Raw genomic sequence first — 57,671 nt, 5'->3', positions numbered from 1 at the left:
TCAGTTGCTGTGGAGGTTCCTTCTAATGTGCTAGCTCAGCTGGAAGACTTGAAGAAGGAAGTCGCACAGCTCAAGCAACAGTTAGCGCAATCAGGTAGCAGTCTTCCTGCTTCAAAACCAGCAGTAGCTCGCCCAACCAAGTCGAGCAAGGGCTACCGTGCAGATCGAAACAAGGTCAACGCGATCTTGCAAGAGGCGGTTGAAAACCCAGAGTTGGCACGGACCAACTTGATCCGTCTTCAGAACGCTTGGGGGGAAATCATCGAGAGCTTGGCAGGTGCGGATAAAGCCCTCTTAATCGGATCCCAGCCGGTCGCTGCCAATGAAAATCACGCTATTTTAGCCTTTGAGTCTGCCTTTAATGCTGAACAGACCATGAAGCGGGACAACCTCAATACCATGTTTGGAAATATCCTCAGTAATGCTGCCGGTTTCTCGCCAGAGATTTTAGCGGTTTCGATGGAAGAATGGACTCAAATTCGGGCAGAGTTTTCGGCTAAGGCGCGTGGGCAAAAAGCGGAAGTGGTGGAAGAAGAGGAAAGTGTCATCCCTGAGGAATTTCACTTTTTATCCGATAAAATCACCCTGCAAGACGATTAATACATGAATTTTTTACTGAATCATGGTAAAATAATTTTATGAATAGAAAACAATTTGCAGTGATAGCAGTCTTTACTGCTATGGAGACATACTTTTTCAATGAAGCGACCATGGCGGGTCAAATGCTCTTTGCATGCTTTTGGGCCCTCTTGATCTTGCGCAATCTCCAGACGGCCTATATGGTGGAGAAGATTGCTAGTGCCATTGAAAAAGAAATCAGAAAGAAAAGAAAATAAAACCTTTGAAAAGAAATCCTTTTTCAAAGGTTTTTTCTTGTTTTAAAAGGCTTCGTGGCATTGTTTGCGGTAATCTCCTGGGGAGAGGCCGACCTTTTGTTTAAAAGCCTTTGTAAAGTAGGAGTAGTTGTCATAGCCCACCTGGAGGGCGACTTGGTAAATGGGGGTATCGCTTTGCGATAGCATCTCTTTTGCGGCGGCCATCCGTTTATCGGTGATGTATTTCACCAAGGTTTCGCCGGTGTCGCGCTTAAACACACGCGCTAGATGATCTGGACTAAGAAAAACCATTTCTGCCAGCTTGGTGCGACTGATATCCTCCTTGTAATGGTGATCGATGTAGTCAGTGATCCGCTGGATGAGATTGGATTGGTGTTCTAGATCGATCACATAATGGCGAGCAGAGCTCCAGTAATCCCCAATATAGGCTTCAAAAGCTTCGATGGCATGAAAACGTCGTTCGAAGAGAAATTGATGGTGTTTGTTTTGAAATAACTTGTGGGCGAGAATGCCGTTCTTGTCCAGATAAATCCCAATTTGCTGGGTCCAGTCTAGCTGGAGTTCACTCAGAGCTGAGAGCGGGATGCGATCTTGATTCTCTAAGCTATGGATGATTTGGAGGAGCTGTTCCGCCTCTAGCTGATTTGTAAAAGTGAGCGATGTCCGATGAGCGGGCTTTTGAGGTTGTGCATCCAAAGAAGTATAGGAGTGGATACTGTTCCAATGGAAGACTTGTTCTTCACTGTATTGGCAGAGTTGAAGAGCCTTCATCAAGAGCGTCTCAAGGGAAATAGCGTCTGAATAGAGAAGGATAGAGGATCGGTCTAAGTCTTGCTGGATCTTCTGCTGGATAGCCTTTAGGAAGTCTGCACACTCTGTAGTCTGATTCTTTTTGAAGAGGCAGAGGTAGCGATCGGTCTGGCTTTCGATTTTACTGAGGGCGCAGTAGTGGACAGGGTAATCCAGGGAGAGATCCTTGATACAATGGCGGAGCTGCAAGCGCCAAGAAGGGACGCTGGGGTGAAAGTCTTCTTCAACTAAGTGGAGAGTGATGAGGACTAAGAGGTAGTCTTCATGTGGTTTGGGGTTATAGCCTCGTTTTGTTACTTCTTGAAGGAGCTGTTCTGCTTGAGATGGACGCGGTTTTCGCAAGTAGTCATGCCAAAATTCAGCTTCTTTTTGTCCTTGCTGTGCTAATTGGGCCGCACTCTTGTGGCGCTTGATTTTATTGAGGGCTTTTTGAATGATAAATTCTAAGCGGTCGGGGTCAATCGGTTTGAGGTAGTATTCAAAACTTTGGAGTTCAATGGCTTTTTGGGCATAATTGAAATCAGCATAATTGGTGAGGAAGATCGTTTGAATGTCATATTTTTCTGATCGGACCCAGGCTAGGAGATCTAGACCACTGCCTTGTGGCATCTCGATATCACTGATCATGAGGGCGATTGGGTGACTTTGAATGATGGCTTGGGCTTGGCTCAGACTGGAGGCAGTATATACCTGCTCAATGCCCAAGGCTTCCCAATGGATGGTTTCCTGTAGGGCTTTAATGATAAAACGATCATCGTCAACGAGTAGGATATTCATGTGTGTCTCCTTTGTAGGGTTCATAAGGAAGGCTCAGTTGGATGCGGGCACCTCCTTGGGATCCATTTGAAAATTGAAGCGTGTAGTGATCTGGATAGAGGAGATCTAGTCGCTCTCGTGCATTGGTCAAACCAATGTGGTGGCCATCTTCAGTGACTAAGGATTTTTTCTCTTCTAGATCTTGTAAGATAGCGGAGCTAAAACCAGGACCATTATCCTGAAGAGAAATGGCAAGGTGTTGGTTTGCTTCTTCATGAATGGAAAGCTGAATGTGGAAGGAATCTTGGAAAGAAAAGCCGTGTTTGATGGCATTTTCCACAAAGGTTTGTAAAAGCAGAGGGGGAATAGCCGCATCTTTCAGATGAGGATCCCAGTCCAGGTCAAAGTGGATGCTGTCCCCATAGCGGATTTTTTGGATTTCTAGGTAATTTCGGATATGTTGGATTTCATCTACTAAGCGATTGAAATCTTGGTTAGCTTGAAAGAGGTGACGCAAGTAGTTGGAAGTCACCTTGGTCAACTCCTCGATTTCCTTATAGTCCTTGGTCTGCAGCATGCTGTGAATCATGGAGAGCATGTTGAGGTAAAAGTGGGGTCGGACTTGATTTTTGAGGTAATTGAGTTCGACTTTTTTGAGATTGAGTTGCGCGTGGTAGGCTCGAATTTGGAGGTCTTTCATATGGATCAGTACCTGATTGAGTTTGTGATTGGCCTGGTCGATCTCTAAGATTCCTTGGTCTTCGATCACATCTAGCTTGGTAGAGGCGGCATCTAGCTGAGAAAGACGCTGGGTGAGTCGTTTGATCGGTTGGATCATCCGTTGACGAATATAAAGGATCAGAATGGTAGAGAGAACCGCGATGATCAAAGGAACCAAAGAAAGAAGGGTTTCCAGTACGATATTTGTACGGAAAACGTCTCCGTAATCGACCGTCACATACAGATCAAAAGGCAGATGGGTTTGATTGCTACCGGCTTGAATGACGGAATCTGTAGCATGGATCTGATTGGGGCGTTCGATGGATAAGCGCCCTTTTTTTCCAATATTGAGCTTTTGCAAGGGTCTTAAAATATCCTGGGTAGAAATGATGGCATAGATAGCCTTGCCCTTGTAATGAAGGGATTTCAAGAGGTAATCATGCTGGTTCAGGCTGATTCGTTGCCATTTTTGATTGGTCTTGTCTGTTTCTTTGTCATAGGTCTTAAGATGATCTTTCAATTGTACATAATCTAGGTAGGGTAGTTGAAGACTGGAGGCATTGAAAAAATGGGGGATATCTCTTGTCTCTATGAAAAAGGTAATGGGGCTATCCATCTGGTATTGAAACTCCGTGAAATCGATCCGCAATTTTTTTAGATTTTCATGAAAATCCGTGAAATCAAGCGGTGTATTGAGCTCTGTCAAATAGTCGTTGTGACTAATGGTACTGTACATAAAACGCTCAACGGAATGAAGCTCTGTATTTAAGGAATCCGCATAGATATGAATCGAGTCCTCTAAATGGAGCATATTTTGGTGTTTAATAAAATTTCGGCTAATCCCACCAATCAAAAGGTTGATCAAGGTATTGACGACTAAGAGGAGAAAGAGTAGGCGCGAAAAAAATTGAATCGAGTGATCTCGTGTACTTCTGTGAATAGCTTTCATAATGAGCACCTCACATATATTATAGCACTATTTGAAAACGGATTCATGAACAAAACCGATAGTAAAGTAAAAAAAATCGGGAAAGTGCATGTTTTTGTGTGGAGAAAACGGAAAAGTGAATGAAGATGCACGAAAAAGTTCTATAAAGATGGAAAAGATTCCTATAAAATAAAGGAGAAAGAAAAGGAGGGCCTTATGAAAAGCGAAGTTAATGCGAAGCAGAGCAAATGTAAGAAAAATATTCCTTTATATGTGCTGCTCCTGCCATCGATTATTTTATTGATTTTATTTGCCTATATCCCTATGGCGGGTCTAGTCATCGCTTTTAAAGATTACTCTCCCGCTACTGGGATATTTGGAAGTCCTTGGGCTGGTCTCAAGTATTTTAACCAGTTCTTCTCATCCTTCCAATTTGCAACAACCATGAAGAATACCTTGAAAATTTCTATTTACAGTATTCTGGTTGGTTTTCCCTTGCCGATTGTTCTAGCCATTATTTGCAACCAGATTCGTGTAGGCAAGTTCAAAAAAATCTTTCAAGTAACAACTTATTTGCCTCATTTTATCTCGACCATGGTCATGTGTGGGATGATTATTCTTTTTCTCTCTCCAAGTAGTGGACTGTTAGCCAATGTCCTCAAATTGGTCGGCTTAAAGATGCCTGCCCTCTTATCCAAACCGGGTAGCTTTGCGGGTGTCTATGTCTGGAGTGATGTCTGGCAACATATCGGTTGGGATAGTATCATCTATCTAGCCGCTCTATCAGCCATTGATCCAACCTTTTATGAAGCAGCGACTATGGACGGGGCGAGTCGATTGCAAAAAATCCGTCATATTGACTTACCCTTACTGTTACCAACGGCGATGATTCTCTTGATTCTCAGAGCAGGCAGCCTACTCAGTGTTGGTTTTGAAAAGGTCTTGCTCTTGCAAAATCCACTCAATCTGGCAGGAAGTGAAATCATTTCGACCTATGTCTACAAAGTGGGGATGATTAATTTTCAATATAGTTATTCGACAGCGATCGGTCTCTTTAATACCTTGGTTAACTTGATCATCTTACTGTCGGTCAACTGGTTTGCGAAACGCTATACCAAGACAGGATTGTTCTAGAAAGGAGGAGAAATTGTGAAATTGTTTCAACATGCGAGAAAGACCAAGTCAGAAATCCTCTTTGATGTTTTTATCTATGGTCTAGCGATTTGCTTGATTCTCTTGATTGTCTACCCTTTGTGGTTTGTCATTATTGCCTCCTTCAGTAATCCGTCTGATGTGGCAACTGGTAAGGTTTGGTTTATCCCGAGGGAATGGCGACTAGATGGCTATCAACGCTTGATTGAACAGCCTTTGTTTCTAAAGAGCTATCTCAACACCATCCTCTACACGGTTGTAGGGACCATCGTTGCCCTGGTCATTAATATCCCGGCTGGTTACGCTTTGTCGCGAAAGGACCTCTTTGCTAAGAAATGGGTCAGTGTCTTCTTTATTGTTCCCATGTTTGTCTCTGGGGGCTTGATTCCCATTTATTTGACAGTGAAACAATTGGGCTTGGTCGACACCTTCTGGGTAATGGTCGTACCGTTTGCAGTATCTCCTTACAATATCGTTGTAGCTCGAACTTTCTTTAACAATAGTATTCCAGAAGGGATGTGGGAAGCTGCCCAGATAGATGGTTGTGGAACCATTCATTACTTCAGAAAGATCGTGCTCCCCTTGTCCAAGGCTATTATTGCCGTTATTGGACTTTGGACAGCAGTAGGGATCTGGAATTCTTGGTTCAATGCTCTGATTTATTTGACCAATGAAAATCTTCAACCCCTGCAACTGATCCTGCGCCGTCTCTTAATTAGTAATCAAATGTTGCAATCGCAAGCAACAGGGGAGGTAGCTTCTGACCTCCGTATTAAGGCTGATATGATGAAATATGCAGCCATCGTTATCTCAACAGCACCGATTATGATGCTGTATCCATTCGTCCAAAAATACTTTAATCAAGGTGTCATGATAGGTGCCTTGAAAGAATAGGAGAAGATCATGAAAAACAGGAAATTTGCCTATCTGCTCCTTGGAGCAGCTGCTTTAGCTGGCTTGACGGCTTGTGGAGCTTCCACAAATAAATCAAGCAATGACAAGAATGATGGAAATACCTTCAAGATCACGACCGTTCGTTGGTCGGATTGGGGGGAAGACTATCACAAAGGTTTTCTAGATGATTCAGCCAAGGAATCAGGTATCAAGATCAAATGGGATACCATGGTGGCTGCAGACTGGTCGGATAAGAAATCTGTTCTTGTTGCCAGTGGAGATTTACCAGACGCTTTCTTGGGATCCAATACCTTCACGGATTCTGAAATCGCTCAGAACCAAAATATGTTCATTCCATTGGAAGACTTGATCAAGGATAATATGCCAAACTTGAACAAGGCCTTTGAAAAAGAACCAAAATTAAAAGCTATGGTGACCAACCCTGATGGTCATATTTACAGTCTGCCTAAGAAATTGCCAATGCGGCCAATTGTCGGCAACCAGCTCTTTATTAATAAGAAATGGTTGGACAATCTTGGCTTGAAGATGCCAGAAACCTATGACGACTTGGTGAATGTCTTACAAGCCTTCAAGGACAAGGATGCCAATGGCAATGGCGATGTCAATGATGAAATTCCATTTGGCTCTGGGAACTTTGATCCGACCTTCTCTTATATCTTGCCATTCAACAACCGTCTGGGTGGAGATAATACCTATGAAATGTCCGTCAAAGATGGCAAACCGGTCTACCTCCGGACGGAAGAAAGTTATAAACAAGGGATAGCGGCGATGCATGAAGCCTACAAGAAAGGCTTGATCGACCCTGAACTCTTTACAGAAGATACCTCCATGTCTGTTGCCAAACGGATGGACAAGGGAGTGGCGCGTGTCGGTGTATCAAGTGGTTGGACAGCAGATGCAACCTTTGGCCAACATGCCAGCGAATATGCTCCTCTTCCAGCATTGAAAGGCCCAGATGGCAAACAATATGTCATTTCTGACCCAGATCATTTGAACTATGGACGCAATGAAATCCTGATCACGAATAAGTGCAAGGACCCTGCAAAATTGCTCAAATGGTTGGATAAATTCTACACGGATGATGCTAGCATCCAAAACTTCTATGGCTCCTTTGGTATTGCGACTGAAAAAGATGGTGCCAAGTACAAGGTCTTGGCTCCAAAAGATGGTAAATCTGCCGATGAATGGGCTTGGATCAATTCCCTTCGTGACTTTGGACCAAAATATGTGTCAGATGATATCAATAGTCATGTCGACATCGACCAAACACAGGGTGATGGCCTCAAATTGAAGATGGACAAAGAATTGAAACAATACGCTTTGCCAGCATATCCAAATGTCATCTACTCTCAAGAAGAATTAAACAAATTATCCTCTATTTATGTAGATATCAACTCTTATGTTACCCAACAAGCTTCTAAATGGGTAGTAGAAGGGGGCATCGAAAAAGAATGGGATGATTACAAAGCAACCTTGAAGAAGATGGGCATTGATGACTTTATGAAGATTCAACAGGATGCCTATGATCGTTACCAAAAAGAAGTGAAGTAACAGTGGTCTAAATGGATTCAAGTAAGTAACTCAGGGGCGTTGAGCCCCTGAGTGCTTCCTTGGAGGAAGTGGAAGAAAATAGAGATGAAGAACAAGGAGAAGAAGATGCAAAAATTATTTTCATTGGATGGACGCTTGGTCAAGACCTTGACCCGGTTGACAGACATCATTATCTTGAACACCTTGTTTATCGTTTGTTGCCTTCCGATTTTCACGATCGGTGCATCGCTTACCGCTTTAGCAACCATGTGGCACCGCTTGTTGAAAGGGGAAGATACGGATCTCGTCTTTCATTTTTTCCGTCTCTTTCGTGCTAATTTCAAGCAAGCGACGGTGATTTGGTTGACTTGTCTAGGCTTATCAGTGCTACTTTATCTGGATTACTGTCTTTTTTCAAATACGGCCTTCTTAAGTGAGTATGGGATTTGGATCTTGCTTCCTTTTATCGTCCTTCTATGTGGAGGGATGACCCTGATCTTCCCTTATATCGGCCTCTTTGAAGACCCTACAAGAAAGGTCTGTCTGAATAGTTTCCTCATTGCTCTCTTAAATCCTATTCAAACCATCTTTCTTGTCTTTTTCAATCTGGCAGTGATTTATATCAGTCTCAGTAGTCCTGAACGGTTACTGACAGCTATTTATCTCTTTACCTTTGGAGGTTTTGCTCTTTGGAGCTTCTTGAATGTTCGACTGACCGATCAGATCTTTTCAAAGATCCAAGAAGGAGGAGTCTTTGAAAAATAAGGTCAAGCAAGTAGGACGTATGTTATACAGAATATTATTTAAATAGAATAAAGTTTTCTAGATTTCTAGGAAACTATAGAAAGAAGCACAACTTTTTTGCTAAAAAACTAAGTGATGCTGAAAAGAATAAATGATATAGGTTTTTAACCTTATTCAAACATATGCTGAAACTTTCTGCTGTGAGAAAAGTGCTAGAAACATAATTGTTTCTAGTACTCGGGAGTTTTGGAACTTTAGGTCCAAAACTAAGTCATGGAACTTCGAAGAAGTTCGCTGACGTCCGTCCTCACCTAAGGAAAGTTTCTCTGGTGACTTTTTCTCAATCTGAAGTTTCCTAGAAAATCTAGGAAACTTTTTTCTATTTCATAAACATTTCACATTTCTCCTCTATAATGAAAGCAACAAATGATGAAAGCGTCCACAATGCATTGCTGTGGACCTTGAAATGGAGGGTAAGATCATGCTCTTACAACAGGCAATCGCCTATATTTCTCGAAAAAGAACGAGGAATCTGGTCCTCTTTCTGATTCTCCTCTTGATCCTCTCTTGCTTGTATTTCTGTTTTTCACTGATGCAAGTAGGAGGAAGACTGGAGGACCATATCAAGCAGTCGGCTGGGACCAGCTTTGCCCTGACCAGTAAACAGGGGAATGCTCCCTTTGCTCTAAAGGAGGCTAAAAAAGTGCAGCAACTAGCTGGGGTAGGATCCATGGTTCCTCAATATGAAAGTCCCGTTCGTATTCTTGGGAAAGAAGCGGTGACGGGACAGCAGTCGGTAGAGCGGGATGATCTGGGGCAGGAAGCCAAGCAAGCGCTAGGTGCTGTCTTTACCCAGAAGACAGACCAGCACCTGGATTTCCGCAGTGGCAGTTTCCAACTGGTGCAAGGCAAGCACTTATCCGACAAAGCTCGCGGCCAGATCTTGATCCACCAAGAGTTGGCTAAGAAGAATAAGCTAAAGGTTGGAGATTCCTTGACCTTATCCAGCTTTCAGATGGGAGAGACTCCTGCAAAAGAGCAAACCTTTGAAATCGTTGGAATCTTTTCAGGTAAGAAACAGGAAAAATTTACAGGAATGACCTCTGATCTGAGTGAAAATCAAGTCTACCTCCCTTATGAGGATGCGACCAAGCTCCTAGGTCTCAGTCAGCAAGAAGTGACCCAGGTCACCTTTGGCGTCAAAGATCCTGAGAAAATCGATGCCCTCTTGAAGCAAGTTAAAAGCTTGGATCTGGATTGGCAATCGCTGCGCGTGGTCGAAGATCGCAAGGCCTTTGACCAGATGAAGGAATCCTCTCAGACCTTAGAAGGCCTGGTACGGATCATGATGATCGTCCTCCTAGTGACGGGAGCCGGTGCCCTATCGCTCTTACTAAGTCTTTGGACACGGGAGCGGATCCATGAAATCGGGGTGCTCTTATCCATTGGGAAGAGCAAGAGCCGGATCTTTGGACAGTTCCTCTTGGAGGTGGTGCTGGTATCCTTACTAGCGGTGATCCCAGCCTTTCTCATCGGACGGCTGGTCAGCCATCGTTTCTTAGAGCAGTTTGTCGGACAGACAGGTCAACAGCAGACCCTAGACTTGCTCAACCAAATCCCTCAAGGCCTTTCCTTAGGAATCGCCTATGCTAGCCTCTTGTGCTTGATACTATTGTCGCTCGGTGCAACCACCAGCATGATCTGGCGCAAGAGCCCAAAAGAAATATTAACAAAAATGTGTTAAGGAGAAATGACACCTATGTTAGAACTCAAACATGTAGCCTATAGCTATCAAAGTTACCAAGAAGAGATCTTCTCAGACGTGAACTATCAGTTCGAAAATGGGACCTTTTACAGTATTATTGGTCAGTCTGGAGCAGGGAAATCAACCCTCCTCTCCCTCCTAGCTGGTCTGGACAATCCCAAGAAGGGGCAGGTTCTCTTTGATGGGGAGGACATTCAGACCAAAGGGTCTAGCTACCATCGCAAGCATCATGTTTCCCTGGTCTTTCAGAATTATAATCTGATTGATTATTTGACACCACTTGAAAATGTCCGCCTGGTCAACAAACAAGCTGGAAAAGACATTCTCTTGGAATTGGGATTGGATGAAACGCAAATCAAACGCAATGTTCTTCAATTGTCTGGAGGGCAACAGCAACGGGTGGCTATTGCGCGTGCGCTCGTTTCAGAAGCACCAGTCATCTTGGCAGATGAGCCGACAGGAAACTTAGATGAACAGACAGCGGGTGACATCATTGCCATTTTGAAGAAGTTGGCCAAGGAACGCCAAAAATGTGTCATCGTCGTCACCCACAGTAAGGAAGTGGCAGAGGCCTCCGATGTGGTCTTGGAATTGAGTCGCCGTAGCCTCGTTGAGAAGAGCAAGTAAGGAGGGAATGCTATGTTGCGAAATGCTTTTGCTTATATCACACGTAAATGGCCCAAGTCTCTCTTGCTCTTTGCCATCATTCTCCTCATGGGGACCTTGAGCTTGATCGGACTCTCGATGAAGGGTGCAACCCAAAAAGCTTCATCGGAAAGCTTGGGATCCATCACCAATAGCTTCTCCATGCAGATCAACCGCCGGACCAATCCAGGAACCCCTCGGGGAGCTGGGAATCTCAGAGGAGAAGATATCGAAAAAATCAGCCAGGTAGAGGGGATCACCTCCTCCATCAAGCGGATCAATGCTATCGCGGATATCCTAGACCACGAGATTATTGAGACCGAAGAAACCTTACAAAACCAATCTCCAGAGCGGGCTAAACACTTCAAGAATACCTTGATGGTGACGGGGGTCAATGACTCTTCTAAAGAAGATAAGTTTGTCTCTGGAGCCTACAAGCTGGTCCAAGGGGAGCACCTGACGGATAAGGACAAAAACCAAATCCTCATGCACGAAGATTTGGCGAAAAAGAATGGTCTTAAGGTGGGCGATAAGGTGCGTCTCAAGTCCAATCTCTACGATGCTGACAATGAAAAAGGGGCCAATGAAACCGTCGAAGTGACCATTAAAGGCTTGTTCTCAGGGAAGAACCAAGCTCCTCTAACTTACGCCCAAGAGTTATATGAAGATACCCTCATTTCTGACTTGGATACAGCTGCCAAACTCTATGGCAATACTGTTCAAACAGCTACCTATGAGGACGCTACCTTCTTTGCCAAAGGGGATCAGGATCTGGATCAATTGATCGAAAAAATCAAAGCACTCGATATTGACTGGAACCTCTATGACCTGGTTAAGAGCTCTTCCAACTACCCAGCCTTGCAAAAATCCATCAGCAGCATGTTCCAAGTGGCGGACTACTTGTTTATCGGTAGCCTCATCTTTGCTAGCTTGCTTCTCACCCTTCTCCTCGTCTTGTGGCTCAATGCCCGTCGCAGAGAAGTGGGTATCTTGCTAGCTCTGGGACTCTCCAAGGTGCAGATTGCAGGGCAATTCGTGGCAGAATTGGTCATGATTTCCATCCCCGCCTTCCTCCTCTCCTATGGAGTTGCAGGACTTCTTGCCAAAACAGTCGGAGATACGGTACTCAAGAACGTAACCAGTGGCATTGCCAAACAAATGGCTCAAGAATCCTCTGCAGCCAACCTTGGTGGTGGGGCTGAGGCAGAAAGCTTCAGTAAGCCCCTGACAGACCTCCATATGGACATCCAACCGGACCAATTGTTGGTGATTGTTTTGGTTGGCGGCCTCCTCTTGATTCTGGTATCCATCCTTTCTTCTCAATGGCTCTTGCATAAGAAACCAAAGGATCTCTTGGTGGATGTCGAATAAGAGATTGTTTCCTAAAATAGAAATAGGGTATAATAGGAGGTAGAAGAAGTTTCTTAGATAAAAGGAAAGTGTATGAAGATACTAATCGTAGAAGATGAAGTCCTGATTCGTGAAGGGATGAGCGACTATCTCATGGAATGTGGCTATGAGGTCTTTGAAGCTGGTGATGGGCAGGAGGCCCTGGACCTCTTTCACAGAGAGGCGCCAGATCTGGTCTTGCTGGATATCCAGCTCCCTATCCTCAATGGCTTGGAAGTGCTCAAGACCATCCGGAAGACCAGCTCGGTCCCTGTCCTCATGCTGACGGCCTTCCATGATGAGGACTATAAGTTGACAGCCTTTGGAGAGTTGGCAGATGGCTACCTGGAAAAACCCTTTTCCTTGTCCCTCTTGAAGGTCCGTATCGAAGCTATTTTTAAAAAGCTTCAGCCTTCCCGGATCTTCACCTATGGAGAGGCACGGGTGGATTTTGAGAGCTACACAGCCAGTCTAGCTGGGCAAGCCATCTCCATGAATGCCAAGGAGTTGGAAATCTTGGAATACTTGCTCCAGCATGAGGGCAAGGCCCGGACTCGCTCTCAGATCCTCGATGCCGTCTGGAAGGAGACGGAGGAGATTCCTTTTGATCGGGTGATCGATGTCTATATCAAGGAACTACGAAAAAAACTAGAGCTGGACTGTATCGTAACGGTACGCAATGTCGGCTATAAATTGGAGAGACCATGACCAAACGAAGTATCTTTGCAAAGATCTTTCTGATCACCTTTGCCCTTTTTAGTGGCTTAGTCATCCTTCTACATGCTTCGGTTTACTTTATTTTCCCGTCGACCTATATCGAGTCCCAGCGCCAGACGATTTTGAAGAAATCGCAAGCACTGGCCAAGAGTTTCCAAGGCCAGGAAGAAGGAACTATTGAGTCGGTCATCGACCTTTATTCCAAAACCAATGATATCAAGGTCTCAATCAAGGGCAAGGAAAAACAAAATGCCCTAGAGGTCAAGGATGACTTGCTTCTGAACCCTGACAGCCAGAATAATTCTCTGGTTATTGAAGAGCGAAAAATTCAGACCAAAGAGGGGAAGGACTTGACCTTGCAATTCTTAGCAACTGTCGATTCCCAAAAGGAAGCGCGGGACATCAGTTTGGGCTTTCTTCCCTATAGTCTCCTGGCTTCTTTTGTCCTGTCATTGATTGCCTCCTATCTCTATGCCCGCATGATTTCTGCTCCGATCCTGGAGATCAAGCAGATGACCAAGCGGATGAAGCGCTTGGATCGGACAGCTAGTCTTCCCATTCATTCGCAGGATGAGATCGGCGTCCTCAAGCAACAGATCAACGACCTCTATCACCATCTCCTAGAAGTGATCGACAATCTAGAGCAGCAAAAACAAGAAAATCTGAAGTTGGAGCAGATGAAGGTCGAATTCCTGCGAGGTGCCTCGCATGAGCTCAAGACGCCTCTAGCCAGCTTGAAGATTATCCTAGAAAATATGCGGGATAAGATCGGCCGCTACAAGGACCGGGACCGCTATCTGTCGGTCTCCCTCGATATCGTCGATGAGATGAACCAGATCGTCCTAGAAATCCTGTCTCTCTCCTCTGTCCAAGAATTGGCCGGAGACAAGGAGTGGATCCAGTTGGATCAGGTCGTAGAGCAGATCCTCGACCAGTACAAGGTCTTGGCTCAATCCCGCGCTCTCACGATTGATGATCAGATCCCTGACAAAGCCGTCTATATGGACCCAGCGATTCTGAAATTGGTCCTCTCAAATGTCATCAGTAATGCTGTTAAGCATTCGGATGCAGGTGGAAAGATCCAGCTCCGCCTCGAAGAGGAGGGGACGCACTTGGCGGTTGAAAATACCAGCCAGGAAATGGTAGAGACCGCTGAGCTGTCAATGACCGCTAGTCGCCAGAAGAAGGAAGGCGGCCTGGGGCTCTTTGTGGTCCAACACTTGCTAGACCATGAAGAACTGGCCTATCAATTTGATAAAACAGCTATGGGCTTACGCTTCCGTATGGAACTGCCCAAAGATCCTCAAGAATAAAAAAACTAGCGAACAAGAGAAATGCTTGTTCGCTAGTTTGTATTTAATCAACCTTTTCTACCTTTAGCAATTGGCCGTGTTTTAATTCATAAATGGTATCCACATAGGTCAGGATAGAGCGGTCATGGGTCACCATGATGGCGCTCTTGTTTTTGGATTTGACTTCTTTTCGGATCAATTGGGCGATTTCTTGCCCTCGATCTGGGTCTAGGCTAGCCGTTGGTTCGTCGGCTAAAATGACCTGCGGATTTCCGATGAAGGCTCGAGCAATGGCTGCCCGTTGCTTTTGTCCACCGGACATCTGATTCGGATATTGGTGGTAACAAGCTTCGATGCCAAGATCTGCCAACAAAGCTTTGACTTCTTCTTGGCGTTTTTTCTTGTCCTTTTCCCCCTTCAATTTGGCCACCAGTTCTAACTGGTCACCGATTTTTATATAGGAGAGGAGCTGGTGATCTTGAAAGATAAAGCCGAGCAATTCCAACCGTTTTTGCGTCCACTGTCCTTGGTTGAGGCCGGTCAAGTCTTGGCCAGCGATAGAAATCCGCCCCTCGTCCGCTGATAAAAGCAAGCCAGCGATAGCTAAGAGGGTGGATTTACCAGATCCTGAAGGGCCCAAGATGGCGACAAATTCGTTGGGTTCGACGCTTAAATTAAGCTGGTTGAGGACATGGTGCATCTGGCTGCCATCGGCGTAGGATTTTCTGATATTTTCTAATGCAATAATGGCCATCTTATTCTCCATTTCCACCAATGACTTCGATTGGATCTACTTTTTTGATTTTGACAAGGGACAAGGCACCACACAAAATAGAGGTCAGGATAAAGCTAACCGAGATGGTGAGGTTGTCTTTCAGGGTCATAAATGAAGGGACGCTATTGGGTAAAAATGGCGCCATCATAGTTGCCAAGCCAAGACCCAGCAGTACTCCGATAAGGGAGATGATGGTGAGCTGGGATAGTTGGACATAGGTGATCTGGCTCATGGACATGCCAATGGCCTTTAGGACGCCGAACTGTTTCAACTTTTGCAAGGTCAGGATGTAGAAGAAGACCCCAAGGATAGCAGAAGAAGCGAGTAGTAGCACCCACGTGATCATCCGTAGCGTCAGGTTTTGAGCCTTGTAGCCAGGGATTTTATCGATCACTTGCTTCTTATCTGCTACCATCAAGTTGCTGGTTAGATCGTTAGAAGTGATGCTCTTCTTGGTCACAAGGGTTTGGGCTTGCCATTGATAGCTTGGATCTGTTTTTTGCCGCATGCCTGTGTAGGTCTCCGAGCTGATAAAGCCAATCTCACTATAGCCATATTTGGCATTTTTCGCAAAGGCCACGACCTTGAGCTTTTGCTTAGAGGTTTTGTCGATCACTTGATCGCCGATTTGGATTCCCTCATCCTCTTTGAAAGAATGGTCCAGAATGATCTCGTTTTTCTTTAAGTCGGAGATCTTGATGTCAGTATCTTCCATGATTGGATTGAGGATCTCTTTTTCGTTATGATCGGTCGCGAAATAGGTGATATCCAGGGTGTTGGAATCCTCTGATTTTGAGACGGTTGCCCGCTGGATCGACAAGCCAGAATAGTCCATCCCTTCTATCTTGTTAATCTCATCTAAATCTTTCGCCGTAATAGTTGAAAAAGGGATAATCCCTTCTGAATCCGTCGAAAGGATGTAGTGCAGCGACCCATAGTTCTCGATTTGGGCGGATACTGAACGGCCCAGTCCATTTGTCAGGCCGGATAAGAACACCACCATAAACATGAGGATGGTAATGAGGAGTTCAATCAGGATAAACTTCTTGGGTTGGTATTTAATTTCATTCCATGCGATTTTCATATTGGTTCTCCTTATAGCACGGAGGTGCCCAAGTAGCTTGGCACCTATACATACTCTACCATCATACCATAAGTGGGGGGATAATAGGGGGATGGTGTTTGGTAGAGTATGAAGGAATCGGATTTGTTTACTGTGTTCAATTTGATTCTCAATTATTAATTGTTAATGAATACAAAAATAAATCTGCTATAGACAAGAAAAAAAGCCTTGATTTTAAGGATTTTCCTGTTGATTTAGATGCCTCCTGCATGGATTTGGAAAGGACTTTCATATTGAGAGTAATTAAAAGTGTTGAAATTTAATTGAATTTCGGAAGGCGCTTTTAGGTATTTTCAATATCATGATTTAAAAGTAGGGCAAAAAACATACTGAAGTGAACTGTTTAGTAGCTTAAATATATCATGGCGCTATCTAAAAAGTTAATTTTATAGAGTTTGTTGGAATAGTTACTGAGTTTTTTGTTTAATATCCAAACTTTATTATTATATCATAAAAATGATTAGAAAAACAGACTTGAATTATTTTGAAATTGGTATATGATGAAGGTATAAAAACTATTAAAATAGCCTGATAGAAAGGGGAATAAAAGAATTAATCAGGCTATATAAAATTGGTGATTGGTATTTAATGTTGTAAAACAAGAAAGGAAAAGGTAGAAAATGCAATTACATAAAAAAATTTTTATAGTGGCGTTGGTTTTATCCATTTGTATCTCACTTTATTTTCTTATCAATCCATCTAATATCTTCACCTTTCCGATCCGTGTGCATGAATTTGATGACACATTTAAATATTACATGTTTGTGAAGATTGGAATTGTATTATTATTTATCAAATTCTTACTGGATATATGCTTAGAGTATATCAAGAATTGGTTTAAAAAGTTTTGATATATCTTCACACAAAAGAGTCTGAGACAGCGTTTTGTCCCAGACTCTTTTTTGAGTTGTGAGCTCTGTTTTATAGATCCCACTGCTTGAGGGAAATTTCGCCACTATTGAGCCAGATTTCTTCTTGATTTTCTAACTGGACCAAGAGTTGGCCAGTATCGGAAATGTCTTTGGCAAGGCCCTGATAGGTCTGCTGGTTCTGCTCAAAGGTAACGGTTCGTCCTAAGACCAGGGAGCGCTCTTTGTAGAGGTAGACCAGTTCATCGATATCCGTATGAAGAAATTCCCTCCAAATCTCGCTGATGAGGTCATTGCGGGTGATGGGACAAGGGCCATCAAATAAGGAACCAGCCTTGCTTTCTAGCTCATCTGGAAAAGTAGAGACAGCCAAATTAAGACCGACTCCGATAATGACATCCGTGACGAGACCAGTCTCGATGGACGTGATAGCTTCGGTAAGGATTCCCCCAATTTTTTTATGGCGGTAGTAAATATCATTGACCCACTTGATATCGATATCGATCAGGGTCAGGTTTTTAATAGCCTTGTAGATGGCTCCAGCGACCATCAAGGTATAAGGGGGGAGCTCCGCAGGGGGCAGTTGTGGCTTGAGATGAAGGGACATGTAGATGCCCCCTTGATCGGGGCAGTAGTAGTCACGACCAAAGCGGCCCTTTCCAGCGGATTGCGAATTAGCTAGGTAGAGCGCCTTGCCTTCTTGATGGGTTTCTATGCCTAATTTGGCGTCCAATTGGGTGGAGCTACATTGTTCGTTTAAGGAAACGGTCAATTGGGTATTTTTTGCGATCACTTCAGGAAGCAGAATATCGCCTGAGACCAATTTGTAGCCCTTCTTTTTTAGGGATTCGATGACGACCCCATCTTTTTCTAGACGTTGGATGGCCTTCCAGATAGAGGTGCGGGAAACACCTAGTTCTTTCGCCAGTTGCTCCCCGTTGACATAATCATCTGCCTGAGAAAGGGTTTGAAAGAGGATTTCGTGTGTTTTCATAAGACCTCCTAACGACTGCTATCTCGAATAGTTAGTTTGGTAGCTAATTTGACCATATAGGGAACACTTGGTTGAGCCCCTTGAAAGGTCTGCCGCAACATCTGAATAGCTTGCTTGCCCATTTCTTCTGTGTAGACGGTTACTGTAGAGAGAGCGGGAAAAACATACTTAGCAATCGATGTATCATTGAAGGAAATGAGACTGACGCGATCAGGAACTGCGATTTGGTGCTCCTGAAGAGACCGCAGGGCTCCAACAGCTAAGGCATCACTAGCCATGAAAAAGGCAGTTGGCAAGTCATCGCCCAATGCTTGAATCAGTTGCTCCATCATCTGATAGCCCGACTCAGTCGAGAATTGACCAACAGAGACAAAGCGCTCCTCATAAAGTCCTTTTTCCGTGAGATACTGTTGAAAGGTTCGTTGACGGGGATCCATCTGTAGTGGTGTCGCATCTGCCGTCTCTTCCTGCCCAACCAAGAGCCCGAGCTCCTTGTGGCCATGATCAAGGAAATACTCGAGAGCGGTGATGACAGAATCTTCTAGATCGGTCGTCACACAGGAATGCCCCAGATAGAGGGTATTGCTATCGACAAAGATCAAGGGCTTGCCGTAGCTTTCCAGATCTTGAATGGTCTTGGGACTGAATTTCCCAAGAGCGATAATGCCGTCTACCTCCTGAATCAAGGACCAATCGTCCTTGTTGAAGATACGAAAGATCTCATAGCCTAATTCCTGGGCTTGTTTTTCCAAGCCCATCCGAATGGCATAGTAGTAGAGGTCATCTAATTCTTCTTCGCGCGTGTACCATTCAAAGATGACGATTTTATGAGAGTCTTGGACTGGTTGAGCTGCAGTTTTGCGGCTTTTCTTTTGGTAATGCAGGTCCTCAGCGATGCGAAGAATCCGACTGCGCGTGTCTTCACCAACCGATAAGGTCGCATCCTGGTTGAGGACGCGAGAGACCGTTGCCTGAGAAACGCCTGCTTTTTCTGCAATGTCTTTAATCGTTGCCATGGTTCATCCTTTATTGATTTCTACTTCCAGTATACTCTAAATACTAGTAAAAAGAAATAAATTTTTACTAAATTTTATGTTTCCTTCGATATTGGCTAGGGGTTTGTTGGCTATAGGACTTAAAAGCCTTTGAAAAATAAAGGGGGTCTGAAAAGCCAACGGAGTAGGCAACAATCTTGATGCTTTCATCTGTGTTGGTTAGTAACTGCTGGGCACGTTGCATGCGGACCGAGTGCAGGAATTCTTTGGGAGAGATCTGGTGAAACTCCTTAAAAACAGTTGTCAGGTAAGACCGATGGACATTGAGGTCATCGGCGATCTCTTGAATACTGAGATGTTCTTTAGCGTAATACGTCTCAATCACATGCTTGCAGGTCAGATAGAGTTGATAGGTTGGAGATGGATGGCTCCGATGGATATCGGGAGCCACTTCACTGATAAGAAATAGCAGTTCATAGATCTGAGAGAGAAGGTGGAGTTGGTAATGCGAAGTCATCTTTGAAGCCTCTGCCTTGTGGACGAGTTGCTCCATAAACAGCCCGATCCGCTCTGTGTCCACCTCTGTTTTCTTTAAAAAGCCTTTTTCTTGTAGGGTTGAAAAGCGCATGAAATCACTTACCTTGGTGCCACTGATGCCAATCCAGTAGTAGGACCAAGGCTCTTCTGAGTCTGCCTGGTAGTAGGTCACCTTATTTTTTGGAAGAAGAAAGAGATCCCCAGCTTCTAGGTGGATTTCTTTTTTTTCAAAGTGAAAGACTCCCTTTCCCTTGGTAACAAAATGCAGTACAAAATTGTCTCGAACGCTAGGACCAAATTCATAATTCTTGGGGCAATCTTCGTAGCCGTAAAAATCAAGGGCTAGATCAATCGTGTCAGTTTGGTATTCTGAAAAGACTAACATAGGTAAACCTCCTACCTAACATTTTACCATATAAGCCCAACAAAATTCTATTTTCGAAAGCGTTTACAACAGGTAAAATAAAGACATGTGAAAAAAAGAAAAATATTGGAACTAAATATAAAAACACATAGTGATATTTTTAGGGTCCAATGGAGGAAGATATGGCAATTCGTATCGAACAAAATTTGTTCTATGTAGAAAGTAAGGGACTGAGCCTCATCCTTGAAAATCGAGATGGCTACCTGATGCTCAAGCATTTGGGACGTCCGATTCCGTCCTATCATTTTTCCAATACCGTGCATGAGAAGGACCATGCTTTCGCTGGAAATCCAACACCTGACAATCGAACCTTTAGTCTAGATACCCAGCGACAGGTCTTGGGCCAGCACGGACTAGGAGATTTTCGAAAGCCGTCTATTCAGATCCGGCACGGCGTTACAGAGGTGACGGATTTTCTTTATGTCGGAGCCAATATCTACTCTGGTAGTGTCGAGGCGACCGGTCTTCCGAACCCTCACTCAGTAGATCAGGCTGAAACTTTGGCACTGGTCTTTGAAGATGATCAAGCAGCCCTGCGGTTGAACCTCTACTACACCGCCTACGAGGATCGGGCAACCATTACCAGCTTCTCAAAGATTGAAAACTGTAGTGATGAAAAGGTTGTGATCCACAAGGCTCACAGTGTGTTGGCAGATATCCCAGCAGGTGATTACGATATCATCACTCTGCAAGGAGCCTATGCGAGAGAAAAAACAGTTCGCCGTCAGCAAGTGGAGCAAGGAATCTTCTCCATCAGCTCCAATCGTGGTGCTTCTGGACACGCCCAGACTCCAGCCCTTATCCTTGCCGATCATGAAGTGACGGAAGATGCCGGTTCTGCCCTTGCCTTCCAACTGCTCTACAGTGGGAATTTTGAAGGATTTGTTCAGAAAAATCAACTCAATGAAGTTCGGGTTGGACTGGGGATCAATCCTGAAAACTTCGCTTGGGAATTGGAATCCAATCAGAGTTTTGATACGCCAGTGGCAATGATCAGCTACTCACATGAGGGATTGACCGGTCTCAGTCAAGAAAGTCAAGCATTTGTCCAAAACCATATTATTCCTAGCCCCTTTGCCCACAAAGAACGCCCGATTCTTATCAACAACTGGGAAGCCACCTACTTTGATTTCAAGAAAGAAAAATTATTGGAGCTGGCAGATGAGGCTCAAAAAGTGGGAATCGAGCTTTTCGTTCTGGATGATGGCTGGTTTGGCAATCGCTATGATGATAATCGGGCTCTTGGTGACTGGACTGTCAATGAAGAAAAATTAGGAGGAAGCCTAGCAGAACTGATCCAAGGCATCCATGACAAGGGACTTCAATTTGGCCTTTGGGTGGAGCCAGAAATGATTTCTGTTGATAGCGACCTCTACCGGACTCATCCGGACTGGGCTATTCAAGTCCCAGGCTATGAACACACCTATTCACGGAATCAACTAGTACTTGATTTCTCCAATAAAGAAGTAGTGGCTTATATTAAGCAGGTCTTGGATGACTTACTTGGAAATCATGAGATCGACTATATCAAATGGGACATGAACCGCAATATCACTAAGCTTGGGAATGGGCAAACATACCTTGAAACCAAGATGCAATCCCATGCGTATATCTTAGGTCTCTATGAAGTGGTTTCTTACTTAACAGAGAAGTACGAGAACATCCTCTTTGAGTCCTGCTCCGGAGGTGGTGGCCGCAACGACCTTGGTATGATGCGTTACTTCCCGCAGATATGGGCGAGTGACAATACGGATGCCATTGCCAGACTTCCGATCCAGTATGGTTCTAGCTACCTCTATCCTACCATTTCTATGGGAGCTCACGTATCAGCAGTGCCAAATCACCAGATGGGACGGATCACACCACTTGAGACGCGAGGTCATGTAGCCATGATGGGAAATCTGGGCTATGAATTGGATCTAACCAGTCTTCCTCAAGAAGAGTTGGATCGGATCGCAGCTCAAGTTGCTCATTACAAAACGATTCGACCACTTGTTCAATTCGGAAAACACTACCGCTTGATCAATCCAAGACAGGGTAGCAATCAAGCAGCCGTCCAGTTCACTTATCAAGACCGCACGGTTGTAACCTATGTACGAATCTTATCAACGGTTGAAGAGATCGAGCCGACCCTGAAACTCAAGGGGTTGGAAGAAGATGCGCTCTATCGCTTAGAAGGGACGGATCAAGTATATTCAGGAGCTGAGCTCATGTATGCTGGCTTAACCGTCGTTCTTCCTCAGGGAGATTTCCTCAGCAAACAATATGTTTTTGTCAAAAAATAAAAGGAGACAGCCAAATGAAATGGTATAAAAAAATCGGACTTCTTGCGACTACAGGCTTAGCCTTGTTTGGGCTTGGCGCTTGCTCCAACGATGGTAAATCTGCGGATGGCACAGTGACCATCGAGTATTTCAACCAGAAAAAAGAAATGACCAAAACCTTGGAAGAAATCGCGCGTGATTTTGAAAAGGAAAATCCAAAGGTCAAGGTCAAAGTTGTCAATGTACCAAACGCTGGTGAGGTGTTGAAGACCCGTGTCCTCGCAGGTGATGTACCAGATGTGGTCAATATTTACCCACAGTCTATCGAACTGCAAGAATGGGCGAAAGCGGGTGTCTTCGAAGATTTAAGCAATAAAGACTATCTGAAACGCGTGAAAAACGGCTACGCTGAAAAATATGCCGTGAACGGAAAAGTCTACAACGTTCCTTTCACAGCCAATGCTTACGGAATCTACTACAACAAAGATAAATTCGAAGAGTTGGGTTTGAAGGTTCCTGAAACTTGGGACGAATTTGAACAGTTGGTAAAAGACATCGTTGCCAAAGGACAAACTCCATTTGGGATTGCAGGAGCAGAAGCTTGGACACTCAATGGTTACAATCAATTGGCCTTTGCGACAGCAGCAGGTGGAGGAAAAGAAGCCAACCAATACCTTCGTTATTCTCAGCCAAATTCCATTAAATTGTCTGATCCGATTATGAAGGATGACATCAAGGTCATGGATATCCTTCGCATTAAAGGATCTAAGCAAAAGAATTGGGAAGGTGCTGGCTATACAGACGTTATCGGAGCCTTCGCGCGTGGAGATGTCCTCATGACACCAAATGGTTCTTGGGCTATCACCGCGATCAATGAACAAAAACCGAAATTTAAGATTGGGACCTTCATGATTCCAGGGAAAGAAAAAGGACAAAGCTTAACCGTTGGTGCGGGAGACTTAGCATGGTCTATCTCAGCTACTACCAAACATCCAAAAGAAGCCAATGCCTTTGTGGAATACATGACCCGTCCAGAAGTCATGCAAAAGTACTATGATGTGGACGGATCTCCAACAGCGATCGAAGGGGTCAAACAAGCAGGAGAGGATTCACCGCTTGCTGGGATGACCAAATATGCCTTTACGGATCGTCACTTGGTGTGGTTGCAACAATACTGGACCAGTGAAGCAGACTTCCATACCTTGACGATGAACTATGTCTTGACAGGTGATAAACAAGGAATGGTCAATGATTTGAATGCCTTCTTTAACCCGATGAAAGCGGATGTGGATTAGGAGTAGAGAGACAATGAAAAAAGTATTACAAAAATATTGGGCATGGGCTTTTGTGGTCATTCCCCTCTTATTACAAGCAATTTTCTTCTATGTGCCAATGTTCCAAGGAGCCTTTTACAGTTTTACCAACTGGACAGGTTTGACCTATAACTACAAGTTTGTCGGCTTGAACAACTTTAAGCTCCTCTTTATGGATCCAAAATTCATGAATGCTATTGGCTTTACTGCAATCATCACGATTGCTATGGTAGTTGGTGAGATTGCCCTTGGGATCTTCATTGCGCGTGTCTTGAACTCTAAGATCAAAGGCCAAACCTTCTTCCGTGCTTGGTTTTTCTTCCCAGCAGTTTTGTCCGGCTTGACAGTGGCGTTGATCTTCAAACAAGTCTTCAACTACGGTCTTCCAGCAATTGGGAATGCCCTTCATATCGAGTTTCTCCAAACCAGTCTTTTAGGGACTAAGTGGGGAGCAATATTCGCGGCTGTCTTTGTCCTTCTTTGGCAAGGAGTAGCTATGCCCATCATTATCTTCCTAGCTGGTCTGCAATCTATCCCATCTGAAATTACAGAAGCAGCAAGAATCGATGGTGCGACTAGCAAGCAAGTCTTCTGGAATGTTGAATTGCCTTACTTACTACCAAGTGTCTCTATGGTCTTTATCCTAGCCCTAAAAGGTGGGCTTACCGCCTTTGACCAAGTCTTTGCCATGACTGGTGGTGGTCCAAACAATGCCACAACCTCACTTGGACTCTTGGTTTATAACTATGCCTTTAAAAATAACCAATTCGGTTATGCCAATGCCATTGCCGTAATCTTGTTCTTCTTGATTGTAGTGATTTCGATCATCCAATTGAGAGTATCTAAGAAATTTGAAATTTAAGAGGAGAAGCACGATGAAACAAGATGAAAGAAAAGCCTTGATTGGCAAATACATTCTATTGATTCTAGGATCGGTTCTGATTTTAGTGCCACTCCTTGCCACCCTCTTTAGTTCCTTCAAACCAACCAAGGATATCGTAGACAATTTCTTTGGATTTCCAACCAACTTCACATGGGACAACTTTAGCCGTCTCTTGGCTGATGGGATCGGAGGCTATTATTGGAACTCTGTCGTCATCACTGTCTTGTCTTTACTTGCAGTAATGATCTTTATCCCCATGGCAGCCTACTCCATCGCACGTAATATGAGTAAGAGAAAAGCCTTTACCATCATGTACACCCTCTTGATTCTTGGGATTTTCGTACCTTTCCAAGTTATCATGATTCCGATTACGGTTATGATGAGTAAACTCGGTTTGGCTAATACCTTTGGTTTGATCTTGCTCTACTTGACCTATGCGATTCCACAGACCCTCTTCCTCTATGTAGGGTATATCAAAATCTCTATTCCAGAAAGTTTGGATGAAGCAGCAGAAATCGATGGGGCTGGTAAATTTACAACCTATTTCCGCATCATCTTTCCAATGATGAAACCCATGCATGCGACAACCATGATCATCAATGCCCTTTGGTTCTGGAATGATTTCATGTTGCCACTCCTTGTCTTGAACCGGGATTCAAAAATGTGGACCCTGCCTTTGTTCCAATACAACTACGCAGGACAATATTTCAACGACTACGGACCAAGCTTTGCCTCTTACGTGGTCGGTATTATCAGTATCACCATTGTCTATCTCTTCTTCCAACGCCATATCATCGCAGGAATGAGCAACGGCGCAGTAAAATAAGATACAAAGGGACGATTCAGCTTGCTGAAAATTTCTGTAGTACCCTAGGGCATCCACATCCGTAGACTACTGAAGTAGTAACGGCTGTGGAAATATAGGAAATCGACGTAGTGTGCTTGCACACAAGGAGATTTATCTTTTTTCCTAAGAAAATAGTCCCGTGTTCAATTCCGTATACAAAGTAACGATTCAGCTTGCTGATTTAAATCGTACCCTAGGAAACAATTCTAAAATAGAAAAACTCAAGAAAGCCAGGTCTCCTAAGACTTGGCTTTCAAAAAAGAAAAGGAAACCATTATGCCAATTCAAAACAAAACCATGTTAATTACTTACTCAGATAGCTTAGGAAACAACCTTAAGGATCTTTATGTAAATCTGGAGAAATATTTTGGAGATGCAGTAGGTGGAGTACACCTCTTACCATTTTTCCCATCAACTGGTGACCGTGGCTTTGCGCCTGTAGACTATGATCAAGTGGATCCAGCCTTTGGAGATTGGGAAGATGTCAAACGCTTGGGGGACAAGTACTATCTTATGTTTGACTTTATGATTAATCACATTTCCCGTCAATCTAAATACTACAAGGACTACCAAGAAAAGCACGACCAAAGTGCCTACAAGGATCTCTTCCTCAACTGGGACAAGTTCTGGCCGGAGAATCGTCCTACTCAAGCAGATGTAGATTTGATTTATAAGCGCAAAGACCGAGCTCCAAAACAAGCTATCACTTTTGCGGATGGGACGACTGAGCATCTCTGGAATACTTTCGGGGAAGAGCAGATTGACCTAGATGTGACAAAGGAAGTGACCATGGATTTTATTCGCAAGACCATCGAACACCTGGCGAGCAATGGCTGTGACCTCATTCGTTTGGACGCCTTTGCCTATGCAGTCAAGAAATTGGACACTAATGATTTCTTCGTGGAGCCAGACATTTGGGATTTGTTGGATAAGGTGCGCGATATGGCGGCAGGCTACGGTGCTGAGCTTCTTCCAGAGATTCATGAGCACTATTCTATCCAATTTAAAATTGCCGATCACGACTATTATGTCTATGACTTCGCGCTTCCAATGGTGACCCTCTATAGCCTCTATAGTTCAAAAGTGGATCGCCTTGCCAAGTGGTTGAAGATGAGTCCGATGAAGCAGTTCACGACCCTCGATACCCATGATGGAATTGGGGTGGTCGATGTCAAGGATATCTTGACAGATGAAGAGATTGACTATGCTTCAAATGAGCTTTATAAGGTTGGGGCAAATGTTAAACGCAAATATTCCACAGCAGAATACAACAACTTGGATATCTACCAAATCAATTCGACTTACTATTCAGCGCTTGGAGATGACGATCGTAAGTACTTCCTAGCCCGTTTAATTCAAGCCTTTGCACCAGGTATTCCACAGGTTTATTATGTTGGATTCCTAGCTGGGAAGAATGATTTGGAACTCTTAGAAAACACCAAAGAAGGCCGCAATATCAACCGTCATTACTACAGCAATGAAGAAATCGCACAAGAAGTAGAGCGTCCAGTCGTACAATCCCTTCTCAAGCTCTTTAGTTTCCGGAACAACTCTGCAGCTTTTGATCTAGAAGGAAGCATTGAGGTGGAAACACCAGATGATCATACCATTGTCATCACGCGCCAAAATAAAGACCAAACTGTCACAGCAGTAGCCCGAATCGATCTTGCTGAGGGCACTTACCAAGTGACAGAAAATGGTCAAGAAATGGTGTTTTAGAACCTTTAAGAATCTCAATTGGGTCACCCCCAATTGAGATTTTTTGGTAAAATTTTACTAAAATTTAATCAAAAAAGCAATGATAGAATAGAAGTTGGAATCGGAGTAAAACCCTTTGTTATAGCCTTTTTTGACATAAAATAAAAAATTAATAAAATTTTACTAAAAACACTTGAAGTTTTACTTGCGATCAGATATAATACAAGTATAAAAACGTTTACAAAACTAAAGGAGTTTCTCATGACGACAACAATCACATCTCAAGATTTACAAGCAAAATTCCAGGCTGTCTTTGGGGAAAAGGCTGACCACACTTTCTTCTCACCAGGACGGATTAATCTGATTGGTGAACATACGGACTATAATGGTGGCCATGTCTTCCCAGCGGCTATCACTCTTGGTACCTACGGAGCGGCAAGAAAGCGTGAGGATAAGGTCTTGCGTTTCTTCTCAGGAAACTTTGAAGACAAGGGGATCATTGAAGTCCCACTGGATAATCTCCACTTTGAAAAAGAGCACAACTGGACCAACTATCCAAAAGGCGTGCTCCATTTCTTGCAAGAAGCGGGTCATGTTATTGATAGCGGAATGGACGTCTATGTCTACGGCAATATTCCAAATGGATCCGGTCTTTCTTCTTCAGCTTCGCTTGAGCTCTTGATTGGCGTCATCGCTGAGAAACTATATGATCTTCAGTTAGATCGTCTAGATCTGGTCAAGATCGGCAAACAAACTGAAAATCACTTCATCGGAGTCAACTCTGGGATCATGGACCAATTTGCCATCGGTATGGGAGCCGACCAACGGGCTATTTATCTCGATACCAACACCCTAGAGTATGATCTGGTACCGCTGGACCTCAAAGACAATGTCGTAGTCATCATGAATACCAACAAACGTCGGGAATTAGCGGATTCCAAATACAATGAACGTCGAGCAGAATGTGAAACCGCCGTCTCTGAACTCCAAGAAAAATTGGATATCCAAACCTTAGGGGAATTGGATCTCTGGGCTTTTGATGCTTACAGCTACTTGATCAAGGATGAAAACCGCATCAAACGGGCTCGCCATGCTGTACTTGAAAACCAACGGACCCTCCAAGCTCGTAAGGCACTTGAAGCAGGGAATTTGGAAGGCTTTGGCCGTCTCATGAATGCTTCCCACGTATCCTTGGAGCATGACTACGAAGTGACAGGTCTAGAATTGGATACCTTGGTGCATACAGCCTGGGAACAAGAAGGCGTCTTGGGCGCTCGTATGACAGGAGCAGGCTTTGGTGGTTGCGCCATCGCCCTTGTAAACAAAGATAAGGTTGAAGCCTTTAAAGAAGCTGTCGGCAACCGCTATGAAGAAGTCGTTGGCTATGCGCCAAGCTTTTATATTGCAGAAGTTGCGGCAGGGACACGAGTTTTAGACTAGGTGATAATAATGGAAGCTGTAATATTTGATTTAGATGGCTTATTAGCCGATACTGAAATCATTTCTCTAAAAGTTTATCAAGAATTGCTTAGAGATTTTGGAATTCCTTTCACAGAAGAAACTTATTCTAGAGACTACAGTGGACATAGGGAAGAGGAGAATGTTCAACGATTTTTGGATACCTATGATTTACCATGGAATTTCGAGCAAACTCTGGCTAAAGTTTATGAACTAGAAGGTCGAATCTTAGCCCAAGGTGTTCATTTAAAAAAAGGTGCTAAAAATTTACTTACTTTTTTGAAAACAGAGGGCATTCCAATCGCCTTAGCAACTTCAAGTGTTGAATCTCGGGCTAGAATGATCTTGGATAGCAATGGGGTACTGTCCCTATTTGACCATTTAGTTTTTGCAAAAGATGTCAAACGAAGTAAACCTTACCCAGATATATTTTTAAAGGCTTGTAGTGATTTGAATGCTTTACCAGAGAATTGCTTAGTGCTAGAGGATAGTGAGGCAGGGATTGAAGCAGCCTATCGGGCTGGAATACCAGTCATATGTGTTCCAGATTTAAAAGTACCAGCACAGTCTTTCTTAACTAAAGCAGAACAAGTTTTCCAGGATTTGGATGCTGTCAGAGACTATTTAAAACGTAAGAAGGAGAATCAATGAATCAGGGAATTTTAGATGCATTTGTTACAGCCGTCATTGCGGCGAGTGACTACGAAGAGATGGATCGGATTTATCTAAAAAATCGCATCATGAGTCGTATTGGAGAAGAAGGGCTAGACGCCCCAGCTCAAAAAGAAGAGTTGATCGCACTCAAAGATCAGCTGGTAGAGATCGCTGTTGCAAATAGCAAGATCCAGGACAGTATGGCCGCCAAGGACAGCTTGGGTGCGGAGTTGATGGATTGGATTACCCCTAGCCCTAGTCAGGTCAACCATCGCTTTTGGGAGACCTACCGTCAGTCCAAGGAAGACGCGATTGCTGATTTCTATGACCTCTCTAAGCGCAATGATTACATCAAGGTCAAAGCCATTGCGCAAAACATTGCCTTTGAGGCTGAAACTCCCTACGGTTCTCTTGAAATCACCATCAATCTGTCAAAACCTGAAAAAGATCCTAAAGACATTGCAGCGGCCAAACTTGCCAAAGCCAGTCATTATCCAGCCTGCCAATTGTGCTTTGAAAATGAAGGCTATCAAGGTCGCCTAGACCATCCAGCTCGGGCTAATCACAGGATTATTCGCTTTGATATGGACGGTCATGATTGGGGCTTTCAGTATTCCCCTTATGCCTACTTCAATGAACACTGCATTTTCCTCGATAGCCAGCATGTTCCCATGGCCATTAGCCGCAAGACCTTTGAGCGACTCTTGACCATTGTCGAGACTTTCCCAGGCTATTTTGCAGGGTCCAATGCAGACCTGCCCATTGTAGGGGGATCCATCCTGACTCATGACCATTACCAAGGCGGACACCATACCTTCCCTATGGAGCTAGCTCCTGTTGAGGAAAGCTTTAGCGTTGAGGGATTTGAGGCTGTATCGGTAGGAATTGTCAATTGGCCCATGTCGGTTCTCCGGTTGCAATCGGACAACAAGGCGCAATTGATTGACCTGGCAGACCATATCCTCACAGCCTGGCGAGGCTACTCGGATCCAGCTGTTCAAGTCTTAGCCACATCCGACGGTCAGCCCCACCATACCATTACCCCCATTGCACGGATTCGTGATGGGCATTATGAACTGGACTTGGTGCTCCGTGACAACCAAACCTCACCAGAGCATCCCGATGGTATTTATCACCCGCATGCGGATGTGCAACACATCAAAAAAGAAAACATCGGCCTAATCGAAGTCATGGGCTTGGCGATATTGCCACCTCGACTCAAGGAAGAGCTCAAGCAGGTTCAAGACTATCTACTTGGACGTGAAAGCAGTGTGGCTAGTTACCACCAGGACTGGGCTACTGACTTGAAAGCCACTCACCCATCCGTCACAGACGAAGCAGAAGCAGAAGCTATTGTTCGTGAATCGGTCGGTCAGATCTTTGCGCGCGTGCTCGAAGATGCCGGTGTCTACAAGCGAACAGCAGAAGGCCAAGCAGCCTTTAGACGCTTTGTCGCGACACTTTAAGTGTGGAGAAGAGGCAGAAATTTGGTACAATAAGAGAGAAGACAAAGAAGCGAAAGGAAAACAAATGGCAATACTCGTACTCGGAGGAGCTGGCTATATCGGTTCCCACATGGTGGATCGCTTGGTCAATGAAGGACAGGAAAAAGTCGTCGTGGTCGATAGCCTGGTCACAGGCCACCGTGCAGCGGTGCATCCAGATGCCGTCTTTTACCAAGGAGACCTAGCGGATCAAGACTTTATGCGCAGGGTTTTTAAGGAACATGCAGATATTGATGCGGTCATCCACTTTGCGGCATACTCACTAGTCGCGGAATCTATGGCAGATCCATTGAAGTATTTTGATAACAATACAGCTGGCATGGTCAAACTCTTGGAAGTCATGCATGAATGTGGGGTGCACTACATCGTCTTTTCTTCAACTGCTGCCACTTACGGTATTCCAGAAGAGATTCCGATTCTTGAAACCACTCCACAAAAACCGATTAATCCTTATGGCGAAAGCAAGCTCATGATGGAAACCATCATGCGCTGGGCCGATCAAGCCTATGGCATCAAGTATGTGCCCCTTCGTTACTTTAATGTAGCGGGTGCTAAACCTGACGGCTCTATTGGCGAAGACCATGGACCAGAGACCCACCTCTTGCCAATCGTCTTACAAGTGGCCCAAGGCAAACGCGAGAAGATCGCTATTTTTGGAGATGACTACAAGACACCAGATGGGACCAATGTTCGGGACTATGTCCATCCATTTGACTTGGCAGACGCCCATCTTTTAGCGGTTGAATATCTCAGAAAAGGGAATGAATCGACTGCCTTTAACCTAGGATCATCGACTGGATTCTCCAATCTTCAAATCGTTGAAGCGGCTCGCAAGGTGACGGGGCATCCGATCCCACTTGAGATTGCTGATCGTAGACCAGGAGATCCAGATACCTTGATCGCATCCTCTGAGAAGGCGCGTGATATCCTTGGTTGGCAACCAAAATTTGACAATATCGAAACCATTATCCAAACGGCCTGGGCTTGGCATTCTAGCCATCCAAATGGCTACAATGATCGATAAGGAGGGACTGCGAACATCATTTTTGAGGCTTTTCTAATAACATTTAAAACGACAGTTGATCTTGCTAAATGACTCGTTTCAGACGTCAGTCATTTCCTTAACCATCATAAAAAGTGAGGTATTCAAAATGAATAAAACCACAAAAATGTTAGCCGTCTTCTTGACAGCGGGTCTTCTTTTAGCTGGTTGCGGACAAAAAGAGAGTACGAAATCTACTAGTCCATCGTCCACTAAAGCGACCAGTAAAGCAACAAGCAAATCATCTGCTAAAGAAAAGAAAAAAGAGTCATCAACTGATGAAAGCAAAAAAGAGGATGCACTAGCAGGTGCACAAAAAACCGTTCTCGAAACGAGTGATGAAGCAGGTAAGTCAACCATCACCTTGTACTACAAGGGAGATACCTTGTTATTACAAGAAAAAGTTGATGATTACGACGTCTCAAAAGTGCCTGGTGAGCACCCTCTTGAAACCATGAAAGAAGCCGTTGCTAAGAGTCAAGAAAAATTTAAAGATCTGATGGGCCATGGATTTGAACTGACATCAGAATACAAAGACGGAATCTTTTATATCCGCAATACCATTGATTACACAAAAATCGATTTTAATAAATTAAAAGAAATCGTCCCAGGCTTTAATCCCCTAGATGACAAAACAGTTAGTTATTCAGTAACGAAAGACAGTCTTATCAAGGGCGGAATGGTAGAAAAATAAACAAAATGAAGAGCAGCTCAGTTTTCTGCTCTCTTTTTTTTGGTATGAATTCATGGGCATATTTTGGTAGAATAGGATTTAAATAAAAGTGAGTTTAAAGAATGATTGGCAAAGGAATAAAGAAAATCCTTAAACTAAATTCTATTCATATATTTTAAATAGTAAGGCGGTTGTAAAATGACGAAAGCCCTATATATTCAAATAATATTCACCTTCACAGCTTTTTTTGGCTTCCTCCTTTTAATATATTTTTTATTCTATAAAAGGGAGAAGAATATCCAGAAATATTCAACTATGCAAGTTATTGGAGAAGTGGTTAAACATAGTTATTTAAATGGTTCGGATTTAGCTGCCTTACCAGTTGTTGAATATGTGGTAGAAGGAAAAATATATCAAAAACGTTTCTCTTATTCAACTTTTGAAACAACAACTTCGAAAAAAGCGAAAGCTGACGTATTTGATACAAAATTTATCAGAAGTCCTTATCATGTATTAGATTTAAGAAAAATATTCCCAATTGGTTCTAAAATGACGGTATGGTGTAATCCCCAAAAACCTAAACAAGGCTACGTTGAAAGGTATCCAGGTCATGACAGAATCTTACGATTACATATCATTATTTTTGGTACTCTCTATATATTATTGATTGTGATAGTTACTTTTTTCTATGTCATGTAACGGAATAAGAGAATGCAGTTTACTTCCAATTTGAGGAAGAAATATTAGGAGCCCTTGCTTTATTCCAACTGAAGAACCGTATAAATTAGTGATTGAGTGGAAAGAAATGGAAGAAAGAATGAAAAGAGGGGAAGATAGTTTTCCAGTGACTTTAGTGGATTGACGTTGAAAATAATTTCCCAAATAATGGAGAAGTGATGAACAATAAAGAATTTGAAGATTTATTTTATAAAGTCCCTGAAGGGGTTGATTATGCAGATATATTGGAAGATGTTGATCTAGAGGATGTTCCTGAGGAAACCATTCAAAAGTTGACTTCATTATTGGACATTGATGATGACTATTTACGTTATCAAGCCTCTCGATTGTTGACCATTTGGGGAATTAGAGAAGGCTTTGCTGTCTTGACACAGATGTTCAGTCAAGGGCAATTAGAAGGGATGATTTCGCATCGTCTGTATGGCTATGATGATACGAATCGGATTTTTCTATATGATATCGTAAATTATTGGGCGAGCCGGTATGATTTGGGCGAAGAGAAGATGGCTAGAGGAGAAATTTGTCCTTATGTTTGTAAAATCATCGAACAGGCTGAGACTGGATATTATGATATTTCAAAAATATATCGCTTGGTTAGTGAGGAACATTATACGGAATACATCCCCTACTTAAAACACTTCCTTTCAACCATTATGGACAAACCTGAGGATAATTATTGGCGAATTCATGATACCTTGAAGCTATTCTTAAAGGTAGAGCCTGATTATGTGACACAATTATTAAAAGACAAGCAAAAATCACTAAGAGATTTTGGAATCGAGGATGAAGGTGAAAGAAATTAAATTTTATAAAGTAAATGATGATTGTGGTTTTATGTCCAATTTTGCTCCCTACCCTTTTTCAGATGGAAGCAAAATCTGGCCAACATCAGAGCATTATTTTCAAGCGCAAAAGTTTTTAGTGCCCCAAATTCAAGAAAAAATTCGTCAGATAGCATCTCCAATGGATGCTGCCTTAGAGGGACGCAATCGTCAAAATCCCTTGAGACCAGATTGGGAGGAGGTCAAAGATGAGGTGATGCTCCAGGCCCTTCGAATGAAATTTAGCCAAAATCCAGAAATTGCAAAGGGATTGGTCGCAACAGGAGATGCCATCCTCATCGAACATACACGAAATGACGACTACTGGGCTGATGGGGGAGATGGCTCTGGGAAGAACAAGCTAGGCCTTCTCTTAATGCAAGTACGGGAAGAGTTGAAAAACTCCAACCTGTAATCTCTCCTCTAGCTATTCCATTTAACAGTCTGGGTTTGGTATAACAGTCAACTAGATAGTTACAATGATCAACAGGAGATATTCCTGAAGGTGTAATGTAAGATATTAGTGAAAAGATCGGAGAACATACATGAAATATAGTAAACTAGGCTGGGAAGAAGTTAGTAAGTTTGAGGAAATAAAAGGTTATGGACAACATATTTGGCGACATCATGAGAAATATTTTTTTGTTACAGATGAAGGAGGAATAGCTGAACAGAGGGTAGTCTATGAATTACCATTAGAACTATTTCAATCACCCTACCAAGTTTTTCTGAGTTACTTGAAAAGTCTAACTTAATTTGACAATTTAGGCAATAAAGAAATCCTAGACAAGCTTTTGAGCTATTCAGAAGACTTGAAATACCACTATAATCTCTATCAGCTCTTGCTTTTTCACCTTCAGAATAAGGAACCAGAGAAATTTTTTGGACTCATTGAAGACAATATAAAGAAGGTTCATTCTCTTTTTCAGACTGTCTTTAAAACATTTCTAAAGGACAAAGGGAAAATCATCAATGCCCTTCAGTTATCCTATTCCAACGCTAAATTGGAAGCGACTAATAATCTCATCAAACTTATCAAACGCAATGCCTTTGGTTTTCGGAACTTTGAAAACTTCAAGAAGCGAATTTTCATCGCTCTGAATATCAAAAAAGAAAGGACGAAATTTGTCCTTTCTCGAGCTTAGCTTTTCTTCAACCCACTAAAGTTGACAAAGAGCCGTAGATTTTAGGTATTTACCTTGTCTACTTAAGAGGTATCATATCATCGAGATAAAGGTGATTTGTTTGTTCCTAAGAATCAGGTTTTAGGTTTGACTTGTGGCAACTTCTGGAAAAAGCTTGTCTAGAATTTTTGGAGTGATAGCTTGTCCAGGACCTTCAGCACAATAGGTGTGAATATACATAGCGGGATTGAAGTTGAGCTCGATACAAGTGAAATGAGGTTTTTCCTTGCTAGCAGGCTGAGTTTTATCTGGAATGATGAGGTCAACCCCGCAAGCCCAGGCCCCCATGCTAGTTGCCATAGCTGCTGCCAATTCTTGGTAAGAGGAATCTATTGTCTCAGTGACATCAATAGAGTCACCACCCGTAGAAATGTTGGAGTTACGGCGGAGATTGACCTTTTTCCCTTCTGGGAGAATATCATCAGGTGCATAACCTTGCTGAGTCAACATCAATTGTTCGATGTCTCCTAGCTTAATGATTTCCAGAGGTGAGCGGTGGTCACGGCCTCGCAATGGATTGGCATTTTTCTGAGCGACTAATTCGCGAATGGTGTGTTTGCCATCACCGACAACATTAGCAGCGACACGAAGGAGGACAGACTCACAACGCCCGTCCAGAATGAAGAAACGGTATTCGGTTCCTGGGATAAATTCTTCAACAAGAACAGCTGTATCTTCTGCAAAGGCAATCTCGAGAGCTTTCTTATAGTTATCAAGGCTGGCAGGCTCTTGGAAAATGGAAATGCCCAGACCGAAGTTGGTTGATTTTGGTTTAACCACAATTTGCTTGCCCTTGATAAGAGGATAGTAGGCTAGACCTTGTTCTAGACTGGTAAATTCGTCGCCGGCAGGGACAGGGAAGCCAGCATCAGCCAGGATTTTTTTGGTCACGGTTTTATTAGCCATGGCAAGAGGAACTACATAGTTGTCTTTTGAGGTCATGTTACCATTTTTGACGTACTCGACATGATCTTTATGCCAGAGTTTAAGGAATTGATCCTGCTCATCTAGGATTTCAAAATGAAGCCCTTTTTGAATGGCATCAAAGAGCAGCATCTGGGTAGAAAGTTCCATCTCCTCATAACCCTTAAGGGCATAGTGGGCAGTCCAGTCGTAATCATGATAGGCAAGCGCCTTGTCAAGGGCAAAGTCAGAAAGGGACTTGTCTTTGATATGAGGAAGAAGTTGAGCAGCTAGTGTCTGACTGGAATCTGCAAAGGCATCTTTAACTTGTTTGACCAGCCCTTGATGATAGTCACCAAGCCCAAAATGTTGCACCAGTTGGTCTAGAGCTGTCGTAATGTTCTGAGTTTCAGCTTCAGAAGGTAGAGGTTCTAAAGGATGAGAGAGGGCAATTTTTTCATTCAGCGCGTGACCTTGAGCCAGAGCCTGATCAACATTTTCAGGGGCATCCAGCCAGAGGAAGGCTAGAAGGAGTAGGTGTACGGTATCCATGGTAGTTTGGCTAATACCGATACGCTCAAAGGGGTTGAGGTCGAAGTTACGGAATTCTAGGTAGGTGATTCCCTTGTCAAGGAAGGAGCGATTAACCTTTTGTCCACGGAAACGAACAGCCGAGTAAAATTCCTTTTCCGCAATCAAATCACCTTGTTCGATATAGTTTTCGATGGCAGAGACATAGTCTTCTAGGCTTGCAAAAGATACTTGTATTTCTTCCTTATTGACATAACCATGGTCGCTGTTTCGGAAGGAACGCACGAGTTCTGGCACTTCTTGGTCGAAGAAGCCTTGCTCAGCAACAGGTGCAGCACCAAAGAGATAGGTAATCACCCAACGATAGCGCAAATAGTTCTGAGCCAGCTTAAGATAGAGGGCGTTTTTGAAAGCAATTATATCAATCTGGTCACTTTCTTGGAATAGGGCTTCAACCAAATCTTTCCCTAGTTCCATATTATAGTGGATACCTGAGATAGCTTGTAGTTTAGTTCCGTATTTTTCGGCCAGGTAGTTACGATAATAGCGTTCAAATTCATTTTCCAGTTGGGCAACTTGGATTTCTTGGGCGTTGATACGAGGAGGCATGGACAAGGGCCAGAGAAGTTCATCTTTACTGATGGAACGTCCAGCTACATCGGTAATGGCTCCAAGAAATCGAAGAGCCTCAGTGGTAGATTTAGCAACTGGTGTGATGAGTTCCATCTGAAACTCACAAAAATCTGTTTGAATATAAGGGTGGAAACTTCGAGCTCCTAGCCATGAAGGGTGAGGCGTATGTGCTAATTTTCCCTGTCTATCGACACGAAGACTTTCGCGTTCAATTCCAAAGTTAGCTTGAAGGATAGGGCTAGTAGGCTCCAGCTTTTGAAGCAGTTGATTTATAGTCATAGAGTCACCTTTTCATCTAATGTTAGTGATAGTCTATTATAAATAGGAGAAGAAAACAAATTTCCGCTACGGTTAAGGGGAATTTCCAAATGTTTCAGATACGAATTCTTAAAACCAGTTGTTTTTTAGCTCTATTATATGCAAAAATTGTAAAATACCCACTGATTTTTATGTAAAATGTTATTTCTCTTGGAATTTAAATCAAATTAGCCTATACTAATGACGTATATATGAGAACGAAAGAATCCCTAGGGTCTGCACTGCACTCATAAAATGAGACACAAGAAAACACTCCTGTTGAATTCTGGTAAACTAGAAACAGGGGTGTTTTGTTATGGTCAAAAAGCATATTCAGTAGTAACTAATCTAGCCTGTATCGAAATGAAGAAGGCAGGCAAATCAAATAAAGTTATCATGGATACCCTCAGCATCAAAAATGCTAGTCAGGTCAAGAACTGGTTGCGATGGTATCAGAATGATGAATTGTACCGTTTCCAACAACCCGTGGGGAAACAATATACTTATGGTAAAGGGATGAAACAGTTATCTGAAGTGGAACAGTTACGTTTGCAGGTAGAATTACTAAAAAAGTATCAGAGTTGATAAAAGAATCGACAAAGTAAGTCTTATCAAGCTAGTGGAAGAGTATAAGAAAATGTGCTCTGTATCGATTATTTTAGAATGTTTCGGTGTCAAATGCTCAACTTTTTATCGCTGGAAACAGGAGTGTAAGAATTCTCAGAAAAGAGGCGAAATAGCAGATAATGCCTGTATCGAATGGTTTCACTCTATTCTCAAGTCTGAAACCTTCTATCTCCATAAGTGGAGAAACATAACTGAAGATAGTCTAACAGATATTGTCAAAAATTACATCATATTTTATCCTGATAATTATGTATCACCATTGAAATAGCCTGCGTGGAACTTGTTTAGACACCGTTAGTTGTGGACAAGTTTCTTTTTTTATTTTAGGTGCACTAGATGAATCTCTCCCAAAATGTGTTGAAAATATAAATAGAACTCTGGCTTTCTCCTAATGCAAGTACGGGAAGAGTTGAAAAACTCCAACCTGTAACCTCTCCTCTAGCTATTCCACCTATTTCATGCTAGAATAAAGAAAAACACATTTGGAGGCATTATGAATCAGACAGTGACTTATTTGCAGGAATTGACAGCCATTCCTTCCCCGACCGGTTTTACACGGGAGATCGCAGACTATTTGGTCAAAACCATTGAAGGCTTTGGGTATGAGGTAACTCGGACTGCTAAGGGAGGCGTGAATGTGACCGTTCCTGGTGTGATCACAGACAAGCAACGCTACGTCACAGCCCATGTGGATACCTTGGGGGCTATTGTTCGCGCGGTGAAAGCAGATGGCCGCCTCAAGCTAGACCGTATCGGCGGTTTCCCTTGGAATATGATTGAAGGGGAAAATTGTACGGTCCATGTAGCCAATACCGGAAAGACCCATTCGGGGACAATTTTGGTCCATCAGACTTCTTGCCATGTCTACAAGGATGCGGGAACTGTCGAGCGGACCCAGGACAATATGGAAGTCCGTCTGGATGAAAAAGTGACCAATGAAAAAGAAAGCCGTGCTCTTGGCATTGAAGTGGGTGATTTTGTCAGCTTTGATCCCCGGACCATTGTGACAGATACTGGCTTTATTAAATCTCGTCACTTAGATGACAAGGTGAGTGCAGCGATTCTCTTGAATCTTCTGCGCGTGTACAAGGAAGAACAGATCCAATTGCCAGTAACGACCACCTTTGCCTTTTCAGTCTTTGAAGAAGTGGGGCATGGGGCTAATTCAAGTATTCCAGCTGAAGTGGTCGAATACTTGGCAGTGGACATGGGAGCTATGGGAGATGACCAAGCGACGGATGAATACACGGTATCCATCTGTGTCAAAGACGCTTCTGGACCGTATCACTACGAATTCCGTCAGCATTTAGTAGCCTTGGCAAAAGCTCAAGAAATCCCTTATCAATTGGATATCTATCCTTTCTATGGATCAGATGCCTCTGCAGCCATGAGCGCAGGAGCAGAAGTCAAACATGCCCTCCTCGGAGCAGGGATCGAATCTAGCCACTCATATGAGCGGACTCACTTGGATTCTGTAGTCGCAACAGAGCGCATGGTCGATGCCTACCTCAAGAGCGACTTGGTAGATTAAAAATGGAACTACTCCACGGAGTAGTTTTTTCATAAACTAAAATTTTCTGAAAATTCCTTTTCTTCTGAAAACCTTTGTGGTATAATCTTAAAATAAACTTAAAATTTCTTGAGGAGATTTACATGAAAAAAAGAAATGTCATTGCACTTGCGGGAGTTGCTCTCCTTTCAGCAGGTATCCTAGCAGCTTGTTCGGGTGGTTCTAAATCATCTAGCTCAAGCAACGGTCAAAAATTCTCATATGTCTATGAGACTGAGCCAGAAAACCTAAACTATATCACATCTGGTAAAGCAGCAACCCACGATATCACTGGAAACTTGATTGATGGTTTGTTTGAAAATGATAAATACGGGAACTTGATTCCATCTCTTGCAAAAGACTGGACAGTTTCCCAAGATGGCTTGACTTATACTTATAAACTTCGTGACGATGCTAAATGGTATGATTCAGAAGGCGAAGAGTATGCGGATGTAACAGCTAAAGATTTCGTCACAGGGATCAAATATGCGGCTGATAACAAATCAGAAATGCTCTACATCATCCAAGATTCTATCAAAGGCTTGAATGACTACGTCAGTGGTAAAAATAAAGATTTCTCAGCTGTAGGAGTAAAAGCAGTTGATGATCATACCCTTCAAATCACTTTGAACCAACCAGAATCTTACTGGAACTCTAAATTGACTCTTGGGATCACTTTCCCTGTCAACGAAAAATTCGTGAAATCAAAAGGGGATAAATTCGCTCAAGCAAGTGACACCAGCTCCCTTCTTTACAATGGTCCTTACATCTTGAAGAGCTTTACTTCAAAATCTTCTATCGAAATGACCAAGAATGAAAACTACTGGGATAAAGACAAGGTCTACATCTCAGATGTGAAATTGGAATTCTACGATGGACAAGACCAAAGTAAATTGGCCAAATCATTCGGTGAAAATGCTCTTAGCTTGGCAAAACTCTTCCCAACTGGATCTGGTTACTCAGAGCAAGCCAAAGAATTCAAAGACGAAATCACCTACACTCCTCAAGACGCCGCTTCTTATGTTATTGGTACCAACATCGACCGTCAATCTTACAAACACACTGCTAAGAAGACCGATGAAGAAAAACAATCTACTAAGAAAGCTCTCTTGAACAAGGACTTCCGTCAAGCGATCAGCTTTGCCTTCAACCGTGAAGCGTATGCTGCTCAATTGAACGGAAAAGACGGAGCAAGCAAGATCATCCGTAACCTCTACATTCCACCAACATTTGTCCAAGCTAATGGTAAGACCTTTGGTGAAATGGTGAAAACTCAATTGGATACCTACGGAGATGAGTGGAAATCTACTAAACTAGACGATGGTCAAAATGGTCTCTTCGATGCTAAGAAAGCGAAGGAAGAGTTTGCAAAAGCGAAGACTGCCTTGGAAGCAGAAGGTGTGAAATTCCCAATTCACATCGATATGCCTGTAGACCAAACCACACCATCAAGAGTTCAACGGGTACAATCCTTCAAACAATCAGTTGAAGAAGCACTTGGTAAAGAAAATATCGTCATCGATATCCAAATGCTTTCAAAAGAAGACCTTCAAAATGTGACCCTCTTTGCGCCAAATGCGGCTGGCGAAGACTGGGATCTCTCTGATAATGTTGGATGGAGCCCTGACTACCAAGACCCATCAACTTACATGGATATCTTGAAAGCTTCATCTGGTGAAAATACTAAGACTTTCCTTGGATTTGACCCAAGTGGAAACAATGAAGCAGCTAAAAAAGTTGGTCTGTACGACTTTGAAAAGATGATCAAGGATGCTGGTGCAGAAACACAAGACGTCAACAAACGCTATGAAAAATATGCGGCTGCGCAAGCTTGGTTGACTGATAGCGCCCTTGTTATGCCAACTTCTTCATCAACAGGACGTCCATTCTTGACACGTATCGAACCATTCTCAGCTCCATTTGCATGGACTGGTGGTAAAGGAAAAGACCACGTGATCTACAAAGGAATGAAACTCCAAGACAAAGCTGTGACAAGTGCTGATTACAACAAAGCCCTTGAAAAATGGCAAAAAGAACAAGCAGAGTCAAATAAAAAAGCACAAGAAGATCTTAAGAAGCACGTTAAATAAGGATCGATAACCGAGGCTGATGCCTCGGTTTTTTTGTGGATCAGATGAATATCTGTTTGATATTAAAACGCTTACATAGTATAATGGGAGTGTTGATTACAAAAAGTTAGGAGACTGACATGAAAAAGAAAACAATGGTTTCCATTGTCGCATCGAGCTTACTGATCGCGCCAATGGTTTTGCATCAAGTAGCAGCAGCAGATGAGCAGACAGAAGAGTTAGCTCCATCGACAGAAGTGGTCCATGCTCCATCTACTGAAGCAACACCGATAGTTAGTGACGCAAGCACTGCCGCTAGTGAAGAAGGGACAAACTCAAGTGAGGCATCGCTGGATCGGACGGCAGTTGCAAATCAAGTAGCCCCTGCTACAGAAGAACACACAAGACAAAGTGAGCCTACGGTCCCAGTAGCAAGTCCAGCAACAACCAACAGGGAAGCTGCACCTCAATCTGCTCCCAGTTCAGAAGCTCCGGCAACAAGTAATGATTTAGCAAAGGTTACAGGTAGCACCCTTGCAGCTGATCAGGCCCCTAAAGAGTTGACGGTCCAAGATGCTGTTAATGGCTTGCTTCAATGGGCAGCAACAGATCCTAGCCAATTGGGCCAAAGCCAAGCAGATCGCGAACGCTTTGCCAAGAGTTTAGGCTTGATTGAAAAATCAGAAGATTTGACTCGTAAGGTTAGTCAGCCAGAATTGGCCAAGATGTATGAAACAGCTAAGAAACTCTACGATGCCTACCGGGCTGAAAAGAAAAGCCCGCTCTTTTTAAATGGTCGTGCCCAGCCGATTTTCCCTTATACGACGGGAGAAAAAGCAGACCAAGACTACAAATATGAAGACAGCCAAATTGTACGCTTCCCTGTCTATGTCGAAACGGACTACGACACCGACGCAGATGGCAAGCCTGACTTAGTCAAAGCCATTGTTCAACTACCAAAAGCAGTAGCTCAAGGTGATTTTAAGGCAGCCACTATTCTGGAAGCGCGCCCTTACGTAGCGGGGACGCTTGATGAAAACTACGTGACCCTCGAAAGTTTGGGGCTTCCAACGGACGGTAGCTATGACATGAAGAAACTGCACAGCCAACCTGCAAAGAGACAGCCAGTAAGCAGTGAAACAACAGTAGAAGCAGCCAAAAAAGCCAAGGCATCGGATTGGTATTACTACAGTCCCTACGAGTATATCTATGACTACGAAGATCTGAACTGGTACGACTATTTCTTGGTCAGAGGCTATGCCTTTATCTCGAGTGCGGGACTTGGTACCAAGGGATCAGAAGGATTTAACACCACAGGTTCTGATCTCGAAATCAATGCCTTCAAGAATATCATCGAGTGGGTCAATGGCAAACGCAAGGCCTACACCGATAAGACTAGCAATGTTGAAATCAAGGCAGACTGGGCAACAGGCAATGTCGCTATGACCGGTCTCTCCTGGGCTGGAACCACGACCTTTGGTGTGGCAGCGACAGGCGTAGAAGGCCTAAAGACCATCGTTCCAGCAGCAGGGATTGCCTCTTGGTATGATTATTTCAATAGCCAAGGAACCCAGTTTGGCAATGCGCCTTATAGTGATCTTTCATGGCTATCCCTCTACGTTAGCACGCGGATGCTGGACCAAGACGACTGGGCAGGGATTTGGCAAAACTATTCCAACTACATCAACCAATTGAACAAGGACCAGTACGCCCATGATCGTAACTACAGTGATGTCTGGAAGGAGCGGGATTATACCCTTCATCCGGAAAATCTCAAGACCAGCGCCCTGATCGTCCATGGCTTGAATGATGACAATGTCAAGACCAAACACTTTGAACTCATGTACGATGCCCTCAAGAAAGCAGGCCAAGATGTCAAGCTCTATCTCCACCAAGGAGATCACGTCTATCCAGCGGCTATGTCACGGGGATACGGCATCACCGCCAATGGTCAGGACTTTTATGACCTGCTCAATACCTGGCTGACCCATTACCTCTACGGAGTGGACAATCACGTCGAAAGCTTGCCAGCGGTCCTAGCTCAAAACAACTATGATCCAAGCAAGTGGACCAGCTATGATAACTGGAAGAGCAGTCAACGTCTCTTCTTGAATGCAAGCTCGAAACGTCTAGAAGAAACCATTTCTAGTGATTATGCGGCTGCAGGTGTTGAGATCGCTAACCGTAATGAAACTGTCAGCAAAGCCTCCTCTAAGGCCAATCTGACCTTCGTTTCTGATGTTACTGAGGACACTACGATCAAGGGCCACATCCCTGTTCATTTCAAGGCAGCTCTTGCCAAGGGTCAAGGAAAGAATTTCCAAATCAACGCCCTCTTGGTAGATGTGGCAGATGAGGACTTTGACGTGGTAGGAAATGGTAGCGTCAAGCAAGATAAAACGGCAGACGCTTTCTGGATGGGAAGCAATTTAAGCAACCTATCTGTTGCCGAATACGAAACCATCAAGACCAAGTACAAGGTGATTGCGAAAGGCTGGATCAACCTTGCGAACCCTGAGTCTGGCTACGATTCAGCAAGCTCACGAGCTAGCATCGAGCCAAAAGTGGGAGAATACCACGATTACACGGTCTATCTCCAACCAAATCTCTATACGGTTAAGAAAGGTCACAAGTTAGCACTTGTTTTCAACACCTATGACCCATCTGATTTAACGGTGGAGCATCCATATGAAGTGACCTTTAAGACAGATTCTATCCAGGCGGCGATTCCAATTGTTGAAAAGACCCGCGCCCAAAAGGCAGCTTATGTACCAAGTGCAACAGATACAGACTATGCGAATTTACCAGAAGTTGAAGGTGCTGCTCTAGTCGCTCCAGAAGTGCACTACAAGGAAGAATATAGGCTTCCAAGCCCAGAATCCTTTGTCCAACCAAGCCAAACTCTTCCTGAAAAAGCAGAGCAGATGCAAATAGGATCAGCAAGACAAGAGCACTCTCTTCATACACTAGCTGTATCTTATGGACCTCAATTTGTTTCACAAGGATTGGCAGAAGATCCTCAAGCTGCAACTCTTGTAGTGGGAGGAGAGAAAGCAGATCATACGCTTCCTCAAACAGGGAGCAAAGACCATTCTCTGGGTCTCTTAGGGGTGATTAGCCTAACAGCTTCTAGCCTCATCTTTTGGCGCAAAAAGAGAGAAGATGCCTAAGGACTCCCCGTAGCAAATATTTCTAAAATGGCATCTTTTAGTGTAAAATAAAAGTAGAAATGCAGAATCAGTAGTCACTACTGAAAAAGGAGGAAATATGGCACACATAATCACAGATGCAACTTTTGAACAAGAAACCAGCCAAGGCCTTGTCTTGATTGACTTTTGGGCAACTTGGTGCGGTCCATGCCGCATGCAAGCTCCAATCTTGGATCAGTTGGCAGAAGAAGTACATGAAGATGATTTGAAAATCTGTAAGATGGATGTCGATGAAAATCCAAATACAGCGCGTCAATTCGGTATCATGTCGATTCCAACTCTTCTCTTTAAAAAAGATGGACAAGTTGTCAAACAAGTGGCTGGAGTTCATACGAAAGCCCAATTGAAAGAAATCATTGCAGAATTGAGCTAAAAAGAAGACTCGTTTTCCAAACCGGAAAACGAGTTTTTTTGATGCTCTTTATTTCTTTCAAATAGACGCGATACCCATTGACAGCGCTTTCTTATAGTGCTAAAATGAAGCTGTATTTCCTATAAAATTTTTACAGGAAAAAATTCTCCTAGGAAGGTGTAGATCCTAGGAGAAAATTACATATAAAGGTTATTGCCCCTCTGTATCTTGGGCTACCCAGACACTGACGGAACGTTCTGCCACTGGGAATTCAGCAGTACCGTCTTCTTGGACTTGGACGGTTTCGCTACAATTTTCTAGTACATCATAGTAGGTGAGGCCTGCGTAGGATGAGCCGATCTCCATGACTTTTGTAGCAGCTTGGTTATTGGAAATCAAGCAGGCGATTGGTGCTGATTCTTCTGAACCTGAACGTGTCCAACCGATGCAATTAGGATCATCGAAGTAGTCCGTTTCTTCCCCATAGGCCAGATCTTTACGAACCCATAAGAGTCGATCGAGGACCCCTTGGAAACTTTCTTGCGCAAATTGGCCCTCGATACCGTAGTAGTCTCCATAGAAGACACAAGGCAAACCAGCTTCACGAAGTAAGATCAAGGCATAGGCTGCAGGCTTAAACCATTCTTGGATGGTAGATTCCAAGGCTTGCCCTCGTTGGGTATCATGGTTGTCCACAAAGGTTACGGCCTGTTCAGGATGATTGAGTGCTAGTGTTCCGTCAAAAATAGTTCGAAGGTCGAAATTTTCACCTTCTTGACTAGCTCGGAAGAGATTTTGGTGGAGGGCCACATCGATCAAGTCGTATAAGTAGTCAATGCTTTCCAAGTACTCATCGTTGGTTTCTGTGTCCCCATTCCAAAATTCACCAAAGACGTAGAAATCTTCACCATATTTTTTGGTGATATTGTGGATGAAATTCTTCATAAAGAAGGAGTCAATGTGTTTGACTGCATCCAGACGGAATCCCTCAACCCCTGTTGTTTCGATAAACCATTCAGCCCATTGGTCGAGATTTTCTACAACCTCGGGATGTTTGAAATCGATATCGGCGTACATGAGGTAATCGTAGTTTCCGTTTTCCTTGTCAACCAGATCTCCATGGGCCCAACCTTTGTTGTCCCCTTGGATTTGGTAGATCCCACTTTTATTACGTGAAGCATCGTAGTCCGTACCGGTGAAATGGTACCAATGCCAGTGGAAGTCATTATAGGCGCCATTTCGGCCATCAAAGGTGAATTTGGTCCATCCTTGAATGGTGAAAGGTTCGGTAAGGATCTTGTTTCGATCCATCGGATCGACCTCAACGACCTCGAATTCTTCTAAACCATCTGCAGCAGCTTTGTGGTTAAGAACGACATCGGCCATTGGTTGAATCCCTGCATCTTTGAGGGCTTGAATGGCTTGAAGATAATCGTCTTTGAAACCGTATTTGGTACGAACCGTTCCTTTTTGATCGAACTCGCCCAAATCAAAGAGGTCATAGACTCCGTACCCAACGTCATTGTTAGATGTAGCTTTAAAGGCAGGTGGCATCCAGACTTTACGAATACCCAAGTCTGCTAAGTGTTGCGCATCTTCAGCAAGACGCGTCCAGTGGTTCCCATCAGCGGGCAAATACCACTCAAAATATTGCATTAAGGTTTGATTTTCCATTTTTATTTCTTCTTTCATGTGAATGTTCCTATTTTACCAAAAATAGTTGGATGCGACAAACTTTTGCGCTGGAAGCAAGCCCTTTCTAGAAAAGAAATCGCATACATGAAAGAAATGAAGTGAGAATATAACATAATAGAGTCAGGCTCCGCTAGGACTGACTTTGAAAATGGTGAAAGGAGACCATTTTATGAAAAAAACAACTCTTGTTTCTCTACTCGTTGCAGGTTTACTGATTAGTCCTGCTGTACTCGCCCAGCATGTGCAAGCAGACCAAGTAAGCAGCACAACTACTGAGGAGACGGTTACTCCTTCTACGGTAAGTCCTGAAGTTACTGAAACAGTGACCTCAACACAAGGAGACACTAAAGAAACCGTACATCCTGAAAAAGTGGAAGAGGTTTCAGAAACTAACAGACCAACCACTTCGCCAACCGCTCCGACAACTACTCCGACGACTGAGCTACATGAAGAACCTGCGTCAAGTCCAGCGGTAGTGAGCGCCCCAACTGTTGAGTCCACTCTAGCCAATCAGCCAAGCCCTGCGCCTGCGACGCCTACCGTTGGCAGTCAAGAGGTGAGCACAGCTCCAAAAGTAACCCAAGGAGACTTGGCTGAAATTACTGGTGCAACTGTAACCGATCAGGATCGTGAAAAAGAAGTCACTGTGACGGAGGCAGTCAATCAACTATTGAACTGGGCTTCTACCAAGGAAAATCAAGTCGGATCTACTGATAAAGACCGATTAGCTTTTGCCAAGAGCCTAGGGATGGTCAAGGAAGGAGTGGAGGGCTCTGCTCCAGTCACTAATCTCACTTCGATGGTTGATGTAGCCAAACAGCTCCGTGCCGCTTACCGAGCTGACAAGAAGACACCTCTCTTTTTGAATGGCAAAGCACAACCTATTTTCCCATTTACGCCAGGGGACGATCCGGAGCATTACTCCTATGACAAGAGTGACATCGTCCGCTATATTGTCTATGTGGAAACTGATTATGATACGGATGGAGATGGCAAGCCTGACTTGGTCAAGACCTTCGTGCAGGTGCCAAAAGCTGCTGTCAATGGGGACTATAAAGCTGCGACCATTTTTGAAGCTAGTCCTTATGTAACAGGAACAACAGAAGAGCGTACCTTAGAGGCAATTGGCCTCAAAGAAGGTGGAAAATTCGATATGGCCAAGCTCTATGAAAAACCTGCCAAACGCCAAGCAACCAAGTCTGTTACGACAGAAGAAGTAGCCAAAGCAACTGATCCAAAGGATTGGTACTACGTCAATCCACGTGAAAGCTCTGAAGATTATACGCATTATGATTACGAAAATCTCAACTGGTACAATTATTTCTTAGTTCGTGGTTATGCAGTGGTGACCAGTAGTGGTTTGGGCTCAAAAGGATCAGACGGGATCAATACGACCGGCTCTGATCTTGAAGTGGCCGCATACAAGAATATCGTGGAGTGGCTCAACGGCAAACGCAAAGCCTACTCTGATAAGACTAGCAACCAGGAAGTTAAGGCAGACTGGTCCAACGGCAATGTCGCTATGACAGGCTTGTCTTGGGCAGGTACGACGACATTTGGTGTAGCGTCCACTGGGGTTGAAGGGCTCAAGACCATTGTGCCAGCCGCAGGGATTGCTAGTTGGTATGACCATTTCAACAGCCAAGGCTCTCCCCTTGATACAGGAGCTTCCAATGACCTTTCCTGGTTATCTGTCTATACCTCTGGTCGTATCCTTGACAAGGAAGATTGGGACAAGGTCAAGGATTACTATGCAGCCTATATCACCAAGCTCAATGAGCTCCAACACAAGGATGGTCATAATTACAACGAAGAATATGCTAAACGCGACTACACGCTCAATGCAGCCAATCTGAAAGCGGCCCCTCTCATTATCCAAGGGCTCAATGATGACAATGTCAAACCCAAACATTTTGAACTCATGTTAGAAGCCTATAAAAAGGCGGGGATCGATGCCAAGGTCTTGCTCCACCAGGGCAATCACATCTATCCATCTACTCGTTGGTCAGGGACAGAAGTCGCAGGCCAAGCCTTTAATGACCTGATGAATCTCTGGTATAGCCATTACCTCTACGGTATTGAAAATGGGATTGAAAACCTTCCACAAGTAACAGCTCAGGACAATCTAGATCCAAGTAAATGGCGTCGTTTTGATAAATGGGATACCAACAATGCCATCTCCGCTCGAATCTACTCTAAACGGGAGGATGTGACAGTAACTGGCGATTACTATGGTACAGGAAATAACTGGACTACACGTAACCAAGATGCAGCCTTCCATTCTTCCGAAGTGGCAGCTTCCTATGCAGCCACCGTCGACCAAGATGTCACCATCAAAGGCCATATTCCTGTGCATTTTAGCGCTGCTTTTGTCAAGGGAGACAAAAACCATGCTCATGTCAGTGCGACCCTGATGGATGTTTCAGACGAAGACTTTGATGTGGTCAAAGAAGAAATCACCTATGACAAAGACGGTTATAGCACGCGCACATTGGAAAAAGAAACCATCGATGAGACAGGCTACTGGAATGGTAGCAACCTTGAAACCTTGCCTCTCAAACGTTACAAGACCCACAAGGTTAAGAGTGTGGTGATTGCGCGTGGTTGGATGAATCTGGCCAATCCAGCATCTCGCTATGACTCAGCAAGTTCTAGTCATTCTATTGATCTGAAAGAAAACGAATATCATGATTACACCATGTATCTGCAACCAAATCTCTATACAGTGAAAAAAGGCCATCGACTGGTTTTGAGTTTGCACACCTATGATCCAGATTACATCTATTTTGCAGATCCTTATGAAGTGACCTTCAAGACAGATTCTATTTCTGCAACGATTCCAATCGTAGAAGACAGTCGATCTCTCTTGTTCCGTTATCAACCAAGTGAAAAAGATACAGACTATGCGTCATTGGCAGATCGGATCTTGCCAATTGCAACCATTCAACCAAAAGTAGATCCTGAACAAGACCCAAGTCCAGTAGATCAAGCGGAAAAACCAATTGTTCCAAGTAATCCAATGACGCCAACCAATCCAGCTATTTCTGAAATTCCTCAAAAACCAAGCCACGGTCGAGATCCGATGGACTTCCGTAAGGAACAAAAAGAAGAAACTGCACAAGAATTGGCTCAAAGAGCTGATAAAGATAAGATAGAAGTGACAAGCCAACCAAGCCTTCCAAAAACAGGTCAAGCAACAAGCTCTTGGACTCTCTTTGGCTTCCTAGGACTCATGCTCACCAGCCTTTTGTCACTTGGCAAAGCTCACAAAGATGAATAGTAGAAAAGAAGGATGGAGAGAAAGTGAAAACCACCAATAGAGAGAGCATCGAAACGATTTTTTCCGAAGCCTTGGCGATTCCAAGCTTCACCAATACTGAGACCGAGCAAGGAATCGAAGCCTACCTGGATCAACGGATTGGACAAATCCCCTATTTCAAGGAACACCCGGACCATTTTGGGCGCTATCAGGTGCCACAGGATCACTTGCATCGGTCGGTCAATTGGGCCCTGGTTGATAAGGGAAAGAAAAAAACAGTTATCCTTTTCCACCACCATGATACAGTTGATCTAGAAGACTATGGAAATTTGGCAGAGATCGCGCTCGATTCTGATAAAGTAGCAGAAGCTTTGAAAAGACTGGACAGTCGACCTGATATGCAGGAAGATTTAGCTTCTGGGGAATGGAAATTTGGCAGAGGGTCTTGCGATATGAAAGCAGCATTGGCCCTTCAATTGGGGGTTCTGGAAGCCTATGCGGCAGATCCCGTGGAAGGTCAGGTCAATCTGCTCTATCTCTCTGTTGGAGATGAGGAATCCTATTCACGTGGGATGCGTGGAGCTTTGGGCCTCCTCACAGATTTGCAGGAGAAGTTTGATCTGAATTATGTATTAGCAGTGGATTCAGAACCCTTTGAATCAGAGGTAGGAAAAGAAAAGGTCCTTCACATTGGCACAGTCGGCAAACTCATGCCGGTCGTTGTGGCACAAGGTGTCTTGTCCCATATGAAGGAGCCCCTTAAAGGGATCAATGCCTTGTCACTCTTAGTGGCCATCGCAAGCCAGCTAGATCTTCATCCCGATCTGGCAGATCAGGCGCTGGGAGAAACGTCTCCCCTTCCTTCTTGGTCCTATCTCAGAGATTTGAAGGACCAGTACGATGTATCGACCGTGCTCTATGCGGCTGGTTATTTCAGTGTTCTGCATTTGAAGAAAACACCCCAAGAGCTCCTACAGCGGATTTATGAGCTTAGTCAGGAGGCCTTGGATGCCTTTTACAAGAAGTATGAGCACTTGCAGGATCAGGCTGGCCAAGACCATATGATTGCAAGGCCAAGAGTCATCACCTATCAAGAACTAGAGGAACGATGCCAAGCCATAGAAGGTTACCAAGACTTTAGAGAAGCTTCTAATAAAAAAGCGGAGCAAGATTTTCGTAATGGGACCAGCTACCAGAGCCTTGCGATTCAGCAAATCCAGCGACTCCTTGAGTTTCTCGGAGATAAGGATCCTATGGTGGTTATTGGTTTTGCGCCCCCCTATTATCCTTCCATGAATTGCCGCTTTTTAGACAATACCGATTTCAATATTGTGTCCCTCATCACTGATTACCGTGAGTATCTGGACACAAGAGGTTACCTCTTAAAAGTGGAAGAATACTTTATGGGGATTAACGACACCAGTTATTGTACCTTGGAAAAGGATGTGGCTTCTTATCAAGTCGTCCTAGATAGCCTAGCCACACCAGCCCAGGTCTATGATCTGGATCTGGAAAAAATTGCTCAAATTCAGGTTCCAGCGGTCAATCTAGGCCCTTGGGGCAAAGAATTGCATAAGCGAGGAGAGCGGGTCTACAAAGAAGACTTTTTGGAGACCATTCCAAACTATTTACTAGAATTGCTCTACCATTTCGATGATCGCTTATCAACAGAATAAGAAAAAACGGTCCCAATGAGGATCAATTAGGGAGTTAACATGATTACATTTCACGGAGTTACCAAAGATTACGATGGGCATATTGCCCTCAACCACTTGGATCTGACCATCGAAGACGGGCAAATTGTCGGCTTGATTGGCCATAACGGAGCTGGAAAGTCAACGACGATTAAGAGCCTGGTCAGTGTCATCACCCCAACCACTGGATCAATTGAAGTGGATGGTCAGGACCTCTATAGCCATCGGCTGGCAATCAAAAAGAAGATCGGTTATGTGGCAGATTCGCCAGATCTTTTCTTGCGTCTCACAGCCAATGAGTTCTGGGAGTTGGTTGCGACCTCTTATGATATGAGTCAGAAAGACTGTGATCAACGCTTGGAAGAGCTTCTTAGGATCTTTGATTTTCAGAGCCACCGTTATGAAGTGATTGAATCCTTTTCACATGGGATGCGCCAGAAGGTCTTCGTCATTGCAGCCCTCTTGTCCGATCCAGATATCTGGGTCTTGGACGAACCGATGACCGGTTTGGATCCACAGGCTTCTTACGATTTAAAACAAATGATGCGCCAGCATGCGGATCGTGGCAAGACGGTTATTTTCTCTACCCACGTCTTAGAAGTGGCCGAACAACTCTGTGATAAAATCGCCATTCTTAAAAAAGGTAATCTCATTTTCTATGGGACGATCGAGGAATTAAAGGGCCAGCACCCCGAACAAAGTCTGGAAAGTATCTATCTCAGCCTAGCGGGTCGGAAGGAAGAAGGTGGCGATCATGCGTCTTAAGATCATCCAGCAGCTGGTCAATGTTAATATCATCTATGCCAGTCAGCCCGCTCAGATCGCAAAATTACGTGCCAAACAGGCCAAAAAACCGGACGTCAAACTCAATGTCGCCCGCAAATCGGTGCTCAACTACCTCTTTTTAGGATTGGTCTATTTCCTCATATTTGGCTTGCTCTTTAGCATCTATGATTTTGTCCATCAACCAGCCTTCTTTGTCAATATGGTGGCCCTCTTTTCCTTGATGACTATTTCCCAAGGCTTTATGAGTTTTTACAATGTCTTTTATGAAAGCAAGGACCTCCAGTTTTACCGGCCCTATGCCTTCTCAGATGCGGAAGTCATTGCTGGAAAGAGTATCTCGGTCATCCTGACCCTCCTCATGGCTATCCTTCCCTTGGTCAGCTATTTTCTGATCCTGCCTGTCCAAGCAGGCGGCTTCAATCCGTTAGGGACCCTGCTAGGCCTCTTTTGTGCCTTAATTCTCTTAGGCGTTCTCTTTTTAGCGACGATCTTACTAGCTCATTTGATCACCAAGACCTTGTTTTTCAAAAAACACACGACCCTGGTCTCTAACATCATGGTCGGAATTGGTTCTCTTCTGAGTCTAGGAGCTTATCTCTATCTGAATCTAGTCCAGACCCATCGGGTAGAAGTGACGGGTGGCGCTGATATTCCCATTCTATTTCCACCTTTTACAGCCTTTCATCAGTTTATCCTCCATCCTTTTGATGGTGGAGCGATCCTTGGCCTTCTGGGCTGGATAGCGGTGCTTTTGGTCTTGATCGGCCTGGTTCGCAAAATCGTGATCCCACAATTCTATGATGCAGCCCTTGCGGTTGCGACCAACCAAACCGTCAAAGAGCGCGTGAAAGCCATCCATGTGGGCCAGAAAGACTCCTTTAGACAGTTTGTCATTCAGTATCATCGCAGACTCTTGAGCGATGGAACCCTTATGGTGCAAGTCCTATTGATGATGAGTATTCTGCCATATATTTTCCTCCTCAGTGGAGCAGCAGGAGCATCAAAAAATATAGGAGGCCTCAGTCCTTACTTGACACCCCAGTATCTGGTACCACTGACCCTTGTTGCCATCTTGATCGGTGTTTTCAATAGTTTTGGAGGCTTGACCAGTATCGGTATTTCGCTAGAGCGCGAAAACTTTGAATACTTGAGATCCCTCCCTGTTGATTTCAAACGCTATCTCTTTATGAAGTTTTGGTTGCTCTATCTGGTGCAATCCATCCTTCCTGTCATTCTTCTAGTTGGCGTTTGTCTCTATTTTGGCGTCCATCCCTTGGCTATCCTTGCCATGTTACTGATCTGGGTTGTAACGACCATTCCGATCTGCATCCGAGACTATGTCAAAGATTTTCAGAACTTTAGCACCAATTGGACCAATATCACAGAGTTGATGACCCGTCATCGTGGGAATGCAGTTCTTCAGTCTATCCTCTTGATTGTCTTTCTCTTTGTGATGTTTCTCCTGATCATTGTCAGCTTCATTTGGACCTATCATTCCGTCAGCACCCTGCTGGCTGTGATCCTTTATAGTGTCATCCTGCTAATCGGAGCTGGGATCAGCTATACCATTTACCGCAAAAAAATCCGTACCCTCTACCAAGAGATCGGAGAATAAAAAAAGAGAGTGGGACAGAAATCGGTCATTCGTTAGAATTCAATTTCGTCGTCCCACCTCCGCACAGTTGAGTAGGGCTGTAAAGCTGATGAAATCAGTGTAGTAGAGCCCACTCAACCACTGCGTCTTGCTCGACAATCCAAAAACAAATGAGAGGCTAGGACTTTTGTCCTAGCCTCTTTTTAGTGGTAACTTAAATTTCATACCCCATGAGGAGGCCGCCTTCTTCGGCGTAGAAACTACAAAGTCCAGAAGTAGGAAGGACTTCGATCATTGCATGGGCAAATTTTTCACGAACCAATGCAGAGAATTGCTCAATAAATTTTTCATTGTTGCGGTGGGCGATGGTGATATGACCGCCAGCATAACCCGCCTTGATCAATTCATCAAAAGCAGCTTTGATCGCTTTCTTTTGGCCCCGTGCTTTTTGAAGCAGCTCAAGGGTACCCGTCTTACTAGCTTCCCCGACCATACGGATATTGAGGAGTCCGACAACAGTCCCGATCAATTTGCTGAGACGCCCATTTTTGACCAGATTATCAACCTTGGCCAAAACAAAGAGCAACTTCGTCTTAGACTGGTAGGTCGTGATCACATCGACTACTTGATCAAAATCGAGGCCTTCAGCGACCAACTGATTGAGCTTGCGAACGATCAGGTCCACCTCACCCCCAGCTGACAAGCTATTAATGACGTGGATATTGGTATTCGGATGCTCTTCTAGATAAATCTTCTTGGCCACCTCAGCACTATTGTAGCTACCTGAAAGGGTTCCAGTGATGGTCACAACGACGATATTTTCAGCTCCTTCAAAGGACTTCATATAATCATCGGGACTCGGACAGGCAGACTTAGAAGCAGTCGTAGTCGCATACATCTCTTCCATCATCTGATCGATATTGAGTTGGACATCATCTGTGTAGATAGTTTCTCCCACTTGGATGGTCAGTGGGACACTGACAAACTCCGTATCTGGTGCCAGGTTGTCCAAAGAGCGGTAGTCACAGCCTGAATCCGCAATAATTTTCCATTTCATCAGTTCATACCTCATAATTGTATAAAAATGTACATTGACAAGTAGTTTGTCTTCTTTTACAATTATATCATGAAGTACCATGCTATCCAAGCAGATAACATCAGGTGAGACAGATAGAAAGTAAATGTTATGGCAGAAAGAAAAATATCCGAGAAATCCTTGGAAAATCTCAAACGATTTAACCAAGAAAACAATGCGATTACACGAGAATCCATCGAAATCTCTCTCCTGCAACTATTGGAGAAAAAAGATCTGAAAAAGATCACCATCTCTGAGCTGGTTCAGCGTGCTGGGGTCTCTCGCGCGGCCTTTTACCGCAATTATGGATCAAAAGAAGAGATTCTTGAGTCTATCTTTCAATCTAGTATCGCAAAAATTACCAAGTCTTTAGATGGCTACAACCTCAAGACAGATCTCTACCAAGTCTGGGTCTATCTTTTTAAGGAAGTTAAGAAAGAAGCTAAGATTATCAGCCTGGCCATTGATTACAATTTTGAACGGCTCTTGACCAAGGCAGTCTATGACTTTTTAGAAAAACGAAATGGCAGCTCATCAAATGGCGCTGGCAGCTACCTCAATTCCTTCTGGAGCTCAGCCATTGTCTCTGTCATCTCCAAATGGATCAAGGATGGCATGAAGATTCCCGCTGAGAAAATCGCGACCCTAGGCCTTCCTCTCTTCCCACAAAAGAAGAAGTAAGAACCACCGATAGGTGGTTTTAAAGTAAACTGCCCCTCTCCATAACTAGCCCAAATGAATAGATAGAACTATACATAGATTATTCAAAGGACAAGAACGATGATGGAAGAACGAATTCTTGCTGCTAAGCAGTATGTGAAAACCTTATTTGCTGATCGAGCGGATGGCCATGATGTAGAGCATACCCTCCGCGTCTATACTAATGCTATGAGAATCGCACAAGCAGAAGGGCCATGTGATCTGGAGATAGTGGGCTTGTCAGCTCTTCTTCACGATGCTGATGATGATAAATTGTTTCAAACAGAGAATCATGCGAATGCTCGTAAGTTTCTAGAAGAGATCGGTACTCCTAAAAACCAAATCGAGCAGATTTGTCGGGTAATCAATGCTGTTTCTTTCAGCAAAAATCGCGGTAAACATCCAGAAACCTTAGAAGGCAAGATTGTCCAGGATGCAGACCGGCTCGATGCGATAGGAGCTGTAGGAATTGCGCGAACTTTTTCCTATGGTGGCCACAAAGGGAGACCCCTTACTGATACCGTCCAACATTTCCACGACAAGTTGCTCCTCTTAAAAGATGAAATGAACACGGAGACTGCCAAACAAATGGCAGAAAGTCGCCATCAATTTTTAATCACCTTTCTAAAAGAACTAGAGAAGGAATTGGACTGAGTGAAATATTGAAATTAACTTTTATAAAAGACTTATTTGAAAGAAAGATATGCTAAATCAACTAATAAAGAAACCTATTTTAAGTTGTTCAATTATATTTGTTATCTGCTCAGTAGCAAGGCTATTCGAATACTTGTATATGAGGACAGATGATACTTTTTTATCGGAGAATTTTCTACACAAACTTTTTGGAATACTTTTATTGTGGGGAATTCTTTCAATTAGCAAATTAAGATGGATAGATATTGGTTTTACACCTAATGGAATTATAAGAGGTATAGGAAATGGCCTGCTCTTTGGTTTAGTGTGCTCCATCTTTGCATATACAGTTGAGTGTATTGTTCTCTTGTTTCTTCATGGCAATGTTCACTTATCGTTTTATGCCAGTGGTTTTTCCTTAACAAACGAAAAAGGATCACAAGCAGGTATCTTGTTTATCATGTTAAGTATCTTATTTAACCTGATAAACGTGTGGATGGAAGAAGGAGTTTTTCGTGGCCTTTTCACCAAAATTCTTGAAGGGATTTCTTACCGTAAGAGTCTATTCTTTATAGCCTTCCTATTTGGAATATGGCACTTGGCAATGCCGTTCAGAGATTATCTTCAAGGAGAATCGTCACTCTTAAATCTTATTACCATGGGGATTGGCTATGTTATCCTAGCGGGAATGATGAGCATCAAATGGTCCTTACTTTACAAAATGACAGGTTCCTTGTGGCTAGGACTAGGAGATCATCTTTTCAACAATCTTGCTTCAAATCTGGTCCATGTTGTCTCAAATTCTGAATCAGATAGCTTGCAGATAGTAAGAATTATTCTTTGGCAGTTGTTGTCATTTGCAATTGTTTTGAGCATTTATAAAAGAAAGTCAAAGACTATAGCAAATCAATGTTGAAGCTCTTTTAAAAATTTTTGAATCCTATTACAGTTTATGAATCAACGATAAAAAATTTTTTATAAGTAACTCTAACAAAAGAGGCTGGGACAAAAGTCCTAGCCTCTCAATTATTTTTGGATTGTCGAGCAAGACGCAGTGGTTGAGTGGGCTC

At 43.6% G+C, this 57,671-nt stretch carries 47 protein-coding genes and 2 pseudogenes (1 of these 49 running past the window's edge); 39 read left to right on the top strand and 10 right to left on the bottom strand.

Annotated elements, in window-relative coordinates; genetic code table 11:
• Positions 1-600, top strand: partial view of a DNA polymerase III subunit gamma/tau gene (gene dnaX, locus K1I56_RS01735; RefSeq protein ID WP_223324851.1) — the 3' end only. The gene continues 1,077 nt to the left of window position 1, outside the view; only the last 600 of its 1,677 coding nucleotides appear in the window; the start codon falls outside the window, past its left edge; the stop codon is at positions 598-600.
• A 38-nt stretch (positions 601-638) separates the two neighbouring features.
• Positions 639-836, top strand: coding sequence for a DUF3272 family protein (locus K1I56_RS01730; protein WP_003002577.1), 198 nt, complete (start codon positions 639-641; stop codon positions 834-836).
• Between the two features lie 42 nt (positions 837-878).
• On the opposite strand, the gene K1I56_RS01725 is transcribed toward K1I56_RS01730, so the two are convergent.
• Both K1I56_RS01725 and K1I56_RS01720 read right to left on the bottom strand, forming a co-directional pair.
• Positions 879-2,423 (bottom strand): helix-turn-helix domain-containing protein, encoded by a 1,545-nt coding sequence (locus K1I56_RS01725; RefSeq protein WP_223324849.1) that lies wholly within the window; start codon positions 2,421-2,423, stop codon positions 879-881.
• Positions 2,404-4,071, bottom strand: coding sequence for a sensor histidine kinase (locus tag K1I56_RS01720; RefSeq protein ID WP_223324847.1), 1,668 nt, complete (start codon positions 4,069-4,071; stop codon positions 2,404-2,406). The genes K1I56_RS01725 and K1I56_RS01720 overlap by 20 nt, the downstream gene beginning before the upstream one ends.
• Before the next feature lie 195 nt (positions 4,072-4,266).
• Between K1I56_RS01720 and K1I56_RS01715 the strand changes: the two genes are divergently transcribed.
• From K1I56_RS01715 to K1I56_RS01675, 9 genes are all read left to right on the top strand, one after another.
• Entirely contained in the window at positions 4,267-5,184 is a 918-nt protein-coding gene (locus K1I56_RS01715) for an ABC transporter permease (RefSeq protein ID WP_070665232.1), read from the top strand.
• A gap of 15 nt (positions 5,185-5,199) precedes the next feature.
• Positions 5,200-6,096 carry a carbohydrate ABC transporter permease gene (locus tag K1I56_RS01710; protein ID WP_049475288.1) on the top strand — a complete coding sequence of 299 codons (897 nt, stop codon included), beginning with the start codon at positions 5,200-5,202 and terminating at the stop codon, positions 6,094-6,096.
• A gap of 9 nt (positions 6,097-6,105) precedes the next feature.
• The gene (locus K1I56_RS01705) at positions 6,106-7,668 is read left to right on the top strand and encodes a type 2 periplasmic-binding domain-containing protein (RefSeq protein WP_223324845.1); all 1,563 of its coding nucleotides are present in this window, start codon (positions 6,106-6,108) and stop codon (positions 7,666-7,668) included.
• Positions 7,669-7,773: 105 nt separating this feature from the next.
• Entirely contained in the window at positions 7,774-8,412 is a 639-nt protein-coding gene (locus tag K1I56_RS01700) for a YesL family protein (protein WP_223324842.1), read from the top strand.
• 460 nt (positions 8,413-8,872) lie between these two features.
• Positions 8,873-10,135 carry an ABC transporter permease gene (locus tag K1I56_RS01695; protein ID WP_223324840.1) on the top strand — a complete coding sequence of 421 codons (1,263 nt, stop codon included), beginning with the start codon at positions 8,873-8,875 and terminating at the stop codon, positions 10,133-10,135.
• 6 nt (positions 10,136-10,141) lie between these two features.
• Entirely contained in the window at positions 10,142-10,783 is a 642-nt protein-coding gene (locus tag K1I56_RS01690) for an ABC transporter ATP-binding protein (protein ID WP_155172136.1), read from the top strand.
• A gap of 12 nt (positions 10,784-10,795) precedes the next feature.
• A complete protein-coding gene (locus K1I56_RS01685; protein ID WP_223324838.1) occupies positions 10,796-12,172 on the top strand; it encodes an ABC transporter permease in 1,377 nt (458 codons plus the stop codon).
• 72 nt (positions 12,173-12,244) lie between these two features.
• Positions 12,245-12,898 (top strand): response regulator transcription factor, encoded by a 654-nt coding sequence (locus K1I56_RS01680; protein WP_070466194.1) that lies wholly within the window; start codon positions 12,245-12,247, stop codon positions 12,896-12,898.
• Complete coding sequence (locus tag K1I56_RS01675) at positions 12,895-14,220, top strand: sensor histidine kinase (RefSeq protein WP_223324830.1); 1,326 nt, start codon at positions 12,895-12,897, stop codon at positions 14,218-14,220. Before K1I56_RS01680 ends, K1I56_RS01675 begins: the two co-directional genes overlap by 4 nt.
• Before the next feature lie 43 nt (positions 14,221-14,263).
• On the opposite strand, the gene K1I56_RS01670 is transcribed toward K1I56_RS01675, so the two are convergent.
• Together K1I56_RS01670 and K1I56_RS01665 are read right to left on the bottom strand one after the other, a co-directional pair.
• On the bottom strand, positions 14,264-14,953 hold the full coding sequence (locus K1I56_RS01670; protein WP_223324829.1) for an ABC transporter ATP-binding protein: 690 nt from the start codon (positions 14,951-14,953) through the stop codon (positions 14,264-14,266).
• Between the two features lies 1 nt (position 14,954).
• Positions 14,955-16,058, bottom strand: a complete 1,104-nt coding sequence (locus K1I56_RS01665) for an ABC transporter permease (RefSeq protein ID WP_223324827.1) — start codon at positions 16,056-16,058, stop codon at positions 14,955-14,957.
• Between the two features lie 98 nt (positions 16,059-16,156).
• On the opposite strand from K1I56_RS01665, the gene K1I56_RS01660 reads away from it, so the two are divergent.
• Entirely contained in the window at positions 16,157-16,360 is a 204-nt protein-coding gene (locus K1I56_RS01660; protein ID WP_223324819.1) for a hypothetical protein, read from the top strand.
• 658 nt (positions 16,361-17,018) lie between these two features.
• Here K1I56_RS01660 and birA read toward each other — a convergent pair.
• The 3 genes from birA to K1I56_RS01645 all read right to left on the bottom strand — a co-directional run bounded on the left by birA (position 17,019) and on the right by K1I56_RS01645 (position 19,877).
• Positions 17,019-17,960, bottom strand: a complete 942-nt coding sequence (gene birA, locus K1I56_RS01655; RefSeq protein ID WP_223324818.1) for a bifunctional biotin--[acetyl-CoA-carboxylase] ligase/biotin operon repressor BirA — start codon at positions 17,958-17,960, stop codon at positions 17,019-17,021.
• A gap of 8 nt (positions 17,961-17,968) precedes the next feature.
• Positions 17,969-18,976: a LacI family DNA-binding transcriptional regulator gene (locus K1I56_RS01650; RefSeq protein ID WP_223324816.1), complete on the bottom strand. Its 1,008-nt coding sequence runs from the start codon at positions 18,974-18,976 to the stop codon at positions 17,969-17,971.
• Positions 18,977-19,043: 67 nt separating this feature from the next.
• The gene (locus tag K1I56_RS01645) at positions 19,044-19,877 is read right to left on the bottom strand and encodes an AraC family transcriptional regulator (protein WP_223324814.1); all 834 of its coding nucleotides are present in this window, start codon (positions 19,875-19,877) and stop codon (positions 19,044-19,046) included.
• Between the two features lie 161 nt (positions 19,878-20,038).
• Here K1I56_RS01645 and K1I56_RS01640 point away from each other — a divergent pair, with 161 nt between their 5' ends.
• From K1I56_RS01640 to K1I56_RS01570, 15 genes and pseudogenes are all read left to right on the top strand, one after another.
• A complete protein-coding gene (locus K1I56_RS01640) occupies positions 20,039-22,201 on the top strand; it encodes an alpha-galactosidase (protein ID WP_223324813.1) in 2,163 nt (720 codons plus the stop codon).
• Between the two features lie 14 nt (positions 22,202-22,215).
• Positions 22,216-23,475, top strand: a complete 1,260-nt coding sequence (locus tag K1I56_RS01635) for an extracellular solute-binding protein (protein ID WP_003007827.1) — start codon at positions 22,216-22,218, stop codon at positions 23,473-23,475.
• 13 nt (positions 23,476-23,488) lie between these two features.
• Positions 23,489-24,355, top strand: a complete 867-nt coding sequence (locus tag K1I56_RS01630) for a carbohydrate ABC transporter permease (RefSeq protein ID WP_021153464.1) — start codon at positions 23,489-23,491, stop codon at positions 24,353-24,355.
• A 13-nt stretch (positions 24,356-24,368) separates the two neighbouring features.
• On the top strand, positions 24,369-25,202 hold the full coding sequence (locus K1I56_RS01625) for a carbohydrate ABC transporter permease (RefSeq protein ID WP_195915616.1): 834 nt from the start codon (positions 24,369-24,371) through the stop codon (positions 25,200-25,202).
• 297 nt (positions 25,203-25,499) lie between these two features.
• Positions 25,500-26,942 carry a sucrose phosphorylase gene (gene gtfA / locus K1I56_RS01620; RefSeq protein WP_223324812.1) on the top strand — a complete coding sequence of 481 codons (1,443 nt, stop codon included), beginning with the start codon at positions 25,500-25,502 and terminating at the stop codon, positions 26,940-26,942.
• A gap of 240 nt (positions 26,943-27,182) precedes the next feature.
• Positions 27,183-28,361 carry a galactokinase gene (locus K1I56_RS01615; RefSeq protein ID WP_263280635.1) on the top strand — a complete coding sequence of 393 codons (1,179 nt, stop codon included), beginning with the start codon at positions 27,183-27,185 and terminating at the stop codon, positions 28,359-28,361.
• 9 nt (positions 28,362-28,370) lie between these two features.
• Entirely contained in the window at positions 28,371-29,030 is a 660-nt protein-coding gene (locus tag K1I56_RS01610) for an HAD family hydrolase (protein WP_195915619.1), read from the top strand.
• On the top strand, positions 29,027-30,499 hold the full coding sequence (gene galT / locus K1I56_RS01605) for a UDP-glucose--hexose-1-phosphate uridylyltransferase (RefSeq protein ID WP_223324810.1): 1,473 nt from the start codon (positions 29,027-29,029) through the stop codon (positions 30,497-30,499). Before K1I56_RS01610 ends, galT begins: the two co-directional genes overlap by 4 nt.
• A gap of 64 nt (positions 30,500-30,563) precedes the next feature.
• A complete protein-coding gene (galE, locus tag K1I56_RS01600; RefSeq protein WP_134974566.1) occupies positions 30,564-31,562 on the top strand; it encodes a UDP-glucose 4-epimerase GalE in 999 nt (332 codons plus the stop codon).
• Positions 31,563-31,689: 127 nt separating this feature from the next.
• On the top strand, positions 31,690-32,274 hold the full coding sequence (locus K1I56_RS01595; RefSeq protein ID WP_134974567.1) for a DUF1307 domain-containing protein: 585 nt from the start codon (positions 31,690-31,692) through the stop codon (positions 32,272-32,274).
• A 294-nt stretch (positions 32,275-32,568) separates the two neighbouring features.
• Entirely contained in the window at positions 32,569-32,952 is a 384-nt protein-coding gene (locus tag K1I56_RS01590) for a DUF3592 domain-containing protein (protein ID WP_134974568.1), read from the top strand.
• A gap of 197 nt (positions 32,953-33,149) precedes the next feature.
• On the top strand, positions 33,150-33,794 hold the full coding sequence (locus K1I56_RS01585; RefSeq protein WP_070506283.1) for a hypothetical protein: 645 nt from the start codon (positions 33,150-33,152) through the stop codon (positions 33,792-33,794).
• Positions 33,781-34,227 (top strand): riboflavin biosynthesis intermediates N-glycosidase, encoded by a 447-nt coding sequence (gene ybiA / locus K1I56_RS01580; RefSeq protein WP_070506981.1) that lies wholly within the window; start codon positions 33,781-33,783, stop codon positions 34,225-34,227. Before K1I56_RS01585 ends, ybiA begins: the two co-directional genes overlap by 14 nt.
• Positions 34,228-34,357: 130 nt before the next feature.
• A complete protein-coding gene (locus K1I56_RS01575; RefSeq protein ID WP_031573799.1) occupies positions 34,358-34,567 on the top strand; it encodes a hypothetical protein in 210 nt (69 codons plus the stop codon).
• A 6-nt stretch (positions 34,568-34,573) separates the two neighbouring features.
• Positions 34,574-34,957: pseudogene (locus tag K1I56_RS01570) on the top strand (transposase); the annotation flags it as partial.
• A gap of 120 nt (positions 34,958-35,077) precedes the next feature.
• Here K1I56_RS01570 and gshAB read toward each other — a convergent pair.
• A complete protein-coding gene (gshAB, locus tag K1I56_RS01565) occupies positions 35,078-37,342 on the bottom strand; it encodes a bifunctional glutamate--cysteine ligase GshA/glutathione synthetase GshB (protein WP_223324808.1) in 2,265 nt (754 codons plus the stop codon).
• A gap of 381 nt (positions 37,343-37,723) precedes the next feature.
• Between gshAB and K1I56_RS01560 the strand changes: the two are divergent.
• The 5 genes and pseudogenes from K1I56_RS01560 to trxA all read left to right on the top strand — a co-directional run.
• A pseudogene (locus tag K1I56_RS01560) lies at positions 37,724-37,922 on the top strand (IS3-like element ISBt2 family transposase); the annotation flags it as partial.
• A 558-nt stretch (positions 37,923-38,480) separates the two neighbouring features.
• The gene (locus tag K1I56_RS01555; protein ID WP_223324801.1) at positions 38,481-39,518 is read left to right on the top strand and encodes a M42 family metallopeptidase; all 1,038 of its coding nucleotides are present in this window, start codon (positions 38,481-38,483) and stop codon (positions 39,516-39,518) included.
• 122 nt (positions 39,519-39,640) lie between these two features.
• Entirely contained in the window at positions 39,641-41,626 is a 1,986-nt protein-coding gene (locus K1I56_RS01550) for a peptide ABC transporter substrate-binding protein (RefSeq protein ID WP_223324798.1), read from the top strand.
• Positions 41,627-41,745: 119 nt separating this feature from the next.
• Positions 41,746-44,775: a CocE/NonD family hydrolase gene (locus K1I56_RS01545; RefSeq protein ID WP_223324797.1), complete on the top strand. Its 3,030-nt coding sequence runs from the start codon at positions 41,746-41,748 to the stop codon at positions 44,773-44,775.
• A 97-nt stretch (positions 44,776-44,872) separates the two neighbouring features.
• A complete protein-coding gene (trxA, locus tag K1I56_RS01540; protein ID WP_049483759.1) occupies positions 44,873-45,187 on the top strand; it encodes a thioredoxin in 315 nt (104 codons plus the stop codon).
• A 189-nt stretch (positions 45,188-45,376) separates the two neighbouring features.
• On the opposite strand, the gene K1I56_RS01535 is transcribed toward trxA, so the two are convergent.
• Positions 45,377-46,858 carry an alpha-amylase gene (locus K1I56_RS01535; protein WP_223141787.1) on the bottom strand — a complete coding sequence of 494 codons (1,482 nt, stop codon included), beginning with the start codon at positions 46,856-46,858 and terminating at the stop codon, positions 45,377-45,379.
• 172 nt (positions 46,859-47,030) lie between these two features.
• Here K1I56_RS01535 and K1I56_RS01530 point away from each other — a divergent pair, with 172 nt between their 5' ends.
• From K1I56_RS01530 to K1I56_RS01515, 4 genes are read left to right on the top strand one after another with little or no spacing between them, the layout of a single operon-like run.
• Complete coding sequence (locus tag K1I56_RS01530) at positions 47,031-50,141, top strand: CocE/NonD family hydrolase (protein WP_155124813.1); 3,111 nt, start codon at positions 47,031-47,033, stop codon at positions 50,139-50,141.
• 23 nt (positions 50,142-50,164) lie between these two features.
• Positions 50,165-51,796 carry a M20/M25/M40 family metallo-hydrolase gene (locus tag K1I56_RS01525; protein ID WP_223324796.1) on the top strand — a complete coding sequence of 544 codons (1,632 nt, stop codon included), beginning with the start codon at positions 50,165-50,167 and terminating at the stop codon, positions 51,794-51,796.
• A 39-nt stretch (positions 51,797-51,835) separates the two neighbouring features.
• Entirely contained in the window at positions 51,836-52,579 is a 744-nt protein-coding gene (locus K1I56_RS01520) for an ABC transporter ATP-binding protein (RefSeq protein ID WP_003010968.1), read from the top strand.
• Positions 52,569-54,215, top strand: coding sequence for a hypothetical protein (locus K1I56_RS01515; RefSeq protein ID WP_223324795.1), 1,647 nt, complete (start codon positions 52,569-52,571; stop codon positions 54,213-54,215). Before K1I56_RS01520 ends, K1I56_RS01515 begins: the two co-directional genes overlap by 11 nt.
• Before the next feature lie 193 nt (positions 54,216-54,408).
• Here K1I56_RS01515 and K1I56_RS01510 read toward each other — a convergent pair whose 3' ends face one another.
• Positions 54,409-55,251: a DegV family protein gene (locus K1I56_RS01510; protein WP_023918400.1), complete on the bottom strand. Its 843-nt coding sequence runs from the start codon at positions 55,249-55,251 to the stop codon at positions 54,409-54,411.
• 129 nt (positions 55,252-55,380) lie between these two features.
• On the opposite strand from K1I56_RS01510, the gene K1I56_RS01505 reads away from it, so the two are divergent.
• From K1I56_RS01505 to K1I56_RS01495, 3 genes are all read left to right on the top strand, one after another.
• Positions 55,381-55,950, top strand: coding sequence for a TetR/AcrR family transcriptional regulator (locus tag K1I56_RS01505; RefSeq protein WP_037599347.1), 570 nt, complete (start codon positions 55,381-55,383; stop codon positions 55,948-55,950).
• Positions 55,951-56,049: 99 nt separating this feature from the next.
• Complete coding sequence (locus K1I56_RS01500; protein ID WP_023918398.1) at positions 56,050-56,622, top strand: HD domain-containing protein; 573 nt, start codon at positions 56,050-56,052, stop codon at positions 56,620-56,622.
• A gap of 49 nt (positions 56,623-56,671) precedes the next feature.
• On the top strand, positions 56,672-57,517 hold the full coding sequence (locus tag K1I56_RS01495; RefSeq protein WP_049492035.1) for a CPBP family intramembrane glutamic endopeptidase: 846 nt from the start codon (positions 56,672-56,674) through the stop codon (positions 57,515-57,517).
• The last annotated feature ends 154 nt before the right edge of the window (positions 57,518-57,671 follow it).

Origin of the sequence: Streptococcus parasanguinis, from assembly GCF_019929185.1 — a bacterium.
In the GTDB taxonomy this organism is placed as follows: Bacteria; Bacillota; Bacilli; order Lactobacillales; family Streptococcaceae; genus Streptococcus; species Streptococcus parasanguinis_O.
This window is presented reverse-complemented; position numbering and strand designations above follow the sequence as displayed.

What these genes read in the sequence shown, in the direction of transcription:
- K1I56_RS01730 (WP_003002577.1), top strand. Translation starts at nt 639, where the DNA reads ATGAATAGAAAACAATTTGCAGTGATAGCAGTCTTTACTGCTATGGAG.
- K1I56_RS01725 (WP_223324849.1), bottom strand. Translation starts at nt 2,423, where the DNA reads ATGAATATCCTACTCGTTGACGATGATCGTTTTATCATTAAAGCCCTA.
- K1I56_RS01720 (WP_223324847.1), bottom strand. Translation starts at nt 4,071, where the DNA reads ATGAAAGCTATTCACAGAAGTACACGAGATCACTCGATTCAATTTTTT.
- K1I56_RS01715 (WP_070665232.1), top strand. Translation starts at nt 4,267, where the DNA reads ATGAAAAGCGAAGTTAATGCGAAGCAGAGCAAATGTAAGAAAAATATT.
- K1I56_RS01705 (WP_223324845.1), top strand. Translation starts at nt 6,106, where the DNA reads ATGAAAAACAGGAAATTTGCCTATCTGCTCCTTGGAGCAGCTGCTTTA.
- K1I56_RS01700 (WP_223324842.1), top strand. Translation starts at nt 7,774, where the DNA reads ATGCAAAAATTATTTTCATTGGATGGACGCTTGGTCAAGACCTTGACC.
- K1I56_RS01695 (WP_223324840.1), top strand. Translation starts at nt 8,873, where the DNA reads ATGCTCTTACAACAGGCAATCGCCTATATTTCTCGAAAAAGAACGAGG.
- K1I56_RS01690 (WP_155172136.1), top strand. Translation starts at nt 10,142, where the DNA reads ATGACACCTATGTTAGAACTCAAACATGTAGCCTATAGCTATCAAAGT.
- K1I56_RS01685 (WP_223324838.1), top strand. Translation starts at nt 10,796, where the DNA reads ATGTTGCGAAATGCTTTTGCTTATATCACACGTAAATGGCCCAAGTCT.
- K1I56_RS01680 (WP_070466194.1), top strand. Translation starts at nt 12,245, where the DNA reads ATGAAGATACTAATCGTAGAAGATGAAGTCCTGATTCGTGAAGGGATG.
- K1I56_RS01675 (WP_223324830.1), top strand. Translation starts at nt 12,895, where the DNA reads ATGACCAAACGAAGTATCTTTGCAAAGATCTTTCTGATCACCTTTGCC.
- K1I56_RS01670 (WP_223324829.1), bottom strand. Translation starts at nt 14,953, where the DNA reads ATGGCCATTATTGCATTAGAAAATATCAGAAAATCCTACGCCGATGGC.
- K1I56_RS01665 (WP_223324827.1), bottom strand. Translation starts at nt 16,058, where the DNA reads ATGAAAATCGCATGGAATGAAATTAAATACCAACCCAAGAAGTTTATC.
- birA (WP_223324818.1), bottom strand. Translation starts at nt 17,960, where the DNA reads ATGAAAACACACGAAATCCTCTTTCAAACCCTTTCTCAGGCAGATGAT.
- K1I56_RS01650 (WP_223324816.1), bottom strand. Translation starts at nt 18,976, where the DNA reads ATGGCAACGATTAAAGACATTGCAGAAAAAGCAGGCGTTTCTCAGGCA.
- K1I56_RS01645 (WP_223324814.1), bottom strand. Translation starts at nt 19,877, where the DNA reads ATGTTAGTCTTTTCAGAATACCAAACTGACACGATTGATCTAGCCCTT.
- K1I56_RS01640 (WP_223324813.1), top strand. Translation starts at nt 20,039, where the DNA reads ATGGCAATTCGTATCGAACAAAATTTGTTCTATGTAGAAAGTAAGGGA.
- K1I56_RS01635 (WP_003007827.1), top strand. Translation starts at nt 22,216, where the DNA reads ATGAAATGGTATAAAAAAATCGGACTTCTTGCGACTACAGGCTTAGCC.
- K1I56_RS01630 (WP_021153464.1), top strand. Translation starts at nt 23,489, where the DNA reads ATGAAAAAAGTATTACAAAAATATTGGGCATGGGCTTTTGTGGTCATT.
- K1I56_RS01625 (WP_195915616.1), top strand. Translation starts at nt 24,369, where the DNA reads ATGAAACAAGATGAAAGAAAAGCCTTGATTGGCAAATACATTCTATTG.
- gtfA (WP_223324812.1), top strand. Translation starts at nt 25,500, where the DNA reads ATGCCAATTCAAAACAAAACCATGTTAATTACTTACTCAGATAGCTTA.
- K1I56_RS01615 (WP_263280635.1), top strand. Translation starts at nt 27,183, where the DNA reads ATGACGACAACAATCACATCTCAAGATTTACAAGCAAAATTCCAGGCT.
- K1I56_RS01610 (WP_195915619.1), top strand. Translation starts at nt 28,371, where the DNA reads ATGGAAGCTGTAATATTTGATTTAGATGGCTTATTAGCCGATACTGAA.
- galT (WP_223324810.1), top strand. Translation starts at nt 29,027, where the DNA reads ATGAATCAGGGAATTTTAGATGCATTTGTTACAGCCGTCATTGCGGCG.
- galE (WP_134974566.1), top strand. Translation starts at nt 30,564, where the DNA reads ATGGCAATACTCGTACTCGGAGGAGCTGGCTATATCGGTTCCCACATG.
- K1I56_RS01595 (WP_134974567.1), top strand. Translation starts at nt 31,690, where the DNA reads ATGAATAAAACCACAAAAATGTTAGCCGTCTTCTTGACAGCGGGTCTT.
- K1I56_RS01590 (WP_134974568.1), top strand. Translation starts at nt 32,569, where the DNA reads ATGCAAGTTATTGGAGAAGTGGTTAAACATAGTTATTTAAATGGTTCG.
- K1I56_RS01585 (WP_070506283.1), top strand. Translation starts at nt 33,150, where the DNA reads ATGAACAATAAAGAATTTGAAGATTTATTTTATAAAGTCCCTGAAGGG.
- K1I56_RS01575 (WP_031573799.1), top strand. Translation starts at nt 34,358, where the DNA reads ATGAAATATAGTAAACTAGGCTGGGAAGAAGTTAGTAAGTTTGAGGAA.
- gshAB (WP_223324808.1), bottom strand. Translation starts at nt 37,342, where the DNA reads ATGACTATAAATCAACTGCTTCAAAAGCTGGAGCCTACTAGCCCTATC.
- K1I56_RS01555 (WP_223324801.1), top strand. Translation starts at nt 38,481, where the DNA reads ATGAATCAGACAGTGACTTATTTGCAGGAATTGACAGCCATTCCTTCC.
- K1I56_RS01550 (WP_223324798.1), top strand. Translation starts at nt 39,641, where the DNA reads ATGAAAAAAAGAAATGTCATTGCACTTGCGGGAGTTGCTCTCCTTTCA.
- K1I56_RS01545 (WP_223324797.1), top strand. Translation starts at nt 41,746, where the DNA reads ATGAAAAAGAAAACAATGGTTTCCATTGTCGCATCGAGCTTACTGATC.
- trxA (WP_049483759.1), top strand. Translation starts at nt 44,873, where the DNA reads ATGGCACACATAATCACAGATGCAACTTTTGAACAAGAAACCAGCCAA.
- K1I56_RS01535 (WP_223141787.1), bottom strand. Translation starts at nt 46,858, where the DNA reads ATGAAAGAAGAAATAAAAATGGAAAATCAAACCTTAATGCAATATTTT.
- K1I56_RS01530 (WP_155124813.1), top strand. Translation starts at nt 47,031, where the DNA reads ATGAAAAAAACAACTCTTGTTTCTCTACTCGTTGCAGGTTTACTGATT.
- K1I56_RS01520 (WP_003010968.1), top strand. Translation starts at nt 51,836, where the DNA reads ATGATTACATTTCACGGAGTTACCAAAGATTACGATGGGCATATTGCC.
- K1I56_RS01515 (WP_223324795.1), top strand. Translation starts at nt 52,569, where the DNA reads ATGCGTCTTAAGATCATCCAGCAGCTGGTCAATGTTAATATCATCTAT.
- K1I56_RS01510 (WP_023918400.1), bottom strand. Translation starts at nt 55,251, where the DNA reads ATGAAATGGAAAATTATTGCGGATTCAGGCTGTGACTACCGCTCTTTG.
- K1I56_RS01505 (WP_037599347.1), top strand. Translation starts at nt 55,381, where the DNA reads ATGGCAGAAAGAAAAATATCCGAGAAATCCTTGGAAAATCTCAAACGA.
- K1I56_RS01500 (WP_023918398.1), top strand. Translation starts at nt 56,050, where the DNA reads ATGATGGAAGAACGAATTCTTGCTGCTAAGCAGTATGTGAAAACCTTA.
- K1I56_RS01495 (WP_049492035.1), top strand. Translation starts at nt 56,672, where the DNA reads ATGCTAAATCAACTAATAAAGAAACCTATTTTAAGTTGTTCAATTATA.